General features: G+C 67.9%; 52 protein-coding genes (1 of these 52 cut by a window edge). 13 read left to right on the top strand and 39 right to left on the bottom strand.

Annotated features, from left to right (window positions below; genetic code table 11):
* Nucleotides 1–386, bottom strand: the 5' portion of a protein-coding gene (locus tag EV652_RS42990; protein ID WP_132216983.1) for a beta-galactosidase trimerization domain-containing protein. 376 nt of this gene lie to the left of the window's left edge; 386 of the gene's 762 nt are visible here — the first part of the coding sequence; it begins with the start codon at nt 384–386; its stop codon lies beyond the left edge, outside the window.
* Between the two features lie 236 nt (nt 387–622).
* Between EV652_RS42990 and coaA the strand changes: the two genes are divergently transcribed.
* Complete coding sequence (gene coaA, locus EV652_RS42985) at nt 623–1,576, top strand: type I pantothenate kinase (protein WP_132216981.1); 954 nt, start codon at nt 623–625, stop codon at nt 1,574–1,576.
* Here the strand turns inward: coaA and EV652_RS42980 are convergent.
* The 6 genes from EV652_RS42980 to EV652_RS42955 form a co-directional block, all read right to left on the bottom strand.
* A complete protein-coding gene (locus EV652_RS42980) occupies nt 1,552–2,730 on the bottom strand; it encodes an MFS transporter (protein ID WP_132216979.1) in 1,179 nt (392 codons plus the stop codon). The two genes, coaA and EV652_RS42980, sit on opposite strands and share 25 nt — an antisense overlap.
* 92 nt (nt 2,731–2,822) lie before the next feature.
* The gene (locus tag EV652_RS42975) at nt 2,823–4,088 is read right to left on the bottom strand and encodes an aminotransferase-like domain-containing protein (RefSeq protein ID WP_132216977.1); all 1,266 of its coding nucleotides are present in this window, start codon (nt 4,086–4,088) and stop codon (nt 2,823–2,825) included.
* Nucleotides 4,076–5,146, bottom strand: a complete 1,071-nt coding sequence (locus EV652_RS42970; protein ID WP_132216975.1) for an alpha-hydroxy acid oxidase — start codon at nt 5,144–5,146, stop codon at nt 4,076–4,078. Before EV652_RS42970 ends, EV652_RS42975 begins: the two co-directional genes overlap by 13 nt.
* A gap of 20 nt (nt 5,147–5,166) precedes the next feature.
* Entirely contained in the window at nt 5,167–6,093 is a 927-nt protein-coding gene (gene lipP1, locus EV652_RS42965) for a LipP1 family hormone-sensitive lipase (protein ID WP_132216973.1), read from the bottom strand.
* A gap of 4 nt (nt 6,094–6,097) precedes the next feature.
* Nucleotides 6,098–7,315, bottom strand: coding sequence for a cytochrome P450 (locus EV652_RS42960; RefSeq protein ID WP_132216971.1), 1,218 nt, complete (start codon nt 7,313–7,315; stop codon nt 6,098–6,100).
* A 5-nt stretch (nt 7,316–7,320) separates the two neighbouring features.
* A complete protein-coding gene (locus EV652_RS42955; RefSeq protein ID WP_132216969.1) occupies nt 7,321–8,607 on the bottom strand; it encodes an SGNH/GDSL hydrolase family protein in 1,287 nt (428 codons plus the stop codon).
* A 295-nt stretch (nt 8,608–8,902) separates the two neighbouring features.
* Here EV652_RS42955 and EV652_RS42950 point away from each other — a divergent pair, with 295 nt between their 5' ends.
* Genes EV652_RS42950 through EV652_RS42940 form a run of 3 tightly spaced genes read left to right on the top strand, consistent with a single transcriptional unit; the run spans nt 8,903 to nt 12,359 of the window.
* Entirely contained in the window at nt 8,903–10,444 is a 1,542-nt protein-coding gene (locus EV652_RS42950) for an AMP-binding protein (protein WP_132216967.1), read from the top strand.
* On the top strand, nt 10,441–11,658 hold the full coding sequence (locus EV652_RS42945; protein ID WP_132216965.1) for an MFS transporter: 1,218 nt from the start codon (nt 10,441–10,443) through the stop codon (nt 11,656–11,658). The genes EV652_RS42950 and EV652_RS42945 overlap by 4 nt, the downstream gene beginning before the upstream one ends.
* Nucleotides 11,659–11,699: 41 nt before the next feature.
* Nucleotides 11,700–12,359: an SGNH/GDSL hydrolase family protein gene (locus EV652_RS42940; RefSeq protein WP_132216963.1), complete on the top strand. Its 660-nt coding sequence runs from the start codon at nt 11,700–11,702 to the stop codon at nt 12,357–12,359.
* 3 nt (nt 12,360–12,362) lie between these two features.
* On the opposite strand, the gene EV652_RS42935 is transcribed toward EV652_RS42940, so the two are convergent.
* From EV652_RS42935 to EV652_RS42920, 4 genes are all read right to left on the bottom strand, one after another.
* Nucleotides 12,363–13,589 carry an MFS transporter gene (locus tag EV652_RS42935; protein WP_132216961.1) on the bottom strand — a complete coding sequence of 409 codons (1,227 nt, stop codon included), beginning with the start codon at nt 13,587–13,589 and terminating at the stop codon, nt 12,363–12,365.
* Nucleotides 13,590–13,727: 138 nt separating this feature from the next.
* A complete protein-coding gene (locus EV652_RS42930) occupies nt 13,728–14,444 on the bottom strand; it encodes a DUF4386 domain-containing protein (protein WP_132216959.1) in 717 nt (238 codons plus the stop codon).
* Nucleotides 14,441–14,737, bottom strand: coding sequence for a DUF8691 family protein (locus tag EV652_RS42925; RefSeq protein ID WP_132216957.1), 297 nt, complete (start codon nt 14,735–14,737; stop codon nt 14,441–14,443). Before EV652_RS42925 ends, EV652_RS42930 begins: the two co-directional genes overlap by 4 nt.
* Before the next feature lie 151 nt (nt 14,738–14,888).
* A complete protein-coding gene (locus EV652_RS42920) occupies nt 14,889–17,660 on the bottom strand; it encodes a winged helix-turn-helix domain-containing protein (protein WP_132216955.1) in 2,772 nt (923 codons plus the stop codon).
* Between the two features lie 144 nt (nt 17,661–17,804).
* On the opposite strand from EV652_RS42920, the gene EV652_RS42915 reads away from it, so the two are divergent.
* Together EV652_RS42915 and EV652_RS42910 are read left to right on the top strand one after the other, a co-directional pair.
* Nucleotides 17,805–18,428 (top strand): DUF2975 domain-containing protein, encoded by a 624-nt coding sequence (locus EV652_RS42915; protein WP_242002353.1) that lies wholly within the window; start codon nt 17,805–17,807, stop codon nt 18,426–18,428.
* Complete coding sequence (locus EV652_RS42910) at nt 18,429–18,656, top strand: helix-turn-helix domain-containing protein (protein WP_132216951.1); 228 nt, start codon at nt 18,429–18,431, stop codon at nt 18,654–18,656. It abuts the gene before it with no gap.
* Nucleotides 18,657–18,672: 16 nt separating this feature from the next.
* Here EV652_RS42910 and EV652_RS42905 read toward each other — a convergent pair whose 3' ends face one another.
* The 12 genes from EV652_RS42905 to EV652_RS42850 are packed head-to-tail and all read right to left on the bottom strand — an operon-like array spanning nt 18,673 to nt 29,625.
* Nucleotides 18,673–20,001 (bottom strand): glutathionylspermidine synthase family protein, encoded by a 1,329-nt coding sequence (locus tag EV652_RS42905; protein ID WP_132216949.1) that lies wholly within the window; start codon nt 19,999–20,001, stop codon nt 18,673–18,675.
* Nucleotides 19,998–20,969 carry an alpha-ketoacid dehydrogenase subunit beta gene (locus tag EV652_RS42900; protein ID WP_132216947.1) on the bottom strand — a complete coding sequence of 324 codons (972 nt, stop codon included), beginning with the start codon at nt 20,967–20,969 and terminating at the stop codon, nt 19,998–20,000. The genes EV652_RS42905 and EV652_RS42900 overlap by 4 nt, the downstream gene beginning before the upstream one ends.
* Nucleotides 20,966–21,916 (bottom strand): thiamine pyrophosphate-dependent dehydrogenase E1 component subunit alpha, encoded by a 951-nt coding sequence (locus EV652_RS42895; RefSeq protein WP_132216945.1) that lies wholly within the window; start codon nt 21,914–21,916, stop codon nt 20,966–20,968. The genes EV652_RS42900 and EV652_RS42895 overlap by 4 nt, the downstream gene beginning before the upstream one ends.
* Nucleotides 21,917–21,919: 3 nt before the next feature.
* Nucleotides 21,920–22,705: a DUF3050 domain-containing protein gene (locus tag EV652_RS42890; protein WP_132216943.1), complete on the bottom strand. Its 786-nt coding sequence runs from the start codon at nt 22,703–22,705 to the stop codon at nt 21,920–21,922.
* 13 nt (nt 22,706–22,718) lie between these two features.
* Nucleotides 22,719–23,627: a phytanoyl-CoA dioxygenase family protein gene (locus tag EV652_RS42885; RefSeq protein WP_132216941.1), complete on the bottom strand. Its 909-nt coding sequence runs from the start codon at nt 23,625–23,627 to the stop codon at nt 22,719–22,721.
* Nucleotides 23,624–24,694 carry a 4-hydroxyphenylpyruvate dioxygenase gene (gene hppD / locus EV652_RS42880; protein WP_132216939.1) on the bottom strand — a complete coding sequence of 357 codons (1,071 nt, stop codon included), beginning with the start codon at nt 24,692–24,694 and terminating at the stop codon, nt 23,624–23,626. The genes EV652_RS42885 and hppD overlap by 4 nt, the downstream gene beginning before the upstream one ends.
* A complete protein-coding gene (locus tag EV652_RS42875; RefSeq protein ID WP_132216937.1) occupies nt 24,694–25,962 on the bottom strand; it encodes a beta-ketoacyl-[acyl-carrier-protein] synthase family protein in 1,269 nt (422 codons plus the stop codon). The genes hppD and EV652_RS42875 overlap by 1 nt, the downstream gene beginning before the upstream one ends.
* Nucleotides 25,959–27,551, bottom strand: a complete 1,593-nt coding sequence (locus EV652_RS42870; protein WP_132216935.1) for a class I adenylate-forming enzyme family protein — start codon at nt 27,549–27,551, stop codon at nt 25,959–25,961. Before EV652_RS42870 ends, EV652_RS42875 begins: the two co-directional genes overlap by 4 nt.
* Nucleotides 27,548–28,030, bottom strand: a complete 483-nt coding sequence (locus EV652_RS42865) for a hypothetical protein (protein ID WP_132216933.1) — start codon at nt 28,028–28,030, stop codon at nt 27,548–27,550. Before EV652_RS42865 ends, EV652_RS42870 begins: the two co-directional genes overlap by 4 nt.
* Nucleotides 28,027–29,148, bottom strand: a complete 1,122-nt coding sequence (locus tag EV652_RS42860; RefSeq protein ID WP_132216931.1) for a beta-ketoacyl synthase N-terminal-like domain-containing protein — start codon at nt 29,146–29,148, stop codon at nt 28,027–28,029. The genes EV652_RS42865 and EV652_RS42860 overlap by 4 nt, the downstream gene beginning before the upstream one ends.
* A complete protein-coding gene (locus EV652_RS42855; RefSeq protein WP_132216929.1) occupies nt 29,141–29,371 on the bottom strand; it encodes an acyl carrier protein in 231 nt (76 codons plus the stop codon). The genes EV652_RS42860 and EV652_RS42855 overlap by 8 nt, the downstream gene beginning before the upstream one ends.
* A complete protein-coding gene (locus EV652_RS42850; RefSeq protein WP_132147744.1) occupies nt 29,371–29,625 on the bottom strand; it encodes an acyl carrier protein in 255 nt (84 codons plus the stop codon). The genes EV652_RS42855 and EV652_RS42850 overlap by 1 nt, the downstream gene beginning before the upstream one ends.
* 17 nt (nt 29,626–29,642) lie before the next feature.
* Between EV652_RS42850 and EV652_RS42845 the strand changes: the two genes are divergently transcribed.
* Entirely contained in the window at nt 29,643–30,296 is a 654-nt protein-coding gene (locus EV652_RS42845) for a 4'-phosphopantetheinyl transferase family protein (RefSeq protein ID WP_199238720.1), read from the top strand.
* On the opposite strand, the gene EV652_RS42840 is transcribed toward EV652_RS42845, so the two are convergent.
* Nucleotides 30,227–31,621 carry a class I adenylate-forming enzyme family protein gene (locus EV652_RS42840; protein ID WP_242002352.1) on the bottom strand — a complete coding sequence of 465 codons (1,395 nt, stop codon included), beginning with the start codon at nt 31,619–31,621 and terminating at the stop codon, nt 30,227–30,229. The two genes, EV652_RS42845 and EV652_RS42840, sit on opposite strands and share 70 nt — an antisense overlap.
* Nucleotides 31,622–32,139: 518 nt before the next feature.
* Between EV652_RS42840 and EV652_RS42835 the strand changes: the two genes are divergently transcribed.
* On the top strand, nt 32,140–32,772 hold the full coding sequence (locus tag EV652_RS42835; protein WP_132216923.1) for a hypothetical protein: 633 nt from the start codon (nt 32,140–32,142) through the stop codon (nt 32,770–32,772).
* Complete coding sequence (locus tag EV652_RS42830; protein ID WP_132216921.1) at nt 32,769–33,929, top strand: PrsW family intramembrane metalloprotease; 1,161 nt, start codon at nt 32,769–32,771, stop codon at nt 33,927–33,929. Before EV652_RS42835 ends, EV652_RS42830 begins: the two co-directional genes overlap by 4 nt.
* 43 nt (nt 33,930–33,972) lie before the next feature.
* On the opposite strand, the gene murQ is transcribed toward EV652_RS42830, so the two are convergent.
* From murQ to EV652_RS42775, 11 genes are all read right to left on the bottom strand, one after another.
* A complete protein-coding gene (gene murQ / locus EV652_RS42825) occupies nt 33,973–34,884 on the bottom strand; it encodes an N-acetylmuramic acid 6-phosphate etherase (protein ID WP_132216919.1) in 912 nt (303 codons plus the stop codon).
* 103 nt (nt 34,885–34,987) lie between these two features.
* The gene (locus EV652_RS42820; protein WP_132216917.1) at nt 34,988–35,875 is read right to left on the bottom strand and encodes a MurR/RpiR family transcriptional regulator; all 888 of its coding nucleotides are present in this window, start codon (nt 35,873–35,875) and stop codon (nt 34,988–34,990) included.
* Nucleotides 35,876–35,910: 35 nt separating this feature from the next.
* Nucleotides 35,911–37,635: a serine hydrolase domain-containing protein gene (locus EV652_RS42815; protein WP_242002346.1), complete on the bottom strand. Its 1,725-nt coding sequence runs from the start codon at nt 37,633–37,635 to the stop codon at nt 35,911–35,913.
* A complete protein-coding gene (locus EV652_RS42810) occupies nt 37,632–38,915 on the bottom strand; it encodes an exo-beta-N-acetylmuramidase NamZ family protein (protein ID WP_132216915.1) in 1,284 nt (427 codons plus the stop codon). Before EV652_RS42810 ends, EV652_RS42815 begins: the two co-directional genes overlap by 4 nt.
* A 23-nt stretch (nt 38,916–38,938) precedes the next feature.
* Nucleotides 38,939–41,500 (bottom strand): glycoside hydrolase family 3 N-terminal domain-containing protein, encoded by a 2,562-nt coding sequence (locus EV652_RS42805; RefSeq protein WP_242002351.1) that lies wholly within the window; start codon nt 41,498–41,500, stop codon nt 38,939–38,941.
* A 2-nt stretch (nt 41,501–41,502) separates the two neighbouring features.
* Nucleotides 41,503–43,158 carry a glycoside hydrolase family 3 protein gene (locus tag EV652_RS42800; RefSeq protein WP_242002345.1) on the bottom strand — a complete coding sequence of 552 codons (1,656 nt, stop codon included), beginning with the start codon at nt 43,156–43,158 and terminating at the stop codon, nt 41,503–41,505.
* Nucleotides 43,159–43,497: 339 nt separating this feature from the next.
* Nucleotides 43,498–44,589 carry a Gfo/Idh/MocA family protein gene (locus tag EV652_RS42795; RefSeq protein ID WP_132216911.1) on the bottom strand — a complete coding sequence of 364 codons (1,092 nt, stop codon included), beginning with the start codon at nt 44,587–44,589 and terminating at the stop codon, nt 43,498–43,500.
* Entirely contained in the window at nt 44,582–45,358 is a 777-nt protein-coding gene (locus EV652_RS42790; protein WP_132216909.1) for a ThuA domain-containing protein, read from the bottom strand. Before EV652_RS42790 ends, EV652_RS42795 begins: the two co-directional genes overlap by 8 nt.
* Before the next feature lie 19 nt (nt 45,359–45,377).
* On the bottom strand, nt 45,378–46,193 hold the full coding sequence (locus EV652_RS42785) for a carbohydrate ABC transporter permease (protein WP_132216907.1): 816 nt from the start codon (nt 46,191–46,193) through the stop codon (nt 45,378–45,380).
* Nucleotides 46,194–46,328: 135 nt separating this feature from the next.
* Nucleotides 46,329–47,288 (bottom strand): carbohydrate ABC transporter permease, encoded by a 960-nt coding sequence (locus tag EV652_RS42780; RefSeq protein ID WP_132216905.1) that lies wholly within the window; start codon nt 47,286–47,288, stop codon nt 46,329–46,331.
* A gap of 5 nt (nt 47,289–47,293) precedes the next feature.
* A complete protein-coding gene (locus tag EV652_RS42775; RefSeq protein WP_199238719.1) occupies nt 47,294–48,526 on the bottom strand; it encodes a sugar ABC transporter substrate-binding protein in 1,233 nt (410 codons plus the stop codon).
* Nucleotides 48,527–48,712: 186 nt separating this feature from the next.
* Here EV652_RS42775 and EV652_RS42770 point away from each other — a divergent pair, with 186 nt between their 5' ends.
* The gene (locus tag EV652_RS42770) at nt 48,713–49,723 is read left to right on the top strand and encodes a LacI family DNA-binding transcriptional regulator (RefSeq protein WP_132216903.1); all 1,011 of its coding nucleotides are present in this window, start codon (nt 48,713–48,715) and stop codon (nt 49,721–49,723) included.
* Here the strand turns inward: EV652_RS42770 and ilvY are convergent.
* The gene (ilvY, locus tag EV652_RS42765; protein ID WP_132216901.1) at nt 49,690–50,544 is read right to left on the bottom strand and encodes an HTH-type transcriptional activator IlvY; all 855 of its coding nucleotides are present in this window, start codon (nt 50,542–50,544) and stop codon (nt 49,690–49,692) included. The two genes, EV652_RS42770 and ilvY, sit on opposite strands and share 34 nt — an antisense overlap.
* 75 nt (nt 50,545–50,619) lie before the next feature.
* On the opposite strand from ilvY, the gene EV652_RS42760 reads away from it, so the two are divergent.
* Nucleotides 50,620–52,083: a ketol-acid reductoisomerase gene (locus EV652_RS42760; RefSeq protein WP_132216899.1), complete on the top strand. Its 1,464-nt coding sequence runs from the start codon at nt 50,620–50,622 to the stop codon at nt 52,081–52,083.
* 72 nt (nt 52,084–52,155) lie between these two features.
* Nucleotides 52,156–53,163: an acyltransferase domain-containing protein gene (locus EV652_RS42755; protein ID WP_132216897.1), complete on the top strand. Its 1,008-nt coding sequence runs from the start codon at nt 52,156–52,158 to the stop codon at nt 53,161–53,163.
* 63 nt (nt 53,164–53,226) lie between these two features.
* Here EV652_RS42755 and glmM read toward each other — a convergent pair whose 3' ends face one another.
* The 3 genes from glmM to rplM are packed head-to-tail and all read right to left on the bottom strand — an operon-like array spanning nt 53,227 to nt 55,581.
* Entirely contained in the window at nt 53,227–54,573 is a 1,347-nt protein-coding gene (gene glmM, locus EV652_RS42750; protein ID WP_132216895.1) for a phosphoglucosamine mutase, read from the bottom strand.
* Between the two features lie 7 nt (nt 54,574–54,580).
* Complete coding sequence (gene rpsI, locus EV652_RS42745) at nt 54,581–55,102, bottom strand: 30S ribosomal protein S9 (RefSeq protein WP_132216893.1); 522 nt, start codon at nt 55,100–55,102, stop codon at nt 54,581–54,583.
* A 35-nt stretch (nt 55,103–55,137) separates the two neighbouring features.
* Complete coding sequence (gene rplM, locus EV652_RS42740; protein ID WP_131286311.1) at nt 55,138–55,581, bottom strand: 50S ribosomal protein L13; 444 nt, start codon at nt 55,579–55,581, stop codon at nt 55,138–55,140.
* Between the two features lie 276 nt (nt 55,582–55,857).
* On the opposite strand from rplM, the gene EV652_RS42735 reads away from it, so the two are divergent.
* Nucleotides 55,858–57,144: a citrate synthase gene (locus EV652_RS42735; RefSeq protein WP_242002344.1), complete on the top strand. Its 1,287-nt coding sequence runs from the start codon at nt 55,858–55,860 to the stop codon at nt 57,142–57,144.
* Nucleotides 57,145–57,265: the final 121 nt, after the last annotated feature.

The raw sequence follows: 57,265 nt of genomic DNA, 5'->3' as shown, positions 1-57,265 counted from the left end.
CCCTCGGGAATGATCAGGTCGAAGACGAGCGATCCCTCGGCCGTCACGCCGTTCAGCTGCACCGGGTTCACCAATGACGGCTCCTGCGCATCGGTCTCGTCCACCCGTACTCCGAGGACCCGGGCCAGCGGCCCCGGAACGTCCGTCAGGAAGGCGTTGTCATCCACATCCACCCGTCCGGACAGGACGCCGGTCACGAGCGTTCCGCCCTGCAGAACGAACGATTCCAGCCGCTCCCCCAGCCCGTCCGGGACCATGTGCAGCAACGGCGCCAGCACCACGTCGTACGACGAAAGGTCGGCATCCACCGGTACGACGTCGACGTCCACATCCAGCCGTTGGACGGCGGCGTACCAAGCGATCGCCGTACGCACAGGTCCAGACACTGCGGTGGTGGCGCACCTCTACGCGACGTTTGTGCACGCTGCTACCTCCCCAGCTGGCCTCGAAAGTTTCGTGAACATCTTCGACACTTAAAGGTGGGACACACCGTACGCACGGCCCCACAGACCGTCAATAGGTCAAGCAAGCGGTTTCCACGGCGCCCCATCCAGGTAGTTGAGACGTAAGCCACGCCCGCCCGGGGTGGGTCGGCGTGGGCTCGCGTGGGAAGAATGGGCTCATGCTGCAGCCGACACGGGAGGTGACTCCCTACACCGAGCTGGACCGGGCCGCCTGGGCGCAACTCGCCGAGACGACCGTGTCCCCGCTGACCGCCGAGGAGATCGAACGGCTGCGCGGTCTCGGCGACGAGATCGACATGGACGAGGTGCGCGAGGTCTACCTGCCGCTGTCGAGGATCCTGTCGCTGTACGTCCGGCACGCCCGGGCCCTGCACGCCGACACCGAGAGTTTCCTCGGCAAGCCGGCCGCGACCCGGACGCCGTTCGTGATCGGCATCGGCGGGTCCGTTGCCGTCGGCAAGTCCACCACCGCCCGGTTGCTGCGCGAACTGCTGGCCCGCTGGCCCGAGCACCCGCGGGTCGCGCTCGTCACCACCGACGGGTTCCTCTGGCCGAACGCCGAGCTGGAACGCCGGGACCTGATGATGCGCAAGGGTTTCCCGGAGTCGTACGACCGCAAGGCGCTGCTGCGCTTCGTGGTCGAGGTGAAGTCCGGCATGGACACGGTCGAGGCGCCGGTCTACTCACACTTGCATTACGACCGGATGCCCGGTGTCCGGACCACCGTCGAGCAGCCGGACATCCTGCTGCTCGAGGGCCTGAACGTGCTCCAGCCCGCACCCCGGCACGCGGACGGCAAGAGCGGCCTGGCGGTCAGCGACTTCTTCGACTTCTCCGTGTACGTCGACGCCGGCGCCGACGACATCCGGTCCTGGTACGTGCACCGCTTCCTCAAGCTGTGGGAGACCGCGTTCCGCAACCCGGAGTCGTACTTCGTCCGGTACGGCGAACTGAGCCGGGACGAGGCGGTCAAGAAGGCGGAGTCGCTCTGGGACGGCATCAACGGCCCGAACCTGCGGGAGAACATCCTCCCCACCCGCTCCCGGGCCACCCTCGTGCTTCGCAAAGGTGCCGACCACACCGTCCGCTACGTCCGGTTGCGCAAGCTCTGAACCGCCGGGACGATTGCTGCGGCGACGACCACTGCGGTCAGACCGAAGGCAAGTGAGTAGCCGGTGCCGGCGACGACAAAACCGAAGACGATGGCGCCGACGCCCCAGCCACCGTCGTACGCCAGGTTCCACAGGGCGCTGACCTGGCCGTAGCGGGACTTCGGGACGCGGTTGTACATCAGCGACAGCGTGAGGTTCTGCGCGGCGCCGAAGCCGATACCGAACAGCGTCGAGCCGACCACGATGGCGACGGCGCTGCCGACCAGGATCAGTGCCCCGGCACCGAGTGCGGCCAGGATCAACGCCGCCGGCAGCAGCTTCGCCGGGCCGACGCGGTCGCCGAAGCGGCCGGCCAGCCAGCGAGCGCCGGGGGCCGTGATCGCTTGCATCAACAGGGCTGCGGCGACCAGCGACTGCTTGTCCTCGGCAACGGCCAGGGGCAGGAAGGTGATGCTGATACCGGCGGCCACAGTGACGGCCGCGAAGACGAAGGTCGGCATCAGCAGGCCGCTCCCCCGCAGACCGCCGAGCACCTTGACGTGCTGCTCTTCGACGCTGGGCTGCCTGGGCATTCCGCCGAGGGCGATGAGACCCACCAGTGAAGCCACGGCCGCGAAGACGAACAGAGCGTCGAACCCGATCACGGAGGTCAGGTAGACACCGAGCGGCAGGCTGATCGCGGCCGGCAGACCGACGACCACCCCGTAGATCCCGAACGCCTCACCGCGCCGGCGCGCCGGAGTCACCTCGGCGATCAGCGCAACCGCGCCGACGACCAGGATCGCCAGGCCGGCACCACGGACGATGCAGACGGCGAGCACCAGCGGAAGCGACGCGGTGACCAGCAGGACCAGGGACGGCGCACCCAGCAGGATCAGCCCGAGGCCGAGGACGACCTGGTATCCCCAGCGGGCGATCATCCTGGGCACGAGCAGCTCGACACCCACCGCGGACAGCATCATCGCGCCGGTGGACAGCCCGGCGCCGATGCCGCCGGAGCCGCTGGCGGCCAGGTACAGCGGGACCACCGAGGTGAGCAGGTACATGCTGAGCGCGGAGCCGAAGACCGTGAACAGCAGGCGGCCGAACTGGCCGGTCAGCAGGCGGGGAGCCGTGGGTGCGGTCAGGGTGGGAACTTCGCAGGCGGTGGTCATATCTCGAAGGTAGGAGCAGACCGGTCTGCCCTACAGATCCAGTTTCGCCCCGGCCCAGAGGACCAGTTACGGGGGTCAGTTACGGGGACCAGTTACGGGAGTTGGTCGGCGATCAGGGCGGCCAGGCGGTTGAGGGCGGCGTCGATCTGGGCCGTGGTGACCGAACTGCAGGACAGGCGGAGGGCGTGGATCGGCGGACAGGCCTCGTAGAAGTGGCTCATCGGGGTCCAGAGCACGCCGTACTCGTGGGCGGACTTCTCCAGCAGGACGTCGTCGACCGGGAACGGCACGGTGACGACCACGAAGAACCCGCCCGACGGGACCGTCCAGCTGATCTCACCGCCTGGGAAACGAGCGGCCAAGCCGTCGGTGATCGCCTTCAGGTTGGCGGCGTAGAGGTCGCGCTCGCGGCGGTTGGCCGCGACCAGGCTGAAGTCGTTCGCGAGCAACTTGCCGCCGATCACCGCCTGGGCGACCGGCGAGGTGTTCACGGTGACCATGCTCTTGATCTTCGACAGTTCGTCGGCGAGGAGTCCGATACTTCCGTCCGGAGCCTCGACAGTCTGGTCGGCGACGACGTACCCGACCCGCGCTCCGGGCAGCCCGGTCTTGGCGAACGAGCCGAGGTAGACGACCCGCCGATCGGTGTCGAGGGCCTTGAGGGTCGGCACGCGATCGACACCCTCGGCCGGGAACAGGCCGTACGGGTTGTCCTCGAGCAGCAGCAGATCCTGCTCGGCCGCGACCTCCAGCAGCCGTCGCCTGGACTCCAGATCCAGGCTGAGCCCGGACGGATTGGCGAAGTCCGGCATCACGTAGCAAGCCCGCGGCCGTAGCCCGTCGGCCCGGGCCGCCTTCACTACCGCGGCCAGATCGTCGTCCTCGGCAACCGGTATGACGGGCAAGTCGAGCAGCCGGGCAGCACCAGTGATTCCTACGTACGTCGGGGAGATCGCGAGCAGCACGTCGTACGGATCGGAACGGAGCGCGCGCAGGGTCAGGAGCATCGCTTCCTGGCAGCCGACGGTGACGACGATCGCCTCGGGATCGACGTGGATGTCCTCGTCGACGGCGAGGTTGCGTGCGACCAGGTCGTGCACGATGCCCTTGGTCCGGCCGTACTGAAAGATGGTCCGTCGTACCGCCGCTTCGTCGTACCCCCGTGCACGCAGGTGATCGGCGAACAGGTCCAGGTAGGTGTGCAGGTCCTCGAGGTCGAAGAACTCCTCGGTCGGGCGGCCGGCGGCGAGCGAGATCGCGTCCGGGTAGTGGTGTGAGACCTCGTTGAGGAAGTTCATCGAGTTCAGCGCCCGGTTCGTCAGCGAACCGTGCAACTCGGTCAGTTTCAGCTCAGCCATCGCACTCTCCCCGTCGTCAGCCCGGCCACCGCGGCCAGGTCGGCACAGCCGGACAGCAGCATCGCGTCCCGCACCTCTCGCCGGAGCAATCCGAGTGCTTCGTCCACAGCTTCCACAGCCAACGCCCACAGCAACGGCCGCCCCACCAGTACGGCGGACGCCCCCAACGCAAGGGCCTTCACGACATCGGTGCCGCTGCGGACGCCACTGTCCAGCAGTACGGCGCAATCGTTGCCGACCGCATCGACAACCGGGCCGAGGGCATCGATCGACGCGATCGCACCGTCCAACTGGCGGCCACCGTGGTTCGACACCACGACGGCCTCTGCTCCCGCATCCACCGCGCGGCGGGCGTCGCGCGGGTCGAGAATCCCCTTCACCACCAGGGGAAGTTCAGTCGAGGCTCGGAGCCTCTCCAGGTCGTGCCAGGAGACGGCGGGCTCGAAGGCGGACGCCGTGTGAGCGGCGACCGCGGAGACGCCCGGGATGGCGGCGTGGGCCGCTGTCGTTATGTCGACAAGATTCGCGGCGACCACATCAGCCGGAAGGGCGAAGGCGTTCCGCACGTCGCGCAGCCGCCGGCCCATCACGGGGACGTCGACGGTCACCATCAGTGCGGTGCATCCGGCCTCGGCGGCGCGGTCGACCAGCGAAGTCAGGAGGGCTCGATCTCGCAGCCAGTACAGCTGGAACCAGGAGGGTGCCAACGCCGCGATCTTCTCCAGTGGATAACTGCTCAGAGTGCTGATGACAAAAGGGACTCCGGCGGCGGCTGCGGCGTGGGCCAGGAGTAGCTCACCCTCTGGGTGCAGCAGGCGTTGATACGCCATCGGCGCGACCGCGACCGGCATGGCGAACTCGGTGCCGAGGATCGAACAGGTGGTGTCCGGTTCGTCGACGCCGGCCAGCACGCGAGGTGTCAGGGTGACCGAGTCGAGGGCGGCGCGGTTGAGCCGCAGGGTCGTCTCCGTGCCGCTGCCACCGGCAACGAAATCCCCGACCGGGGTGGGTAGAACGGCCGCGGCCTGGGACTCGTAGTCGGCGAGAGCCTCAGCCATCGGCCTCGCCGCGCAACACCTCAGTCATCACCGAAGATCCCGCTCAGCCAGGTGGACGCCTCGGCCATCGCCTTCTTGCCGCCGTCGAGGATGCCCGACATCGCGAAGAAGCCGTGCACCATCCCGTCGTACCGGCTGAGGGTGGTCGGTACGTCGGCGGCGTGCAACTTCTCCGCGTAGTACTCACCCTCGTCGCGCAGCGGGTCGTACTCCGCAGTGATCACCAGCACGGGCGGGAGATTCGCGTGCGACTCGGCGAGGAGCGGGGAGGCGAGCGGGTTCAGGCCGTCGGCGGAGTCGGTCAGGTAGTGGTCCCAGTACCAGCCGACCGAGGTCTTGTTGAAGAGGTACGGGTCGTCACCGGCCCGCATCGAGATGGTGTCCGAGCCGTAGAGCGTGTTCGGGTACACCAGCAGTTGGCCGACCAACTCCGGACCGTTGTCCCGGGCAAGCAAAGTGGTCGCGGCCGCCAGGTTGCCGCCGGCACTGTCGCCGCCGACGGCCAGCCGGGTCGGGTCCACCTCCAGCTCCTCGGCATGCGCCGCGATCCAATGGGTGGCGTTGTGGCAGTCGTGCACCGCGGCCGGGAACGGGTGTTCCGGCGCGAGCCGGTAGCCGACCGTGATCACCTGACAGGGAACGGCATTGGCCAGTGTGCGGCTGATGCCGTCCGCGGTCTCGATGCTCCCCAGTGTCCAGCCGCCGCCGAAGAAGTAGATCAGCGTCGGCAGCGGGCCGTCCTGGTCCGGCCGGTAGACGCGCAAGGGCACACCGTCGTCGGTCGCGATGTCCTCGACGTGGTGAACCGCTTCGACCTCACCGCCCGCTGCCTGGATGGACTCGAGGTCGGCGGCACGGGCCTCGGCCAGCGTTTGGGTGTAGAGCTGCGGAACCTGGTTGGCCTCGCGTTCGGCACGCATGGCCTCGACCTGCGGGTCCAGCGGCATCGGATCACCCCAATCGGATCGGCATGGACTGGTGCCCACGCAGCAGCAAGCTACGACTCCGCACCGGCTCGCTCTCGAGTCGCAGTCCGGGGAACCGGCGGAACAGCTGCCCGAACGCGGCCCGCCCTTCCATCCGGGCCAGCGCAGCCCCGACACAGTAGAACGGTCCGGCGCCGAAGGACAGGTGCTGAAGGTCGTCACGGCCCGGATCGAAAGTGTCGGCGTCGGGATGTCGGGCCGGATCCCGGTTCGCCGCGCCGGGCAGGATCAGCACCAGACTGCCCTCGGCGATCGGTACGCCGGCCAGCTCGAGATCGATCGACGCCTTCCGGCTGATCAGCTGCACCGAGCTCTGGTGCCGCAGGATCTCCTCGACATAGTCCGCCGCCAGCCCCGGATCGTCGCGCACCGCGTCGACGAGTGGTGGCTCGGCGAGCAGCAACTCGAGTCCGTTGGTGAGCAGGTTCATCGTGGTCACGAAGCTCGCGTTGACCAGCACCAGCAGGTTGTCGATCAACTCCTGCTCGTCGATCCCCGACGTCCCCGAATCAAGCGCATGTACAAGAGATCCGACCAGGTCGTCGCGCGGCCGGAGCCGGCGGTCGCCGATCATCCGTGCGTAGTAGGCGTTGAGCTCGTCGGCGGCCTGGTTCGCGGCCGCCAGCTTCTCCGGCGCCTTGCCACCCAGGTCGAGGTACTCGTCGATCCGCTGGGTCCGGTCGCGGAACCAGCCGAGGTCGGAGCGCGGGATCCCGAGGAATGTCCCGATCACCGTGATCGGGAGCCGATAGGCGAAGTCGACGAAGTCCACCACTAGCCGATCGGCGCCCGCCTTCCCGAGGTCGTCGAGCAGCTCGGTGACCAAGCCGTCGACGACGGATTCGAAGCCGGCCAGCCGGCGCGGTGTCAGCACCGCCTGGAAGACCTTGCGCATCCGCAGATGGTCCGGCTCGTTGCGGAACATCATCGACCCGCCGAGCCGGCGCAGGACCGAGTCCTGCGGGTCCGGGTCCGCGGTCAGCAACCGGTGGAACCTGGTGTCCTTGAGTGCTTCCTGGGCAGCGTCGTACCCGTTCACCACCACGGCGTACGGCGAGCTTCCGGGCTCGAGGCGGCAGACCGGGCCGATCCGATGCAGCTCGGCGAAGAGCGGCATCGGATCGCGTCGACCTTGCTCGGAACCGAGGGCGGCGAGAACTTCGTTCGCGGTCCGGGCAGGCATGACGATCAGCGCACCAGATCGAGCGGCACCGACGCCGCCATCGCCTGGTAGCCCGCGTCGTTCGGGTGGATGTGGTCACCCGAGTCGTAGGCCGGGTTCAGCTTGCTCGGCGCGGCCGGGTCACGCAGCACCTTGTCGAAGTCCAGCACGCCGCCGAACTCCTTGCTCGATCGCAGGTAGCTGTTCACCGCCTGCCGGGTGGCCTCCTTCGCCGGGGTCCAGCTGTCCGTGCCGCCGATGCCCTCGAACGGCGTGATCGTGGTGACCAGGCTGCGCAGTCCGCGTTCCTTGACCTGCGCGTTCACCTGGCGCAGCGCGCCGATGATCTCGGCCGCGGAGTCGTCGGACATCCAGATGTCGTTGACTCCCAGTTCGGTGATGACGGTGCGTACGCCGGTCTGCGCGAACACGTCCTCGTTCAGCCGGGCCAGCGAGTTCACACCGACCTCGTTGAAACCGGGGAAGGCACCGTTGTCGGACGGCTCGCTGCCCTCGTGGTTGAGCCGGCTGCCGGCCAGGCCCGCGTTCAGCACACTCGGCACCTTGTCCCGCTTGTCGGCCGACGCGATCAGACGCTCGGCGAGCTGGTCGGGCCAGCGGTTGTTGGCGTTGAACGTGCTCGCGGTGCCGTCGGTGATCGAGTCGCCGAGAACGACGATCGATCCGTCGGCCTTGTCGGTCTCCACGTCGACGCCGGACAGGAAGAACCAGCAGCAGCGCCGGGTCAGTGTGTACGCCGCGCCACCGGGCTGGGTGACCAGGTTCGACGGGCCGACGAAGTTGTCCTGGATCGACGAGCCGTGGAACGTCGTCGGGCCGGTGTTCTCCGGGAAGTACAGGCTGACGACGAGGTCGTCGAGGTTGCCGAGCCGCAGGTTGACCGGGTCGCTGAGCAGTTCGCTGCCCTTGACCATCGACGCGGTCCCGGCACCGTTGAACGTCAACGTCCGCAGGGTTGTGGGGTCGATGTCCGACAGCTCCGGGGTCGCCTTGTTGGACTTGGCAACGGTCGCGGCGCCGACGGTGACGGTCTTCTCGCCGTAGATGTTCGACAGCCGGATCCGGATCCGGTCGCCACCGACGGTCGGCCGCACCACGAGCCGGACACTCTGGTCGGTCAGCCCGAGGTTGGTCGATCCGGATGCGTTGCCGTGGGTGACCGCGGTCGCCCAGGTGCCCACCCACTCGGAGTCGCGGTGACCTGAGCTGTAGCCCGCACCGGCCAGGCTGGAGCCGGCCAGGGTGAGCGCCGCGGTCACCGCGACCGCGCGCCAACTGCTGGAAATATGCATGGACGGACCTCCTGGCGGAATCGGATGGCGGACGGAACGTAATACGCAGCGAGTAATCCGGTCAATGAAACGGAAATGCATTTCTGGAAATGCTTTCGCAGCGGTTAGCCAAGCGGTTGTCCGGCCGGATCGCAGGGGTATTCCTTCACCCGCGAGGTCGAGTGACCGACCGACTCCGCAGAGCGACGGTCACGCCTGTCCAGCAGGGATTCCGGACTCTTTCCAGCCGCCCGTGCATCCAGTAGAGTCGCGCCGACGGCTGGGGGTGGCCGGAGTCGAGGGAGCCATTACCGAAATGCCGCCTGAATTCGTCCTGCCCGAGCACGGCAGCAATTATGCGCTGCGGGCGCTAACTCTGTTCCAGCGCTTTGCCGAGCGTCCCGCGCTGGTCCGCGGTGACCGGCGGGCGACGTACGGCGAACTGATCGGCGACGTGCTGCGGATCGCGGCCGCGGCCAGGGACGCCGGGATCCGGCCGGGCAGCAAGGTGCTGGTGATGGCGGCGAACTGCTTCGACGCGCCGGCACTCCAGCTCGCCCTGCATCTGCACGGTTGCCGGGTGCTGTGGTGCGCACCGATCACGTCCCGCCGGGAGATCGACCGGTTCGCCGTACTGGCTGATGCGGACGCCCTCGTGTACGACGGCCACCTGGGTCGCGAGCTGGCCGAGTCGCTCGCGCCGATGCCGGCATTCGAGCTGACTGATATCACCCAACGCTCGGCGTCCTCGCCGTACGAGATCGATCCGGCGGTGCCGGCGCCGGACTCGGTGTTGCAGACGAGCGGGACGACCGGTGATCCGAAGCTCGTGCACCACACGCAGAGCTTCTACGAGCAGATCCTCGATCTCGCCGAGGCCTTCGTCGCCAACGGATTCCCGCTGTTGCGGCACTACTCAGGTTCGCCGTTGTGGCTGGCGAGCGGCCAGATCACCAGCTTCTTCAACCTGTTCGCCGGTGGGGTGCTGTTCCTGACCGACACCTGGTCACCGGACGAGTTCTACCGGATCGTCTCGACGGAGAGGATCACGTCGACCTATGTCACGCCGCCGATGCTCTACGAACTGCTCGACCATCCCGGTGGGGAGGACATCGACTGCAGCAGCCTGTTCATGCTCAACGTCGGTGCCGGGCCGGCCACGCCGGCGCGACTGCGTCAGGGCATCGCGCGGTTCGGTCCGGTGCTGCGGATCGTCTACGGACTGAGCGAGGCCGTCGTCGTCACCGCGTTGCCAGGGCTGACCGAAGATCCCTTGCACCCCGAGCGGTTGGCTTCAGCCGGTACGCCGTACGGCGATGTGCGCATCGAGATCCGGGATGACGACCGGAAGGTGCTGCCGCCGGGACAGACCGGGGAGGTGTGGGTGCAGAGCAAGCTCACGTTCGCGGGGTATCTCGGGAAGCCGGAGCTGACCGCGGAGACGTTGGTCGACGGGTGGTTGCGGACCCGCGATCTCGGCTACGTCGACGAGGACGGGTTCCTGTTCCTGGTCGATCGCGTGCACGACATGATCATCACCACCCGCCGCAACTGGGCGATCTTCTGCCGCCCGATCGAAGACGTGCTGGCTACCCATCCCGCCGTCCGCACCACCGCCGTGATCGGCGTACCGGATCCCGTGGTCGGCGAAGCAGTACACGCCTTCGTCGTCACCCGCACACCTGTTCGTGTTGCTGACCTCCAGCAGTTGGTCACTGACACCTTGAACGAGATGTGGAGTCCTACCTCCATCGACTTCGTGGATGAGTTGCCGCTGACCCGCATCGCCAAGGTGGACAAGGTTGCGCTGCGCAAGCTTTATGCGGAGCTCCATGGAGATCTGGTGGGTGGCTCATGACACCACGCCGCGGGTTGGTGGTGCTGTTCACCGCCGACGTCCTGTCCGCGGTGGGCAGCCGGATTTCGATGGTGGCGATTCCGTGGCTGGTGCTGGTGACCACCGGCAGTCCGGCCCGGATGGGGCTGGTCGCGGCGGCCGAGATGGTGCCGTACATCGTGGCCAGCATCATGGGCGGTCCGGTCATCGATCGGCTCGGTGCGCGGCTGTCCTCGATCATCGCGAACCTGGCGAGTGCGGTCGCGGTCGCTGCGATCGCCGCGACCACCGAGCTCGGGTTCGCGGCACTGTTGTTGCTGGTGGCTGTGGCGGGTGCGTTGCGCGGCGTCGCGGATCGGTCCAAGGAGTTGCTGCTGCGGCCGATGGCGGAGGCAGCCGAGGTCGCACTCATCCGGGTGACCTCGCTGCATGAGGCGTTCGCTCGGGGAGCGACTCTGCTGGCCGCGCCGCTGGCCGGGTTGCTCATCTACTGGACTGACGCGGCCTCGGTGTTGTGGATCGACGTGGGGACCTTCGTGGTGTGCGGCCTGCTGGTCGCCGCGTTCGTGTACCCGCCGGACACCACGGTGGAAGCGCGGCGGGACAAGTACTTCCGGTCCCTCGCGGTCGGATTCTCCTTCGTACGACGCGACGCCCTGCTCGCCACGATGCTGATCACCACGTTCACCATCAACATCTTCGCCAGTGCGAGTACGGCGGTGTTCATCCCGCTCTGGGTCGCGGAGGTACTCGGCTCACCGGCGGGCCTCGGTCTGACCCTCGGCGCGTTCTCGGCCGGCGCATTGCTCGGCAGTATCGGGTTCGCCGTACTCGCCACCAAGGTGCCGCGCTACCTGACCTTTGCCGTCGGCGCCTTCATCGGCGGCAGTCCACGCCTGCTCGTTCTCGGGCTCAGCGACGACCTGGTCCTGGTGATGGCGGTGACGTTCCTGTCCGGGATCGGGATTGCTGCCATCAACCCGGTCTTCGGCGCGGTGCTCTACGAACACGTCCCGAAGGATCTGCAGGCCCGGGTGATCGGCCTCGTCGCGGCGACCTCGTTCGCCGGACTCCCCCTCGGCGCCTTACTGGCCGGCGAACTGGTGACCGCCTTCGGCCTGATCCCGGCACTCATCGGGTCCGGCATCGCCTGCCTGATCGTCAGCGTCTACCCACTGCTCCACCGAGGCCCCGGCAAAGTCCTCGACGCCCCAGCCCCCGCCGAGGCAGTATGAACGAGTCAACCGCCCCCACTGCCTCACCCCGCGGAGGCGACATGAACGAAGCGACCGACCCGTACTGCCTTGCTCCCGGTGAGAGCGAGGAACTGCTCGGCGGCCATCCCTGGCGGCGCTTCGTCGTCCTCGGTGACAGCGTCGTCCAGGGTCTGTGTGAACCGGTCGACGGCTACAGCGACCTGCAGTGGGCCGACCGGATCGCGGCCGAGCTCCGGGCGGTCCGACCCGAGCTCGCCTACCGCAACCTCGGCATCAGCGGCCTGCGCAGCCGCGAGATCCTCGCCACCCAACTCGACCCGGCGCTGGCCTTCGGCCCCGATCTCGCCCTGGTCGTCGGCGGCGGCAACGACGCCTTCCCGGCCACCTACGACCCCGACCGGGTCGATCGCGCCCTGACCCTGATGATCACCGCGTTGCAGGACGCCGGCGCCGAGGTGATGACGCTGGGTATGTTCGACATCTCCTACAGCCCGGCTGTCGCCGACTGGCTCCGACCAGGCCTCAGGCAACGCATGCGAACCCTCTCGACCCGGACCGCCGCCCTCGCCGACAAGCTCGGCACCATCCACATCAACCTGACCGACCACCCACTGTCCACCGACCCCGGCATCTACAGCTCCGACGGCCGCCACGGCAACGCTCGCAGTGACGCGGTCGCCGCGGCCGAGACAGTGCGAGCGCTCGGACAGCGGATCTGAGGGTCATCGGACGCGCTTCACCGGCAGGATGGCGACGGCTCCGACGATGGCACTGAGCCCTGCGACGGTGTAGAGCACGGCGTAACTGCCGCTGCCGATCGCCAGGATGGCCGGCGCGATCGCGGGCGCGACGAAGAACGGGAGCGCGCTGGCGATGTTGAACACGCCGAGATCCTTCGCCGCACTGGCTCGGTCCGGCAGTACGTCGGCCACGAGCGCGAGGTCGACCGCGATGTACAGGCCGAAACCGAGTCCGCTGATGGCCATGCCGACGAGAAAGCCGTTGAAGTCGTCGGCGAGGGCGATCACGAACAGCGCCACGCCGTACACGATCGACGCGGTGACGACGAGGATCTTCCGTCGTCCCGTCCGGTCGGAGATCCGGCCACCGATCAGGGACGCGGCGACGAGGACGACGGACTGGACGAGGGTGCCGAGGAAGACCTGATGCGGTACGTCGTCCTCGCTGCTGCCGAGCTGGTCGAGCAGGTAGTAGGCCTGGTAGGTGGTGAGGAGGGCGTAGGCCAGCAGAAGCATGAATCGGCTGGCGAAAGCCCAGGCGAAGTCCGGGCTCTTGCGGGGGTTGACGTAGAACGTGCTAGGCAGTTCCCGCAATGACCAGGCCGGCTTGTCCGCCGGGTCGAGCCGGCGATCCTTCAGCGTGCTCACGAACAGCAGGACGAAGAACCCGCCGATCGCGCACGGAACCAGGAACATGGCGAGTCGGTTGCCGGTGAACAGTTGGACCAGGAAGGTGGCGCTCACCGACGCGATGGGCAGACCGATGCCCAGCACACCAGCAACCGAACCGCGCTGAACGACAGGGACCTGGTCCGGCAACACCGCCACCTGAGCCGCGAGCAGAGCGTTGAGGGAAAGCTGGGCGAAACACCATCCGACCAGGACCACGAGGACGTTGGGTGCCAGCGCGACGATGAGGATGCCCAAAGTCCCACCGCCCAGGCCGGCAACCATCCAGGGCCGCCGCATACCCAATCGTGACGACGTACGGTCGCTCAACTTGCCGAAGAACGGGTTTCCGACCATCGCCACGATGGAGCCGACGCCGGCGACGAGCGCCAGGCTGTTCGGTGCTTGCTCGATGCCCACGAGCGAGTTGACCTTCAAGGCCAGAGAGACCAGCAGTGGGGCGAGAAACACCAGCGAGATGCCCATGGTGGCCAACGCGTAGAGCGAGATGAAGCCCCAGCCAACCCGGTTCTGTGGCATCTGGCTCTCCTCACGGCGGTCAAGATGACTGGCGGGAGGTGCTTCGCGCGTTCCTCACGATAGCCGTCTGGCCTGTCGGCGCGGCCCACCGCCAACTGGCTGTGGGCCGCGCCGTTCGATGGTCCTGGCGACGTATGGTCAGTCGACCTTGACGATGCCGGCGGTGACCGGCGAGGGCTTGAACCCCTTGACGAGCATCCAGGTGCCGACCGACACCTCCCAGAAGGCGACGGGGACCGTCGCGAGCATCGTGATGCCGGAGTCCTGCTCGTTGTGGCCGAACAGGGTCGCGATGTTGGCGGCGAAGAGCAGCGGGGCCCCGATGAGACCGACGGTGGGAATGATCCGCGGAACCAGACGCGACTGGTACATCAGCGTGCCGAGCAGGACGGCGTTGATGCTTGCCATGAAGCCCGGACCGAAGAGGAACGTCCACTCGCGGACGGCCACGAGGGCCTGGCTGCTCTCGACCGAGCCGGCGCCGTGCTGGTTGAGGGTGACGACGGCGAGAAGGCTGGCCACGCCGGTCATGATGATCGCCGCCTCGAGCAGCCGGGAGGTGACGATGCCGAGTGCGAGGGCCTGGTTCTGGCGCTTGAGGATCGGGAACAGGGCCACGGCGCTGCCGATACCGGCGAGGGCGTTGACGAAGTCCAGGAGGCCGGCCCCCAGGAGTTCGGTGTTGTGCCCGGCAGCGACGGTGAGGTCTGGGTTCACCGCCGATCCGATGAAGAAGAAGGCGGGCAGGGACGCTGCGAAGGTGAGCAGGTAGAAGAAGCCTGCGACGCGGGCGTGATTGCGGGTGGGGTCGCCGGAGGTGCGGCTGGCTGTCGTCGGTCGAGCTGTGGTGGTCATGGCTTGTCTCCAGTGGTCGAGTTGCGCGGATCTTCGGTGTTGGGCTGCGACGCCGGGTCGGGCTCCACCTGGGCGACCGAGATGAGAGGGAGACCGAGGTCGCGGAGTCGTTGCAGCAGCCCGTGCAGGGCGGCCTGGTCCACGACGGGGCCTTTGAGGGTGGTGGTGCCGTCGGCTCCGGCGGTGAGGGTGAGCCCGTCGAACCAGGCCGACCACCGCGAGTCGAGGCGCCCTTTGAGGCGGATCTCGTACCAGCTGCGATCGTGCGGCCGGCCGGTGGCTGTGCTGCTCACGGGGTGCTCCTCTTGTCGATCCCGACTGCCTGCCCTGCGTGGCGGGCTGTGCGGTTATCTGCAAGCTAGGAGCCGATGTGATGAGTCGGCCTCACATCATGTGATGAACTCGATGATGATCTTCCGGCCTGGCCGCTGTGGGTTGCGCTGGTCAGCGGGCGCTGCGGTGCGACAGCAGGTTGAGCTGATGCGCCCGGCGCACCGCGGCGCGGCGGTTGTTGACGCCGAACTTGGCGTAGATGTTCCTGGTGTGAGTTCGAATGGTGTTGAGCGACACGACGAGCTCCCGGGCGATGGAGGGGCCGTCGAGGTCGCTGGCGAGCAGCCGCATGACGTCCAGTTCGCGTTCGGTCAGTGGCTCGATGAGGTCGTCCCGGGCGGCCCGGTTGTGCTCGGGCCTGCCCGCCTCGTACGCCTCACTCAGTTGACCCTGTGACTCGGAGGCTGCGTCCAGGAGTTGGCGTACGTATGCCCGGCCGGGGCGGTGTCGGTCCAGGGTGGTGAGCAGCGTGGTCATCGGCTGCCCTTCGCTGGAGAAGACCCGGATGTAGCCCTCGGGCTCAGCCAGCGCCAGCGCGCGCTCCAGCATCGCCTGTGCCTCGTCGTCGTCACCGTCTGCGTGCTGCGCGAGCGCCAGGAGCACCAGGAGCTCGATGACGGTGCCGTTCCGGTCGCCGTCCTCGGCCGCAGCGAGAAGCCGCTCGAGCAGCCCGATGGCATCGCGCAGCACCTGCTGCGAGCCCTCGGCGTCGTGCTTGGCGAACAGGACCCGGGCCAGAGTCACGTGTTCGTACTCGCGCAGGTACGACACCTCGTCGTGCACGGTCACGCCGTACCGATGCGCCCACTCCAGCGCCGCGGCCACGTCCCCGTGCGCCGCGAGCATTCGCGCGCGCAGTGCCGGGATCGGTCGCACGTTCGGCGCGAAGTCGCCCACGTACACGCGTTCCGCCTCCGCGAGCAGCCCGAGCGCCGCGCCGCGATCGCCCTCGGCCTCCCGGAGCAGCGCCATCGCCACGCGCCACCGGTACGGGTTCTGCGGCAGGCCGGCCTGCTCGCCGAGCTCGTCGCTGCGCCGCAGGTACTCCGTGGCAGCGGCAAGGTCGTTGCGCTCCAACGCGACCTGGCTCAGACCGACGTACATATCCCGGGTGCCCCGTAGGGCTGGTTCGTGGCCGGCGGCGAGCTCGAGGGCGTGCTCGTAGGTGCGTTGTGCCTGCCGCAGCCTGCCCTGCGTGGACTCGAGGTCGGCGAGCGTGATGCAGCAGCCCAGTACGTCGGAGACGTAGCCGACCTGATGCAACCCGTCCGCGGCGTCGGCGTAGCTGCGATGTGCGGCCTCGAGGTCGCCGGTCGTCCAGGAGGCGATCCCGGCCAGCGCATCAGCCGAGGCCCGGGTCAGATGGTCGTGCTCGGGAGCACGGTCGACCGCAAGGCGGGCATGCTCCAAAGTGCCGGCCGGGTCGCCCCCGATGAGCGCCAGCGCGGCCCGGTACTGCTCGATGCAGCCCGGCAGACGGGCGAACTCATGCTCATCGACGACCACGATCTCCGGCAACCTGGCCCCGGGTTGGGTGTCGGAACCCAGGCCGGTCAGCAGTCGCTCGATATCGCGCAACCGGTGCTCGATGCCGCCGAACTCGTTGCTAGCCATGAGGGCGCCGACGAACCCCATGGCGAGCACCGGCCGGCGCTCGACCACGTCGTCGGGAAGATCGTCGATCCACCTGCGCAGGGTTGCTTCCTGCCGGTTCCGGCGCAGCTCCGGAACGGCCAGCTCGACGAGATCGGCCGCGCGGTCGATGTCGCCGGCGGCCAGTGCGTGCCGGACTGCGGGCACCGGTTCGCCGGCTTCGCCGTACCAGTTGCCGGCTCGTCGGTGCAGTTCCGCCACATCACCGCGCTCGTCGAGCAGATGGGAGCGGAGGACGTCCCCGAAGAGGTGGTGATAGCGGTACCAACGCCGCTGGTCGTCGAGCGGGACGAGGAAGAGGTTTGCCCGGTCGAGCCTCTCCAGCATCGCCTTGCCGTCGTGCTCGCCGGTCACGGCGTCGCAGAGAGGGCCGGTGAGACGGTCCAGGACGGAGGTCTCCAGCAGGAACCGTCGCACCGCGTCGGGCTGCCGATCCAGAACCTCTTCCACCAGGTAGTCGACAACGAACCGGTCGTCACCGGCGAAGCCCGCGATGAAGCCGGCGGCATCGCCACGGCCCTGGAGCGACAGCGCGGCGAGCTGCAGGGCCGCGACCCATCCTTCAGTGCGCTCCTCGAGCGATGCGACGTCCTCGGCGGTGAGACGGAGCCCGGTCACGTCGTTGAGGTAGGCGGCCGCCTCAGCGCGGGTGAAGCGAAGATCGGCGGCGCGGACCTCGATCAGCTCACCGCGGGCGCGCAGGCGGGCCAGCGGCAGGCCGGGGTCCGCTCGGGTGCTGATGACCAGCCGCACCTGCGGAGGCAGCCGGTCGACGAAGAAGCTCATCCCGGACCGGATGCCGGGGCCGTCGGCGAGGTGGTAGTCGTCCAGGACCAGGGTGACCTCACCCGGGAGCACGCTCAGCTCGTTGAGGACCACGACCAGCACCGCCTCGGTCGAGCTTTGCCCTGCGGACAGCAACGGAAGCGCGCCGGCACCGACGCCGGGAACGGCACGATCCAGCGCGGTGATCACATAGGTCCAGAACGACGAGGCCTCCTGGTCTCCCTCGTCGAGGGAGACCCACGCGACCGCGGTGTCGGCGGCGGCCCGGCTATTGGTGCTCGTCAGCCAGCCGCCCAGGAGCGTGGTCTTGCCGAACCCGGCCGGTGCCGAAACCAGCACCAGGCGGCCGCCGCGGGAGAGGCGGTCGTCCAGCCGCGGCCGCGCCACCAGGCCGGCCCGTGGTGCAGGGGAGAACAGCTTGGTCTCGACGAGAGTTCCCGTCATCGCACCCCCCTGGCGGTCTTGACGCTCTGCGCACGAGCGTAGGCCACCCGCCGGGGTGAGGCCGTTGTTCCTTGACAGGTGCATATCGATTGTCGTTATTATCGACTAACGATGTTATCGAGGAACGATAAGGGGCGCGTGACCATGCGAGTGCCGCAGTCGATCGTCAACCTTGGCCGGTGGAGTCGCACCGATGCCCTGGTGCTGCAGGGCCTCCTCGGGATTGTGTTCGTCGTACAGGCCATCCTTGGCATGGTGATCCCGTTGCTCGGTGTGGTCGGTGTGCTCGACCTGGCAAGCAGTCGGGAGGTTCCGGTGACCGGCGTGGCAGCGCCTGAGTTCCCTGACGCGGACGGAGTACAACTGTCCGCGTCCGGATCGGCGGCGCTGACCGTCGACGACCCGAGTTTCAGCCAGCGGGTGCTGCTCGAACTGCCGACCATTGTCGGTGCCGTGCTGATTCTGCTGGGGATCTACTTGCTGTTCCGGATTGCCCGCACGCTGTGCCTGGGTGACCCGTTCCAGCCGCGCAACCCGCTCCGCCTCTTCGGGATCGCCATCCTGATCGCCGTTGGCAGCGTCGCCGCCAGCCTGCTGCAGGCAGTGACCACCGACCAACTCGTTGCCGGTACGCCGTTGGCGGACCACGTGCCGTTCTCGGTCGAGTTCTCTTTGCTCCCGCTGCTGGTCGCCCTTCTCGTCGCCGCGCTGGCCGAGGCGTTCCGGATCGGCGTTCGGCTCCGCGAGGACACCGAGGGGCTGGTCTAGTTGCCGCCTGGCGATCCCCACCGCATCCAGGTCAATCTCAGTCGACTGCTCGCCGAGCGCAACATGACGCTGACCGAACTGGCCGACCGCGTCGGCATCACCATCGTGAACCTGTCGATCCTCAAGAACGGCCGGGCCAAGTCCATCCGCTTCTCCACCCTGACCGCCCTCTGCGAAGCCCTCGACTGCGCCCCCGGCGATCTCCTGGACCTCACCGACAACGTCTGACGACGCTGGCACCGGCTCAGGGAGCCAGCAGCAGACCGCTCGTCAGTGCGCCCTGACCGACGTTGACGACCGGTCCGGCACCGGGCACCGCGAATCGCAGATAGGCCCCTGCAGGCGTGCCGCCGAAGAGGTACGGCGCTATGCAGAAGGGGACGGCGGCTTCGTGGACCTCGCCCGTTGTCACCTCGACGAACTGCATGGTCAGGCGGTCGACGGCGACGTGGGCCTGCAGGATGTAGCCGCCTTCGGTGATCGCGGCGTCCAAGGCTGCTTGCCACGCGTGCGCCGAAACCTCAGGTCCGACGACGACGCCGACGCCGCCGTACGAGCCGGAGGGCTTGAGGACGAAGTCGTTCTGCTTGGCGACGGCATGGGGGCGTAGGTCCGCGGACAGCACAGACGTTCGAGGGACGTGGTGCCGGACCACCGCGGCGTCCTCGGGGGACAACGTGGGCAGGTCTTCCCAGAGCCAGGCGAGGATTGACTTGCTGGCCAGGAGCCAACTGGCGGTGGGGGTGAACATGCGAACCGAGCCGGTGCGAACGGCGGTTGCCAACGCGTCGAGGCCGGGGCTTGGCTTGGTGCCTTGCGGGACGAACATCCGGAGTACTGCGTCGATCGGCCCGTCGTCGACGCACAGCCGGCCGGCGTCGTCGAGGGTCAGCCACTCGACCGGGAACACCCGCATGTCCAGGCCGAGTTGACGACCGCGTTCGCTGAACGGCTCGAGCAGCTTGATCATCGCCTGCCCGTCCTGCGAACCCGGGTACGTGCCACCGGTGGTGAAGATCATCGCGAGGCGGTCCTGTCCGCTCAGCTCCAGAGCCGTCCGCACCGCCTCGTAGCGAGCGTCGACGGCCGACGGCGGCGCGGTCAGCCCGATCGCATCCAGCACCGGATCACCGTCGTACGCCGAGAGGAACCGCCGCACGATCCCGTCGGAGTCGTGCGCGCCACCGAGTGCGCTGTCGATGTTGGCCTCGACCACGTACGGCGTACCGCCCGCCAGCAGGATGTCCGCCCGCACACCCCCGATCAGCTCCTCGCTCAGCGGAAAGTCCTCGGAGAGCAGGTCGATCGCGCCGTCGGGCATCCCGAGTGCCCGCCGCAACTCCCCCGCGGTCGTTGCCCGTCGCAAACATGCGTCCAGGATCAGTCGGGCGACCGTCGCCGAGATGTCGGTGAGCTGACAGTAGGAGGCCCTGGACATGATCGGCGGCCGCAGCGGTCGCCAGTCCTTGTTGTGCGTCGCGACTCCGTCGTACACCTGCTGCCACGACTCGACTCCCCGCGCCACGAGCGCCGTACGAACATCCTCGGTCAAGCGAGGCCACAGGTCAGTCATGCTTCCTCCAGTACGGCGTGGATCGCGGCGACGAGGTGGTCGCGGCCGGGTTGGACCGCTCGGTCCAAGGCCAGGGCGAACGGTAGGACTGCGCCGTCTGGTCTGGTGACGCGGCGTGGTGGGCGATCCAGGTCGCATCGTTCGGCCGCGACCGCGAGGACTTCGGCGGCGAAACCGCTGGTCCGGTTGGAGTCGTCGATCACCACCAGCCGTCGAGTCTTGGCCAGAGACGCGGTCAGGCCGTCCACGTCGAGCGGGTACACGGTCCGCGGATCGAAGACCTCGACCGAGATCCCGAGCCCGGACAGCTCATCGGCAACGGCCAGTGCGTCGTGGACAAGATGGCCGAGGGCAACGACGGTGATGTCGGTCCCGGGTCGGGCGATCCGGCCGACGCCGAGCGGGACCGGTGCCAACGTGCTGAAGTCGAGGTCGTCCCGGACACCGAGCGCAGCCGATGGCGCGAACACCACGACCGGATCGTCGTCCCGGATCGCCGAGACCAGCAGACCGTACGCATCCGAAGGCGTCGCCGGGACCACGGTCTTGACTCCGACGTGCGCGAACAGACTGTACGGATGGTCGGAGTGCTGCCCGGCCCACCCGGTCCGCGAGCCGGAGCCTGGTACGACGTACGTCACCGGGACCTTGCACTGGCCGCCGGTCATCAACGAGAACTTGTGCGCCTGGTTGGCGATCTGTTCGAAGACGAGGAACAGCAACGACGGGATCTGGAACTCGATCACCGGCCGCATCCCGGCCAGCGCCGCGCCGGTGGCGAAGTTGGTGAACGCCTGCTCCGACAACGGCGTGTCCAGGACCCGATCCGGACCGAAGCGGTTCAACAACCCGGCCGTCAGGTTGGAGGCCGCGACCCGGATGTCCTCACCGAGCAGGAACACCGACGGGTCGGCATCCATCGCGTCGCCGAGGGCCCGGTTGAGGGCCTTCAGGTAGGAGAGCTTCATCGCATCGCCTCCGGTGAGGCGTAGAGGTACTCGAGTGCGGCGGCCGGGTCGGGATGGGCGCTGCCCAGCGCGATCCCGGCCGCCGCGTCGAGCAGGGCCTCGACCTCGGCATCGACCTGGTCCCGCTCGGAAGCGGTCAGTCGTGCGCCCTGGATCTCCACTGGATCCCGCGACCACCCAGCGGAGACTTCCTCGGTCGAGCGATAGGTGAGCCGCGTCCGGTGCTCGAAGGTGTGATGAGCGTCGAAACGGTACGTCGTACATTCCAGGAACGTCGGCCCCTGACCGGCCCGGGCCCGGTCAACCGCCGAGGACGTTGCCGCCAGCACCTTTTCCGGATCCTGCCCGTCGACGGTGAAGGCCGGGATGCCGAAGGCGCGGGCGCGACCGGTGATGCTGCCGGCGACCGCCGACGCGACCGGCATCGTCGTGGCATAGCCGTTGTTCTCGCAGACGAAGATCACCGGCACCTGCCAGAGCGCTGCCAGGTTGAAGGCCTCGAGCAACATGCCCTCGTTCATCGCACCGTCGCCGAAGAAGGTGGCCGCGACGGTGTCCCGGCCCTGCCGGCGATGGGCCCAGGCGGCACCGGTCGCGATCGATCCGGCCGCGCCGACGATCGCGTTGGCGCCGAGGATGCCGAGGCTGAAGTCGGCCGCGTGCATCGAGCCGCCGCGGCCCTTGTTCAGCCCGGACTCCCGGCCCATCAGTTCGGCGAGCAGCCGGGCCGGGTTCACGCCCCGGGCGAGGACGTGTCCGTGACCGCGATGCGTGCTGGTGATCACGTCTGACGCCTTGAGTGCGGCACAGACGCCGGTCGCGATCGCCTCCTGACCGACGTACGGATGAATGCCGCCGACGATCTCACCGGTCCGGACGAACTCGATCGCACGCTCCTCGAAGCGGCGGATCAGCCGCACGGTCCGGTAGAGATCGACACTGGTCATGGTTCAGTCCTTCACCGCGGTCAGAATGGCGTCCCAGAGCCTGGCGCGGGCGGCGAGGGCGGTGTTGATGGTGTCCGCGCAGGCCCCCCACTTGGCGGGGTCGTCACCGCAGAGGTCGGTGACCATCTGCATCGCCATCGGGGTGTGCTGTTCGCCGTCGACCTCGATGTGGCGTTCGAGGTAGTCGACGAAAGTGTTGAGCTTGTTGGACCGCTCGTTCACCGCGACCACCTGGGTGAACATGTCCGGGATCAGGTCCTCCCGGCCGAACGCGAACGCGGCTGCCTGGCAGTGGATCGGCGCGTTCTCGATGATGTCCCAGGTGGTGCCGGCGAAGTCGATCGACGGCTGCGGTACGCCGGCCGCCCGCAACGACTCGGCGACCGAGCCACCGTTGCGCAGCAGCTCGATCAGCTGCGAGATCGCGGTGGTGTCGGCGCCGGCTTCGGCCATCCCGTTGACGTAGAGCTCGAAGTGACTGATGAAGCCCTCGCCGAGCTCGTCACTCTCTTCCACCATCACGATGTCGTTGATCAGCCGCCGGCTGCCGGTGTGCGCGGTCGGGATCCACGGCACCGTGACACAGGTGAGTTCACGCTGCAGCGACTTGAGCAGGGACATGAAGTCCCAGACCGCGAACACGTGGTGCTCCATGAAGGTGACCAGTGCCTCGTGCGTGTCCAGGTTGGCGTACAGCGGGTGCTGGACGACCTTGTCGCGGGCCTCCGTGACCGCCTTCTCCAACTGCTCGATACCGGGATGGGTCTGACCCCAGTCGTAACGGGACATGTGCTGGTCTCCTCTAGCGGTCGGCCCAGAGTGTTGGGCAGTAGTCGGGGTCGGCGTAGTCGGGGTGGTCGACGGCAGTACGCCGTACCAGGACGTCGTGGTTGTAGGCGGCAAGGGCTCCGTCGGACAGCGGGAACTCGCGGTAGTGGTTGTCCCCGTCCTGCAGATGCAGCGAGATGGCCCGGCGGGGGCGGTCGCTGACGTTCGCGCCGCTGCCGTGGTATGTCCGGCAGTGGTGGAAGTTCATGTGGCCCCGCGGGATGGTGATCGGGACCTTGACCACCTCGGCGTTGTTGTACGTCGCGTTCTCGGTCAGCATCTGGTCGAGCTGCGACCGGTCCCGTTCGGCGAAGTGGCGTACGACGGTGTCGTCGGAACCGATCTCCTGCCACCGATGGCTGCCGTCGACCATGGTGATCGTGCCCATCTCCGGCGGGCAGTCGTGGAACGGGATGAACGCGGTCAGCATCCGGTCCGACGACGAGGACGACCAGTAGTGCTTGTCGAAGTGCCAGGGCACGATGTTCGACGGCTCGCCCTCGATCGGCGGCTTGTAGATCAGGGTGGACTGGAAGATCCGGATCTCGTCGGTCTGCGCCAGCCGGGCCGCGACCGCGCCGATCAGCGGTTTGCGCAGGATCTTGGCCAGGCCGTCGTGCTCGTAGTGCACGTAGTCGTTGTGCCGCTGGACATCACCCTTCGACGGGTCCCAGTAGGCCAGCTTCGGCGGCGCCGACGGCAGGGTCCGGTCGCGTTCGCCGGCGTAGTAGCGCTCGCTGGCGTTGACCAGTTCGTCGGTCTCGTCGTCGGCGAGCAGCTTCTTGGACAGGTACCAGCCGTGCTCGTTGTAGAAGGCAACGTCTTCGTCGGTCGGCAGCAGCTCGATCTCTTCCTCCGACAACGTGAATTCCAACGTCGTCATGCGTCAACCCCCGCCAGCTCGCGTTCCTTCGCCTCGTAGAGGGCCTTGATGTTGCCGCTGCCGAACGTCATCGCGCCGCGCCGCTCGATGATCTCGAGGAACAACGTGCGCCGGACGTGCATCGACTCGGTGAAGATCTGCAGCAGCTGACCCCAGTGGTCACGGTCGACCAGGATGCCGAGCTCCTGCAGGTCCTCGATCGGTGTCTCCACCTCGCCGACCCGGTCGGGCAGGGCGTCGTAGTACGTCGACGGCGTACCGAGGAAGTTGACTCCGCGACCGGCCAAGGTGCTGACCGCTTCGACGATGTCGCTGGTCCGCAACGCGATGTGCTGCACACCGGCGCCCGCGTGCCAGCTGAGGAAGTCGTTGATCTGGCCGGGACGACGGCTCGGGTCCGGCTCGATCAGGGTGAAGGTGACGTGTTTCGACGGGCTCTGGACGACCTTCGAGTCCATCCCCTGGCCGGCCACCTCGATGTACTCCTCGAAGATCCGCGGGAAGCCGAACACGTCCTCGTAGAACTTCGCGGTCGGCTCGAGGTCGCCCGACGGTACGCAGATCGCCAGATGGTCGATCTCGCTGAACAGCTTCTCGTCCGGTCCACCGCTGGGCTCGGTGATGTGGATCCGGCCGGGCAGGAACTCGTGCCGCGGCCCGTGCCGCTCGACCAGCCGGTGGATCACGTCGCCGAAGCCGGCCACCTCCGCGATCACCACGGTCGTCTCGCCATCGTCGTACCGGACCGGCTCCTGGAGCCCTTGGGCGCCTCGGGCAACCAGTTCGCCGTACGCCGCTGTCGCGTCGTCGACCTCCAGTCCGACGATCGCGACCCCGTCGCCGTGGCGTTGCACGTACGCCGCGGCCGGATGGTCCGCCGCCAGGCCGGACGTCAGCACGATCTGGACGGCGTCCTCCCGCAACAGCAGCGATCGCTGATCCGGCAGCCCTGACTCCGGTCCGCCCTGACCATGGATCTGCAGGCCGAACGCGTGTCCCAGATAGAACGCGGCCTGCCGAGCGTCGCCCACGTACATCTCCACGTGGTCGATCCCGAAGATCTCCATCACACCCTCACCTCACTGTTGATCTGTCGCTTCTCCGGCGTACTGGCGGCGCCGAGGAGCAGGCTCACGTTCTGACCGCCGAACCCGAACGAGTTCGACAGCGCGTACTCCGGGCGGATGTCGCGTGGTTCCTTACGGACGTGGTCCACCGGGCACGCGGGGTCCGGATCGTCCAAGTGGTACGTCGGCGGCACCAGGCCGGTGTTGACGGCCAGCGCGGTCGCGGCAGCCTCCACCACACCCGAGGTCCCGAGCATGTGACCGGTCAGTGCCTTCGTCGAACTCACGGCCGGCGTGTGATCGCCGAACGCGAGTCCGATGGCGATCGACTCGGCGACGTCGCCCAGCTTGGTACTGGTGCCGTGCGCATTCACGTAGCCGAGGCGGCTCGGATCTATTGTTTTGAACGCCTTTCGCATGCAGTCCGCAGCTCCGACCCCGTCCGGACGTGGCGCCGTCGGGTGGTGCGCATCGGAGTTGACGCCGTAGCCGACGACATCCGCGTACCCGGGCGCGTTGCGTGCGGCGGCATGCTCGGCGCCCTCCAGCACCAGCAATGCAGCACCCTCGCTCAACACGAATCCGTTGCGACGGAGGTCGAACGGACGGCTGGCCTCGGCCGGGTCGTCCCAACCACGCGCCAGCGCCCGCGCATTGGCGAACGTCTCCGCGAAGGTCGGGAACAGCGGTGCCTCGCTGGCTCCGCAGAGTACGACGTCCGCCTCGCCGGACCGGATCAGGCGGACCGCGTCAGCGATCGCCTGTGCTCCGGACGCGCACGCCGTACCGACTGACGAGGTGTAGCCGCGCAGGCCGAAGCGGATCGCGACTCGGGCGGCCGGCATGTTCGGGAGGATGCCGGTCAGCAGGTACGGGCTGACCGCAGCGCGACCGCGTTCGGCTCGGGCGAGGACTTGTCGCTCGAGGGTCGCCATCCCGCCGACGCCACCGATGATCACGCCGATGCGGTCGGGGTCCACGTTGTCGCCGACGGTCAGGCCCGCGTCCGCGAGCGCGTCCTCGGCGGCGAGTTGGGCCAGGATGACGGTACGGTCCATCACCTTGCCGTCCGGGCCGCTGGCGATCTTGCCCGGGTCGATCGGCGGCAGGATGCCGGCGAGTTCGATGGAGTTGGCGACCGGGTGGTCGGCCGGAGGTTTCACGATCCCGGATCGGCCCTGCAGCAGGGCGTCGTACACGTTCTCGACACCGCGTCCGACCGGCGTCAGCAGGCCCATGCCGGTGATCGTCACGCCAGGCGCGCTCATGCGTCCGCCCCCGTCAGGCGTTCCTCGCGCAACGCGACCTTGCGCACCTTCCCGGTCACTGTCACCGGGACCTCTTCCGCACCGACCGCGCCGACCTTGCGGATGATCGCCGCCACGTCCTCACCGACGGCCGCCTTCACCGCGGCCGTGCGGTCGACGTTCTCCGCGTCCGGCGTGAGTTCGAGAAGGACGTCGGCGACGTACCGACCGTCCTGGTTGAGGATGACGACGGTGCAGTCCACGACCTCGGGGATCGCGGCCAGGATGCGTTCCTCGGACATCGAGGTGAACAGCTGCGGCCCTTCGAAGCCGGCGACCGCGTCCGGGATCCGGTCGAGGTGGAAGTAGTGGCCGGAGTCGTCGCGGTAGGCCAGGTCGCCGGTGAGGAACCAGCCGTTCAGCCGGAAGCGGTACGTGTTGACCGAGTCGTTCCAGTAGCCGGGTGAGACCGACGGCGAGCGGAAGCCGAGCAGGCCGACCTTGCCCGCCGGCAGTTCGTCGCCGGTCGAGCTCAGGACCGCGGCCGTCGCGAACTGGTACGGCTTGCCGATGCAGCGGCCGTAGTGGTCGCTGTCGATCGTGTGCGTGATGTGGAAGCCGTTGTGGCCCATCTCGCTGGAGCCGAGACCGTCCACGAAGTGTGAGCCCTTGACCGTCGTACGCCCTGCCCTGGTGACGGTCTCACGGGTGCCGACGGCAACGAGTTTGCGGATGTGCGGCTCGTGCGCGCAGTCGCCGGTGTTGAACCACATCCGCACCGAGTCCAGGTCGTGCTTGCTCAGATCCTCACGAGCCAGGCCGGCCCACGTGACCGCGAATCCATAGACGGCACGCGGCTTCCAGCGTTCGATCTGCCGCAGCACGTCGGGAGCGTCCTGACTGGACAGCAGGAGCATCTGGGCCCGGTTGCCGAGGACCTGGTTGACCATCAGGACCGTCGCGGTGTGCGGGATCGGCAGGGCGTTGAGAATCCTGTCGGTGCCCTGCGCCTGCGGCATCGTGAGGAGGTGCTTCAGAGCGGCGTACAAGGTGGTGTGGCTGTGCAGAACAGCCTTGGGTACGCCGGTCGTGCCGCTGGTGTGCGTGATGACGACGGGATCGTCCGCGTGGTGGCGGTAGTGCTCGGGCGCCTTGGCCGGATCACCGGTGCCGAGCTCATGTGGTTCGGCGAGGACTTCTGTTTGCAGGAGCGGCCGATGGGCGGCGTCAGCAAGTACGGCGGTGACGCGCAGGCGGCGGATGTACTCGTCGGCGATGGGCGGAGCCATCTTGCCGTTCATCAGCGCAGGGATCGCGCCTCTGCGGGTCAGCGCAAGGAAGCTGAGCACAATGTCGGCAGCGTCCGTGGCCCAGATCGCGACCACGTCCCGGCGGCCGATGCCGTGCTCGTGCAGCCAGGCTGTCCGGGCTTGAACTCGTTCGTCGAGTTCACCCAGGGTCAGCGGGTGCTCGGCCGGGTAGTGGTCGACGGGTGTGTCGAAGGTCAGCCCCGGTCCGTCGAGGTCGGCGCCGTGGGCAATCACCCGGTGGAGGACGTTGCCGGTGCCGATCTCCGGGTCGGCGGCCAGTCGGGCTCTCAGACTCTTCATGTTCGCACTCCCCAACTCACGATCCGGGCGGTCGCCTGCTCGGCCTCGATGTCCACGATCAGCACTTGGTCGGCGTCCCCGTCACCGATCAGCAGGGCGGCCTCGTCGAGTCCGCCGTCCGTCACACACACCACCGGTCCGCGCAGATCCCACTTCGCGGCGATCAGCCCCGCGACGCTGTTCGGCACCGACTGGAAGAAGAACAGCGGGCCGATTCGCTTGCCGTCAGCAACGGCCCGGCGAACCTGCTCGGCGCTGACCCGGTCGCCGTCACTCACCAGCACGATCCCGATGTTCTTGGACCGTGGTTCGGGTAGCGCTTTCAAACAACGGTCGGCAACTGTTGCCGCCAACGGGTTGAACGTCGACAACACGAACCCGGGAAGGCTTGGCGGCCCTGCCTCGATGTCGTCACCCGGCTCCGGCCAGTAACCCTCCGCGAGCACGACAAGGTCATGAACTTCAAGCGCCGGCCTCATCCCGCACGCACCACCAACGCGGTATTGGCGCCCCCGAACGCCGAGTTGAGCGTCATCCCGTACGGCGACAGAGCCGGCCGCGGCGCATCCAGAATCAGATCAAGATCACAGTCGGGATCGGGGTCCAAGAACCCCGCATTCACAGGCAACTTGCCTTCCCGCAGAGACTGAATCGTCACCACCAGCTCAACCAGCCCCGAAGCCTCCAACGCATGCCCATGCACCCCCTTCGTCGAGCTGACCGGCGGCCCGCCACGGATCGCGCCCATTTGGCTGGCTGGCGTCCGAGCTTGTGGGTTTGCCACCCGTATTCCGGGTGGATAACCCGCCATATTGGTGGTCAACCACTCAGATTGGGCCGGGTCGGCTTGGGCGAAGACCTGGCTGATCGCGGCTGCCTCGGCGGCGTCGCTGACGGTTGTGCCGGTTGCGTTCGCGTTGATGTAGCCGACCTCGTCGGGCGACAGGTTGGCCTTCTGGAGCGCCGCTCGGATGGCTGCGGCCAGGCCTCGACCGTCCGGGGACGGCTGGCAGGGATGGTAAGCGTCTCCGGCTCGGCCCCAACCAGCGATCTGCGCTAAACCTTCGCCTGCTTCCAGGACCACAGCGGCAACCCCATCGCCTAGCAACAGTCCTCGGCGGTTGAGGCTGAAGGGCCGGACTGTGTGGTCGTCGGAGAGGGCTCGGCCGGCGTCGAAGAGGGCGTATTGGTCCGGCTCGACCAGATAGCCGGCTGCTACGACGATGCGGTCGGCCCGGCCGGTGAGGATCAACGTTGCGCCGTCGGCGACCGCCGTACTGGCTGAGACGCAGGCGCTGGTGTAGATGCGTTGCTGGCCGAAGTCGCAGGACGGGGCGGTGTGCAGTGCGAGCAGGAGAGGTGTCGTACTGCGGTCGACGCCTGCCTGACTGCATGCGGTGGCTATCGCCAGGTCCAGCTCTTCTTCCAGGGTTCCGACGTCGGCAGCTGTGGCGGCGTGGTTCACGCGGCGGTTGCTGGTGTCGAAGCGCTGGACCTCGGTGAAGGCCGCCGTACCGACCAACTGGGCCTCTGGACCGCGACCGAGTGCGGTCAGGATCGAGAGGCCGGTGACGGAGACCGGTCTGGGTTCAGACATGGCTGGTCAGCACCTCTGCCAGTACGGCGACCGCGTCGTCGACCGTGGTCATGCGCTCGAGCTGGTCGTCAGACAGCTCCACGCCGTACCGCTGCTCGACCTGATGGACCAGCCAGGCCAGCTCCATCGAGTCGATCCGTTCGGCGCCGGGTGGTCGCTCGCCGAGGCCTGTCAGCCAGGTGATGATTTCGTCCCGCCCGGGCGGTGGTGGGGTCGAGTTCATCAGACTTGCTGGGCTACCCGGCCGGCCACCTCGGTGGTGAACTCGCCGACCGTCATCAACGCCAACTGCTCGGACTCGTCGTCGGAGAACCGTACGCCGAACCGGTCCTCGACCCGCACCGACAGGTCCGCCAGCGCGAGCGACTCCAGGTCCACTCCCGCCGGGCCGAGGGTGGTGTCGTCGTCGACGCCCTCGGTGTCGTAGTTCATGTCCTGCAGTTGCGCGATGACGAATGCGCGAACCTCGTCCTTCATCGGGATACCTTCTTTCGGTGGGAGACGGTCGGGTGCATGTGTGGACGGCGCCGGCCGGTGACGACCAGCGCTCGGCTGCCAAGGAGCTGCTGCTGGAACTCGCCGGCTCGCTCCTCGAGCGCACCGCCGTACTGCGGCACGAGCCGAGCGGACGTCCGTACGTCGACGGCCTCGCAGTGAGCCTCAGCCACAGCCGCAGCCTCGTGGCGGTCGCCGCCTCTGCGACCGGCCCGGTCGGCGTGGACGTCGAAGACGTGTACCCGCGCGATGTCAGTGGGCTGGCTCGTCGCTGGTTCGATCCGTCCGAGCTGGAGTGGATGGCGGGAGAAGCCGATGAGTTGACCGCGTTCCTGCAGCTGTGGACGGCGAAAGAAGCTGTTGGCAAGGCGCTCGGATTGGGTCTCCGCAACACCGGCCTCCGCCGCCGCATGCCACTGCCCGCCCCCGTCCAGCCGGAACACGCACGGCGGGGCCTGGCGCTCCCCGCCGGTTTGGTTTCGTCGGAGCCGAGCCTCACAGTCCTGCACCTGCCTGTTGATCAGCAGGCGGTGTTGGCTGTGGCTTTGCCGGCGGCAGCTACCGAGGTCCTTCTGACCGAGCATCACGGGGCTGCCTTGCGGAGGACGGTGAGGTCCCGGACGAGCTTTCCGGTAGTGGTTCGGGGCATCTGATCGAGGATGCGGAGCGTTCGGGGGCGTTTGTAGGGCGCCAGGCGTCGCGCGAGTTCGGACTCCAGATCCGTGACGTCGCGGCGCTCCTTCAGCTGCAGATAGGCGGTGATGGAGCCGTCGAAGACGACGACCGCTGCCTCGACGCCGCGGAGCGTGCCCAAGGTGTACTCGACCTCGGTCAGGTCGACCTTCATCCCGCCGACGGAGACCTGCGAGTCGAGCCGGCCCTTGATGCTGACCAGCCCGGTCTCATCGTCGACAACCCCGGCGTCGCGTGTCCGCAGCCAGCCGTCCGCCCATCGCGCCGGGTCGGAGAGGCCGAGGTACGGCGATTCCGGCCGGCGGATGTGGATCTCGCCGTCGACGGCGCGCACCTCGATCCCCGGCGCCGGGCGGATCGCCGGCCGATGTTCGCCGTACAGATCGGTGCCGATCACACCGACCTCGGTCATCCCGTACATGTTGCCGAGCGGTACGCCGTACTTGGACTCGAACGACTGTGACACCGCGGCCGGCACCAACTCGCCGCCGGTCGTCATCCGCTTGAACTGCGGAAGCTTCGGCGGTTCCTGCACCGAAGCGAGCAGACCGATGTGGAACGGCACACCGAGTACGGTCGCCGGCGTTGTGCCCGACGCGATTGCCTGGACGATCGCGTCCCCCGTGAGCCGCGCCGGCGGGACCAACTCGATTCCGGCATGCAGTCCGTACAGCAGACCGCCGACCAGCCCGAGTACGTGCACCATCGAGGGCAGCAGGATCACCCGCTCACCCCGCAACGGAACCCCGTCGATCTCGGTGTACCGCAGTACCTCTTCGACCAGGTCCTCCGCAGTCCGTCCGATCACCTTCGACGGCCCGGTCGAACCCGAACTGAGTTGTACGACGACATGCGCCGTACCCGCCGGATGACCGGAGTAGCTGGCCACGTCGGTGTCGACCTCGACGAACGTGCGCAGGCCGGACGGGACCGGCCGACCGGGTGACACGACCACCTGCGGGACCAGCCGCTCGATCGCGCGCCGGACCTCGTAATCGGTCAGCCGGTGGTCGAGCAGGATCGCCTGCCCGCCGCTACGCCAGACCGCCAGTAAATGGGTCACGAAAGCCATTGACGGTGGTAACCGCAATGCCGCCGCACCACCCGGCCGTAAACCGGACTGGGCCAACTCGGATTGCCGATCCCGCACCAACCGGCGTAGCGTCGCACGGTCAATAGGTTCGGGCAAGCGAAAGCAAACATCATCCGCCGGGCCGGCCAGCAACACATCATCGACCCACTGAGCGCCCTGGGTGGTTCCGGGCACCACGACAGCACCGTCCATGGTCATCCGAGCTCCGAAGTTCGTTGCACACAAAGGATTCGAAGACCAGAACCCCCACCAAGGCCTGGCGATGACGCGACGATACGACACGATCACACAAACGCGCTATGCACCAAAAGTGATGGTCCCACTACCGTTCGCAACCCCCCTGACCCGCCATTCCCCACCCCTCAAAACAAACCAGCCTGGCTCCGATCAGCGGTTAGAAATTCACTGTCAGATAAACTCACCGAAGGTAAACCCGCAAATGTGCGTAATTGGAACCCCAGCAGGAAATACAGGTTTCGGGGAGAAAGATCGGTCCGCGAACTCCGAGCGTTCGCCGCCGCTACCTGACCTCAGATCGGCCGTCGGCTCGCGGCCGGAGAACTGCCCCACCGCGTCCACGAAGTGCATGCGGGAGGGGTGACGCCACGCGTACAGTAATGGTGACGCGGCGTTGAATCTGTGGCGCACCGTGACCGTCGGCCGGTTGCCGGGCGATCGCGTCCATCGCGCGGGCTAGTGCGGAGGGGCCGATGTCAGTAGGTACGGAGGAGACACCACGGGACTGGGTGCCGGTCGAGGACCGATGGTTCGGACTCGACCGACGTACCTTCCCGGCAGGGCTGATCAGCCTCGCCATCGCTCTGGTGCTGATCTACGGCTTGCCCGCGCTCAATGCGGCGATTCCATGGCACAACGAGATCAAGGCCGGTCAAGTGCTCGAGCTGGGCAACGGTGCGACCGCCGTACCCCCAGTCGGCTGGCAGTTGGAGAGCGGAACCCTGAGTGGCGCGAACGCGACGAGCCTGCAGGTGAAGCTGGCCAGCGGAGGCGCCACGATCGAGCTGACCGGTACGTCGTACGACGGCACCGCGGCCGCGTTCCTCGATCAGGTGGAGCGGTCGGACGGCGACAGCCCGGGCGTGAGCGGCCGGCGCGGAACTCTGACGACCGGGGCCGGCCTGGTCGGAGTCGTGGAGAGCAGGACCTCTACCGGTGGTGACGGCATCGACGCCGCATTCAAGATGGCCACCGGCACATCGGAGGCGGTTGAGGCCGCGCCCGCACTGCTCGTCCGCGTCCGCACTGCGCCCGGTCAGTTCGAGCAGTCCCAAGACGAGGTGGCAGCCCTGCTGCGCAGCATCACGCCGGGGGCGGACCGATGACCGACATCACTGTGCCCGAAGGCAGGGCGGCACAGCTCAGCGCGATCGAGGAATCGGGCTGGGGGCAACCGTTCCGGTTCCTGCAGCCGCACAACCTCGCGTTCTGGGTCTACCTCCTGGGCGTCGGCGGCGGAGCATTGACGATGCTTCGGTACTTCGGACCGCGGGCCGCGTTCTACACGCCGGCCCTGGCCGGAGGCATCCTGCTGTTCGGGCTGTACCTGGTGCCATGGCTGCTGCTCTTGCGCCATCACAACCGTTTCACCGCTCAACCTGCCGGACTTCTGGCGACCGGATTCGTGTGGGGTGGCGTCGCCGCGACGTTCTGGATCGCTCTGCCGGCCAACAGTGCGTTGCTGGAGATCTGGGCGAAAGTCGGCGGCACCTCCTTCGCCGCGGACTGGGCCGCCGGACTCACCGCACCGATCAACGAAGAGTGGGGCAAGGCACTCGGGCTGGTGCTGCTCATCGGCCTCGCGCCGCGCCTGGTCCGCAGCGCCTACGACGGTTTCATCATCGGCGCCTACATCGGTCTCGGCTTCCAGGTCTTCGAGGACGTGCTCTACGTCTACAACGGCGCGACGCAGCTGTACGGCGTGGACCAGCTCGGCTCGTCACTGCAGGTGTTCCTGACCCGGGGTGCGGCCGGGATCGTGTCACACGCCCTGTTCAGTGCGATCTTCTGCGCCGGCCTGATGTGGGTCCTCGGCCGGACCCCTGGCGAGCGCAATGTGGTCAGAGGCGTACTCACCATGCTGATGGCCATGGTGTTCCACTTCAGCTGGGACGACATGGCTGGTCTCAGCGGCGGTGGGATCGCGGCGGCCTTCCTGCCGTTCGTGATCGCGGCCATCGAACTGACGGCCCTGTTCTACGTCCTGCGGCACGCTGCCCAACAGGAACGCGCCTGGACCCGCTCCCTACTCGCACCCGAACTCGAGACAGGCGCCATCGACCCGGCTCTACTAGATGCGGTCAGCGGCCTCAGGAAAGACCGCAAGGCCTACCGCAAACACCTCCACAGCCGCAGCAAAGCGAGACACCTGCTGGAAGCCGCCACCGACCTCTCCCGAGAACTAGCCCGCGCCCACGGCGCCGAAACCCCCGCCGTAACCCACGCCCGCTCCGAACTCCACCGCCTCCACAACACCACCTGACCCCGCTTCTCAGCCCCTCGCTGTGCTTGCCGGAGCGGTGGGTTTAGGCGGAGGCGGTGTGTTTGGGTGGGGCGCCGAGGGTGGTCAGGGCGTCGGCTACTCGGCCGTGGGCGGCTTCGAGGGCGTCTCTGGCTTCGGGGATCGGGGAGCCGGTGAGGAGGTGGACCAACGCGGGTTTGAGTTCGCCGTCGGCGTCGGCCAACGCGGATTCGCAGGCGTCGGGGTCGGCGCCGGTGGCTTCGCCGAGGATGCGGAGCATGCGGCCGCGGAGCTTCTGGTTGGTGGCGACCAGGTCGACCATCAGGTTCGACCAGGTGCGGCCGAGTTTGATCATCAGCGTGGTCGAGAACGAGTTCAGGATCATCTTCTGGGCGGTGCCGGCCTTCAGCCGGGTGGAGCCGGCGATGACCTCGGGCCCGGTGTCCGCGGCAATCACGATGTCGGCCAGCGGCGCCAGCGGGGCGGACGGGTTGGACGTCACCAGCACGGTGGTCGCCCCGGCCGCGCGGGCGGCCTTCAACGCTCCGGCGACGTACGGCGTACTCCCGGAAGCTGCGAGGCCGATGGCGATGTCCTGGGCGGTCACGGCAGCCGCGTCGGCGGCGCCGCCATCCTCGGAGTCCTCGACGTTCTCGACCGCGCGGAGCAGCGCCTCCATACCGCCGGCGTGGTGGGCGACCACCAGGCCCTCCGGCACATGGAAGGTCGGCAGCAACTCGGCCGCATCCAGTACGGCGAGGCGCCCCGACGTACCGGCGCCGAAGTAGTGGACCCGGCCGCCGCCGCGGACCGCCTCGACGGCGGCATCCACGGCGCGGGCCAGTTCGGGGATGACAACGCCGACAGCACCGGCAACCCGGGCGTCCTCGGCGTTGACCATCCGGAGGATCTCGGTCGTGCCCACGGCATCGATAGCGAGCGTCCTGGGGTTGCGCTGCTCAGTCGGCGTGGTCACAGCACCGATGTTAGTTTCCTACTGAAGGATTTTCAATTCTGTTGATCGTTGACGGAAACACGAGCATCCCTCCCCACGGGAAAGACGAGGGGAGGTAGGTCGGCTACTCGGAGCCCTTGAGGCGGTGGCCGCGGACCGCGGTGGCCGTCTCCTCGAGCGCCTTGCGCGCGTCCGGCAGGACCTGTTGGGCCACCCCGATGAAGAGGCAGTCGATCACGGTCAGCTGGGCGATCCGGCTGGACATGGCGCCGGAGCGGTACGTCGTCTCCCGGGCGGCCGTGGTGAGCACCAGGTCGGCCGTCCGGGCCAGCGGGGAGCGGGGGAAGTTCGTCACCGCGACCGTGGTCGCGCCATGCTTGGCCGCCTCCTCGAGTGCCTCGACGACCTCGACCGTCGTACCGGTGTGCGAGATGCCGATCGCCACGTCGCCGTCGCCGAGCAGCGCCGCACTGGGCAGGGCCACGTGGACGTCGGACCAGGCGAACGAGACCCGGCGGATCCGGTGCAGCTTCTGCTGCAGGTCGAGCGCCACGAACGCACTCGCACCGAAGCCGTAGAGATCCACCCGCGGCGCGTTGACGACCGCGGTGACCACCTTGGCCAGGGCGTCGACGTCGAGCTGCTGAGCGGTCTCGCGGACCGCCCGCTCGTCGGCGAACGAGACCTTGCCGACCACGTCCGCCAGCGAGTCACCGGGCTCGATGTCGCCGCCGACCTCGGGCCGGATGCTCTCCTGCGCCGACTGGGCCGCCAGCTGCAGGCGGAGCTGTGGATAGCCGGGGACGCCGATCTGCTTGCAGAACCGGATGACCGTGGTCTCCGAGGTGGATGCCACCTCGGCCAGTTCGGAGATCGTCATCGCCGCCACTCCGCCCGGGTCCGCGAGGACCGCGTTCGCCACCCGCTGCTCGGCCGGCGCCAGCGCGGGCATCACCGCGCGGACCCGGACCAGCAGCGGCCCCGTGGGTTCTGGAGAGGAAACTGAGTTCATGACAGCACGGTACGGCGACTATGCACCAAGTGGGGTCACCGACGCGAAAGTCTCCAACCTGTGGCGACAAATGATTCAGGCGTTCGTTCTCCGTCGAGAAGAACACCACTCTTGCTCGTGATCTTCACACCGTCGACATACACACCGCGGCCCTGGTACAGCGCGTCGGAGGTGTAGCGCCACCTGATCGTCTGATCGCCGGCCGCGAGATCGGCGAAGACCTGATGCCAGTGCCGGTCGCCGGAGCCGCTGATCGTCCCGTCGGTGTCGATCACGGATCCCCGGTCCAGCACGGAGAACGGCACCTTCGTCCAGGTCGTCCCGTCGGCCGAGGTCTCCAGGGTCAGCAGGTCGGTCTCCTCGGTGTCCACGAACATGTCGAACGTCAGCTTCGCGCCCTCGGCCGGTACGGCGACCTGCGTGGCCAGGGTCGTTGTCGCGGCGTCCGTCGTACCGGAGAACCAGGCGTCCTTGCCGTGTCGCGGCCCGACGCCGAGCGCGAGCGCCAGCCCTTGGGCCACCGCACGCCGCGCCGGGTTGTTGCTGCCCCAGTTGCGGCTCGGGTGGACCCGGTTGGTCAGCAGGATCGCGAACGAACGGGAGTCGAAGTCGATCACGACCGACGTACCGGTGTAGCCGGTGTGGCCGGCCGTGCGCGGTCCGGACAGGCCGCTCATGTACCAGCGCTGGTTCAGTTCGAAGCCGAGCCCGTGGTCGTTGCCCGGGAAGGCCCCGTTGAAGTTGGTGATCATCGCGGTGACCGAGGATTCCTTGAGGATCCGGGCCCCGCGGTAGCTACCACCGTTCAAGAAGGTCTGGGCCAGAATCGCCATGTCGTCCGCGGTGCTGAACACACCCGCATGCCCGGCGACACCGTCGAGCGACCAGGCGTTCTCGTCGTGCACCGAACCCCAGACCATCCCGCGCGGCGGTGCGGACTGGAACTCGGTGGCCGCGATCCGGGGCTTCTTGCGGGGATCCGGGTTGTAGCCGGTGTCCCGCATCTGCAGCGGTTTGGTGATGCCGTCGGCAACCAGCTTGTCGAGCGTCTTGCCGGTCACCCGGTGGGCCAGCTCGCCCAGGGCGATCAGGTTCAGGTCGCTGTAGAGGTACTTCGTCCCGGCCGGGCTGGTCGGGGTCGCGGTCAGCGCCATGTGCATCCGCGAGGCCGGGTCCGGCTGCGCACTCCACAACGGCAACCAGGACGGCAGCCCGGTCGTGTGCGTGAGCGCCTGCCGGACCGTGATCGCCTGCTTCCCGTTCTCGGCGAACTCCGGCACGTAGGTCGCGATCGGGGTGTCCAGCCCGACCTTGCCCTTCTCCACCAGCTGCAGCACCACGATCGACGTGAACAGCTTGGACACCGACGCCATGTCGAAGATCGTGTCGGTGCGCATCGGGATCTGCTGGTCCGCCGGCAGCTCGGTGCCATTGCCGTCGGCGTACTTCAGCGCCATCCCGGTGGCCGTCTTGGTGACCACCTTCCCGTCGTGACCGAGCAGCGTGACCGCGCCGGCGTACAGGGGTTTCACCGTACCGTTGGGCCTGGTCCAGGCGTCCACCTGGGCCAGCGCCGCGTCGATCGGCGCCGGGTCGAGACCGGCCTTCGCCGGGGTGGAGTCGCGCAAGAGAGTCGTCCTCGGGGCATAGCCGTCGTACGGGTGGTCGAACCGGCCGGATCTGTTGCCATTGGCAACTGCGGGGGTGGTCATCGCGAGCATCAGGGTGGAGACTACCGCGATTCCGACGACTCGTCTCACCGGTGAGCTCCCTTGTACAGCAGGTACTTCGCCCGGCGGGCGGTCCACGCATCGGTCTCGGACTTCCAGGCCGCGACGATCTCCTCGGCAGTCGCACCAGCCTCCAGCATGGTGCGGAACCGGTCGGATCCGGTCAGCAGGTCGATCCACCGGCCGGGCGGGTTCTCGGCCCGCCACGCGAAGCCCGGGTACAGCCGGCGCGCCTCCACGATCATGTGGGTCGCGGCGGTGATCGCCTCCACCTTGTGCGGGTCGGTGATCTGCACCTGGACGCCGCCGCAGAGCACGTTCGCGTTCTTGCTGATGAACGGCGTGAAGTACGCCTCCCGGAAGTCGACACCCGGGATGTTCTTGGCCTGCAGCGCCTCGGCCCACTTGTAGTCGATGTACGGCGCCCCGATCAGCTCGAACGGCCGCGTCGTACCACGCCCCTCGGAGAAGTTGGTCGCCTCGAACAGGCACATGCCCGGGTAGAGCAGGGCCGTGTCCGGGGTCGGCATGTTCGGGCTCGGCATCACCCAGGTCAGGCCGGTGTCGTCGTACAGCTCATCGCGCTTCCAGTTCTTCACCGGGATGACCTGGAGGTCCGTCAGCCGCGCGCCGTTCGCGTCGAGCGGCAGGTACTCCGCGTTGAACAGCCGGGCCAGTTCGCCCACGGTCATGCCGTGCTGCTGGATGATCTCCTCCTTGCCCACACCCGAGGTGTAACCGGGCTTGAGCATCGGGCCGCGCGCATACCCGCCGACCGGGTTCGGGCGATCCAGTACGACGAACCGCGCGCCGGTGCGGACGGCCGCGATCATCGCCTCGTACATCGTCCAGATGTAGGTGTAGAACCGCGCGCCGACGTCCTGGATGTCGAAGACGACGGTCTCCACACCGGACTTGGTGTAGAGGCTGACCAGCTTGTCCGCGTTGGCGCCATAGGCGTCGTACACCATGATCCCGGTGCGCGGGTCGATGTGGTCCTGCTCGGATCCGCCGGCTTGCGCCGTACCGCGGAACCCGTGCTCGGGGCCGAAGACCGCGACGATGTTGACCTTCCCGGACGCGTGCATCGTGTCAACGATGTGGCTGAGGTCGGGCAGGATGCCGGTCGGGTTGCTGATCACGCCGACCTTCTGGCCGGCCAGCGCCTGCCAGTCGTCGGCGGCCAGCACCTCGGCGCCGACCATCGTCCTGCCCTTGCTGGGGGTCTGGCCGGCATGGGCCGCCGGTACGTCGATCAGGGGGGCGGCGGCCAGGGCACCGGCGCCCGCGAGCAAACTGCGGCGCTTCATCAGACTTCTCCTTCGGCAGGGCGTTACGGGCGGAACAACAGGTCGGCCACCACGGGGCGATGGTCACTGGCCACTTGCTCATCGGGAACGGAGGCGCGCCGGACGCGGAACCCCGCGCCGACGGTGACGAAGTCGATCCGCTTGACCGGGCCGACCGCCGGATAGGTGTGCGGGCCGCCGGCCGTGCTGGCAGCCGCCGTCCAGGCGTCGGTGAGGCGGCTCCACAGCCCGGCCAGCTCGGGTGCTTCCGCCTCGGCGTTGAAGTCGCCGGTGAGGATCTGCAGATCCTCCCGGCGGTTCTGCGCCAGGATCTTCATCGTGTCGGCCACCTGGGCCTGCCGGACCGATGGGTCGGCCCGGTAGTCCAGGTGCGTGGAGTACACGTGCACCCGACGGCCGCGGACGTCGATCTCGGCCTCCAGGAAACCGGGCGCCGGAGCCGGCACCGGGTTCGGGTCCTGGGTGGAGAGCCGGGTGATCGGATGGTTCTCCGTCCGGACCAGCGGGAACCGCGAGAGTACGCCGACGCCGTACTGCCGGCGCGGTTGGCCGGCCGCGGGCGGATCGAGGTCGTAGATCGGCGCGAAGCCGGCGTACATCCCCAGCTTGACGGCGAGTTCGGCGAGGGTGTCGCGCCACTCGCTGCGCGCATCCCAGTGGACGTCGACCTCCTGCAGCCCGATCACGTCGGCGTCGAGTGCCTTCAGGGCCTGGGCGGTCCGCTCCAGATCGAACACGTTGTCCGACCCGGCACCGGCGTGAATGTTGTACGAGGCAACGGTCAGCCGGGTGTCGCGCGGGTCGAAGGTGAGCCCGTGGCCGAACGGGTGCAGTGTCCGGGCCGGATCGGGCTGCGCCGGGATCGCGACCGGCAGCTTTCCGGCCGGTGCGAGCTCGCCGTAGAGGACCTTGGCCAGCGCCTCCATCGACACCGCCGCGTAGCCGTAGGTGGCCAGCGTGGTCTGCGCCGAGGGGAAATACGCGACGTCATACGGGTCCCGGACGGCGACCACGACGACCGGCCGGCCGGTGGCGAGCAGGGCGTTGACGAGCTTCTGCTGCTTCGCCAGCTTGTCGGTGACCTTGGTATCCCAGGCCTTCATCGTGAGGACGACGGTGAGGTCGGCGTCGGCGGACGCCGCGACGGCCTCGTCGATCCGGGCGTCGGTCGGTGTCGCGCCGGTGTCCTTGACGATCGCGGTCGCACCCCGGCCCTGCAGGGCGGTCCCGAGGGCGGCCGGGCTGTACCCGGCGATCAGGATCTTCCGCGGCGCCGGGGACAGCGGCAGCAGGCCGGCGTCGTTCTTCAGCAGCGTCGTACTGCGGTCGGCGATCCGCTGGGCGGCGGCGTAATTGGCCGGTGTGCCGACCACCGTCGCCACCCGGCTCAGGTCGACGTACGGGTGATCGACGACGCCCGTCCTGACCTTGAGCTTCAGGATTCGTTCGACACTCTGGTCGATGCGCGCCTCGCTGATCCGCCCGCCGCGGACGGCGCCGAGCACCGAGTTGAACGCCAGCTCCGGATTGACCGGCATCAGCAACTGGTCGACGCCCGCCTCGAGAGCCCGCAGCGGGATCTCCGCGTCGCCGTACTTGTCCCGGACGCCCTGCATCCCGAGGGAGTCGGTGATCACCACCCCGTCGAAGCGCAGCTGCTCGCGCAGGATGCCGGTCAGGATCGGCTTGCTCAACGTGGCCGGGTCGCCGGACGGATCGAGTGACGGCACCACGATGTGTGCGGTCATGATCGAGTCGATCCCCGCCCTGATCGCCGCCCGGAACGGCGGCGCGTCGATCGTGTTCCACTCCTCGACGGTGTGGTTGATCGTGGGCAACGAGGTGTGGCTGTCGTCCCGGGTGTCACCGTGACCGGGGAAGTGCTTCGCGGTCGACACGATCCGGCCGTCCCGCTGGTAGCCCTGGACCTGCGCCGCGGCGAGGTCGGCGACCAGCTCGGGATCGGACGAGAACGAGCGGACACCGATCACCGGGTTCAGCGGGTTCACGTTGACGTCGACGACCGGTGCGAAGTCGGTCGTGACGCCGACCGCCCGCAACTCCCGGCCGCCGATCCCGCCCGCGAGCCGCGCGAACTGCGCGGACCGCGTCGCCCCGAGCGCCATCGCGCCCGGGAACTGGGTCGCCGGGGGCCCGACGCGGAACACGACGCCGTACTCCTGGTCGGTGCTGATCTGCAGCGGGATCCCGGTGCCGCCGATCGACGCGCTCTGCAGTCCGTTGGAGAGCCGGGCGATCTGCTGCGGGTCCTTGGTCGAGTCGGTCCAGGCGAAATAGATCACGCCGCCGAGGTGGTACTTGCGGACCACCTCGGCCGGAGTCGCCACGCCGTACAGGTTGGTGTTGCGCTGGTCGGCCGTGTCCGCCGTCGCCCCGTAGGCGTAGCAGACGAACAGCTGACCGACCTTCTGCTCCAGCGTCATCCGCCGCAGCGTGTCGCGGACCCAGCGGTCGGTGCCCGCCTGTGCGGTCGTGGTGCCGGCGATCGTCGTACCGGCGACCGCTGCTGCGGCGAGACCCAGGGTTTGGCGTCGGGTGAAGGTTGGGCGTCGGGTGGGTTCCATCGTCACCAGGTCAATCCGTGGCCGAAGGGATAGAGGGCGGTGTCCGGCTGCCCGGCGACCGGGATATCGACGGGCAGCTTTCCGGTCGGCTTGGTCTCACCGTAGATGACCTTCGCCAGTGACTCCATCGATACCGCGGCGTAACCGTAGGTAGCCAGGTACGTCGGTGCGGCGTCGAAGTACGCGATGTCGTACGGGTCCCGCACGGCGACCACGATCACGGTCTTCCCGGTCGCGAGCAGGTCCTTCACCAGCTTCTGCTGTTTGGCCAGCTTGTCGGTGACGGTGGTGTCCCAGGCCTTCTGCGTGATTACGACGGTGACGTCGTTCAGCTGTGCTTTCGCCACCGCGTCGGCGATGGCCGCGTCCGAAGGAGCCGCGCCGGTCTGCGCGACCGTGGTGGTGGCACCGCGCTTGGTCAGGCTGGCGGCGAGCGCCTGCGTCGTACTCACGCCCCACCCGGTGACCAGGATCTTCCGCGGGTCGGCGTTCAGCGGCACGACGTTCGCGTTGTTCTTGACCAGCGTGACGCTCTTGTCGACGATCGTCTGCGCGGTCGCCAGGCTGGCGGGCGTACCGACCGTGGTGGCCACCTTCGCCGGGTCGACGAACGGGGTGAACAGGACGCCGTTCTTCAGCTTCATCAGCAGGATGCGCAGCAGGCTCTCGTTGATCCGCTGCTCGCTGATCCGGCCCGAACGGACGGCGTCCAGGACGGCGTTGAACTGCACATCCGGGGCCGGCGGCAGCAGCAACTGGTCCACCCCGGCCTCGATCGCCCGGACCGCCACCTCGGCGTCGCCGTACTGCTGGCGGACCGCGGCCATCTCCAGTCCGTCGGTGATGATGAGGCCCTTGAAGCCGAGCTGCTGACGCAGGACGCCGGTCAGGATCGGCTTGCTCAGCGTCGCCGGGTCGCCGGACGGATCGAGCGACGGGACCACGATGTGCGCGGTCATGATCGAGTCGATGCCGGCCTTGATCGCGGCCTTGAACGGCGGTGCGTCGATCGTGTTCCACTGCTCGAGCGTGTGGTTGATCGTCGGCAGCGCGGTGTGGCTGTCGTCCCGGGTGTCACCGTGGCCCGGGAAGTGCTTGGCGGTCGCCATGATGCCGGCGTCACGCTGGTAGCCCTGCACCTGTGCGACCGTCATGTCCGAGACCAGCTGCGGGTCGCTGGAGAACGAGCGAACGCCGATGACCGGGTTGAGGGCGTTCACGTTCACGTCGGCGACCGGGGCGTAGTCCTGCCGAATGCCCATCGCCTTCAGTTCGCGGCCGGTGATGGCGGCGGCGGTCCGGGCGTCCGCCGTGTTCCGGGTCGCGCCGTGCGCCATGTTGCCGCCGAACTGCGTGGCCGGCGGACCGATCCGGACCACGACGCCCTGCTCCTGGTCGGTCGCGATCATCATGGGGACGTGCAGGCCGGTGTTGATGGCCGCGGTCTGGAGCTGGTTCGAGTACGTCGCCAGCTGGGTCGGGCTCTCCACGTTGCCGCGGCCGTTGAAGTAGATCCAGCCGCCCGGCTTGTACTTCGCCACCACCTCGGCCGGCGTGGGGACGCCGTACAGGGTGGTGTTGCGGGTGTCGGGCTTGTGCGCGTCCGGCCCGTAGGCGAACAGCACGAACAACTGCCCGACCTTCTCCTCCAGGGTCATCCCCTGAATGGCGCGGGCGGCCTGCTGTACATCGCTGATCCTCGCCGGCTCCGGCGGTGGCGCGCTTTCCGCTGTGGACACTCCCACCCCCGCGATGGCTGTTGCGGTGGCGAGTCCGGAGAGACTCAATCGACGTAAGGCGGACATGACAGACCCCCTATGAAGTAATTGAATTACAGGCGCACCCCCGCACGCGAAAGTTACCCACACGACCAGAGCCGGTCAAGGGCAAACTACGAACTGACGTTGTGTAGTCAGGGACAGCTACGCGCGGAGAAGCCGCAACCCATGGGGCTTCTCCGCGCGTAGCACTTTCCGGGTCCCGGATGACCCGGAGCTTCAGGACTCCAGGCCGACGACCTTCAGTACATTCGGCCACGCCTTGAGCGCGGCGTGCAGGGTCGGGTCCTGGACGGTGGCGAGGGCTTCTTCGTAGGCGGCCTCCAGTACGTCGGCCACGCGGACCACCTCACCGGTCGATGCGGACCGTACGGCGGCCTCGACCATGGCGACGCTCACGACGTTGGAGTGCACCTCCGACTGCGGGATCGTGGACTCCCGGACCGCGTCGACGAACTCGACCAGCGAGCCCGCGATCTGCTCCGGATCCTCCAGCAAGGTGGCCGGCAATGCCTCGCCCGAGGCCAGTTCGGCGACCGGCGCGTTATCTCCGTCCCAGGTCGCCGTACCGCCGGATGCACTTGCCCGCCAGCGGCCGTTCCACGACGTCTCCAGGCCGGGTGCACACCAGCTGCCGGTGAAGGAGAAGCGGGTGCCGTCGGCGAACCGGAAGATCGCGGACGCGCCCGCATTGCCGTCGAACCAGCTCCAGTCCGGGTTGTACGACTCGCAGTACACCGAGACCGGTTCGGAGCCGATCAGCTTGCGGGACAGGTCGAACTGATGGATCGCCATGTCGACGAGCAACGGTTCGGCCATCCGCTCGCGGAAGCCGCTGAAGTGCGGAGCCTTGAAGAATTCGCACGACAGCGACCCGATCCTGCCGAGCTCGGCGAGCTGCCGGCCGAAGGCATTCCCGGCCCGGAAGTAGCGCCGGGACTGCGACACCATCAGCAACTTGCCGCTCACCTCCGAGGCGGCAACCATCGCCAGGCACTCGCGAACCGTCGCGGCCAACGGCTTCTCGCAGAGCACCGGAAGCCCACGCAGCAAGGCATCCACGCTCACCGTGGGATGCGCGACCGGCACGGTCACGTCGATGACCGCGTCGGCGTCGACGCCCAACTCCTCGATCGACGCCGCCACCGGGACCTCGCCGTACCCGTGCTCGTCGGCAGCAGCACGAGCCAGGGGTACATCGAGGTCGATCAACCCGACGAGGTCGACATCAGGATTGTCGGCAATCGTCCGCAGCCAGGCGCGGCCCATGCCGCCCGCGCCGACCTGGAGTAGGCGCAAGAGGTCAGGCATCGGCAGGCTCTTCGATCGGACCCGTGTAGCCGTGACCGTTGAAGAAGTCCTCGGTCTCGTACCGCAGCAACGTCGGCACCGCCCGCTCCGGCCGGTCGCTGTTGACCCAGGCGACGCCGTTCGCTATCACCTTGCGGATGTCCTTGTGGTGGTAGACCGGGTAGTCCTGGTCGCCCGGCGAGAAGTAGAAGATCTTGCCGTGGCCGCGGCGGAACGTGCAGCCGGAGCGGAACACCTCGCCGCCGCTGAACGACGAGACGAAGACCAGATCGTCCGGCACCGGGATGTCGAAGAACTCGCCGTACATCTCCTGCTGCTCGATGATGATCGGGTGCGGTACACCCTGGGCGATCGGGTGCGTCGGGTTCACCGTCCAGACCAGCTCGCGGTCCCGCTCACTGCGCCAGCGCAGGGTGCACGACGTACCCATCAGCTTGCCGAAGATCTTCGACCAGTGGCCGGAGTGCAGGACAACCAGTCCCATCCCGGACAGCACGTGCTGGTACACCCGCTCGACCACCGCGTCGTCGACCTCGCCGTGCGCCGCGTGACCCCACCACACCAGGACGTCGGTCCGTGCCAGCACCTCCTCGGTCAGGCCGTGCTCGGGTTCGTCGAGGGTCGTCGTACCGACCGTCGCCTCGGCGCCGAGGTTGTCGCTGATCCCGGCGGCGATGGTCGAGTGCATGCCGTCGGGGTAGATCTCGGCGACATGCGGCTCGACCTGCTCGTGCCGGTTCTCGCCCCAGACGAGTACGCGAATCGTCATAGTTATCCAGTCCTTAGAGTCATTTGACGGCTCCGCCGATGGCGCCGGCGGCGATGTACTTCTGCGCGGCGACCAGCAGCACGATGGCCGGGATCGCCGAGAGGACCGCGGTCGCCATCACCGCGTTCCAGTTCTGCACCTGGGTGCCGAGGTACTGGTAGATCCCGAGCGTCACCGGCCGCACGCCACCCTTGGTGGTCAGCGTGAGCGCGAACAGGAAATCGCTCCAGGAGAAGAGGAAACTGAACAGTCCCGCGGTGATGAGCGAGTTCTTGCTGATCGGCAGCACGATCGAGACGAACGCCCGGAACAGTCCGGCGCCGTCCACCCGCGCAGCCTCCACCAGCGACGGCGGCAGCGAGAGCATGAACGAGCGCAGGATCAGGATCGCGAACGGGATGCCACTGCTGCAGTTGGCCACGATGAGGCCCGGGATCGAGTTCAGCAGCCCGAGCCGTTCGTACGCCGTGTAGAGCGCGTTGGCGATCACGATGCCCGGAATCATCTGCGAGATCAGGATCGCCAGCAGCCCGACCGACACCCAGCGGGACCGGAACTGCGAGAGCGCGTACGCGCACGGGGTGGCGACGGCCAGGCTGAGCACCACGGTGCCGACCGCGATGATCAGGCTGGTGACCAGGTTGCCGCCCTGTTCACTGAGCGCCCGCCGGTAGCCGGCGAACGTCGGGTCGAGGGGCAGGAAGCCGGCCGTCAACGTGTTGCCGGACGGCTGCAGCGACGCGTTCACCATCCAGTAGACGGGGAAGAGCATCATGCACAGGATCAGTACGCCGATCACGGTGTAGACCCCGCGACGCACAGTCGAGTCGGTCATGGGGCCTCCCGGCCTGGACTGAGGAGCGGAGGGAGCGAAGCGACTGGAGTGACGAGGGAAGGCCGGGAGCCAAGGCCCCATGACCCTGCCGGCGCCGAAGGCCCGGCCAAAAGCACAGTCATTGTCGTACGCCTCCTACTCGTCGACGGCACGACGGGTGCCGCGCAGGTAGAGGACCGCGAACAGCAGCGAGATCGCGATCAGGATGTTGCTCAGCGCGGCGCCTTCGCCGAACTTGAAGTCGATGAACGACCGCTCGTACGACTGGGTGGCCAGCGTCTGGGTCGCGTTGGCCGGACCGCCGCCGGTGAGGCCGAGGATGATGTCCAGCACCTTGATCGTGTAGACCACGCCGAGCATCAGCACCACACTCGCCACCGCCCGCAGGTTCGGCCAGGTGATGTACCAGAACGCGCGCCAGCCGGTGGCGCCGTCCAACTGGCCGGCCTCGTACAACTCGTCCGGGATCTCGGACAGCCCCGAGTACAGCAGCGTCACGTTGAACGGGATGCCGATCCAGATGTTCACCCCGATCACCGCGATCAGCGCGACCGACGGCGAGTTCAGCCACGGCACCGGATCGTTGATGAGGCCGAGCCAGGCCAGCGTGCGGTTCAGGATGCCGCTGTCCTGCTCGAGAATCGACCGCCAGGTCGCACTGGACACGATCAGCGGCAGCAGCCACGGAAGCAGGAGCAGCGATCGCAGTACGCCGTTGAGCGGGAAGCGCCGGCGGAAGAACAGCGCCAGCCCGAGACCGATGACGAACTGGAAACTGATCGAGCCGAGGGTGAACAGCGCCGTGTTCACCATCGCCTGCGAGAACAGTTGGTCCGTCACCACCGCCGTGTAGTTCTTCAACCCGACCCAGGGAGCCTCGCCGGTGAAGAACGTCCGCAGGCCGTAGTCCTGCAGGCTCATCATCAGGTTCTTGACCACCGGATACCCGAACAGGGCAACCATCGCCAGCGCGGCCGGCAGCACGAACAGAACCTTGGTCAGATCTTCACCCCGGTGGCGCCGGCCCCGGAACCTGCGAGCAGGTTCCGGGCCGGACGCCGCGGCGTCATCGCGGGTCAACGTCGCATGGGCCATTGCGATCAGCCGCCGGAGGCCTGCTTGAAGGCATCCTGGGCCGAGGCCTTACCGGTCAGCGCGAGAGCGATCGCCTGGTAGATCACCTTGGCGGCCTCCGGCCACTTCTCGCCCAGCTTGCCGGTCCGGGACCGGGCGCTCTTGACCTGCTCGGTGAAGGCCTTCATCGACGGCACGTCCTTGACGTACTGGTCGAGCAGCGCGGTCCTGGTCGGAATGGTGAACCGGGCCTTCGCCCAGGCCAGCTCGTTCTCGTCCGAGTTCAGGCATTTCACGAAGTCGGCGGCCTTCTGCTGCTTGGCCTGGTCCTTGTTCAGCGGGACCGTCCAGGCCTCACCACCGAGCGGTGCGACCGGCGTCTGGTCCGGCTTGTTCAGCGGGAACGTGACCACGTCCCACTTGACGTTCGGGGTCTTCTGCAGCGAAGGGATCTGCCACGGGCCGTTCACCATCATCGCGGCCTTGCCGGCCACGAACTGGTCCTTCGCGTCGCCCTGGGTCCAGTTGATGACGCTCTTCGACGCCGAGCCCGACTGCACCAGATCCACCCACAGCTGCAGCGCTTCCGCGACCTGCGGGCTGTTCAGGTCCGTCTCGTCACCACCGTTGGTCCACATCGGCGGCAGGAACTGCCAGGAACCTTCGTACGTCGCGTTCGCGTTGAAGGCGATGCCGTACCGGCCCGGCTTGGTGAGCGCCTTGGCCGCGGCCTTCAGCTCGTCCCAGGTCTTCGGCGGCTGGATACCTGCTTCCTGCAGCATCTGCGTGTTGTAGAACAGCGCGATCGTGTTCGTCACCGGCGCCAGTCCGTAGAGCTTGCCCTCGTACGACGTCGCGTCGACCATGCCCTGAATGACTCCGTCCGCATTCAGACCGAGGTCGTTCAAGGGCGCCAGCGCACCGGTCGCCGCGATCTGCTGCACGTCCGGGTTGTCCAGCATCAGCACGTCGGGCAGCGTCTTCGACGAAGCCTGCTGCAGCACCTTCTGGATCAAGGTGTCACCAGGCACCGTCTCCCGTTGGATGGTGATGCCCAGCTGGCTCGCGCAGGAGTCGAGTCCCTTCTGGACGAGCGACTTGTCCGGGTCGTTGTTGTAGTAGTCCAGAATCGTGAGGCTCTTGACGGTGTCGCCGGACGAGGACGACGCCGAGTCACCGCCACTGTCTCCACAGGCTGCCAGCACGAGCGACAGGGCCGTCGCACCCGCCAGCACAGCGGTGATCCGCTTGCTGATCATGACTTGCGCTCCTTCGGAGGGGATGGTCGGGGCCGCAGCGGGCGTGCTGATCAAAGCGTTTAACCGCTGGCCGCCGAAGAGTGCCGTTCACTTGTCTGGTGGTCGGTAAACCGCTTAACTGAGGTGTCCAAGGACTATGTTCCTCAGGTCACACTGCTGTCAAGAGGTCAGAGGAGGTTCGCTGCGATGGTGAACATGCGGGACGTCGCCCACCGCGCGGGCGTGTCGATCGCGACCGTCTCCTTCGTGCTGAACGGCACCAAGCCGGTCACCGCGGCGACCCGGGCGAGGGTCGAGCAGTCGATGGCCGACCTCGGATATCGCCGCAACGTGGTGGCCCGCGCGCTGGCCAGCCGGCGTACGCACATCATCGCGATGGCCTATCCGGCGCTGGACCACAAGTTCGGCTTCTCGGCTGCCGAGTTCTTCACCAGCGCCGCGGACGCGGCGCGCAAACAGGACTATCACCTGGTCCTCTGGCCGGTCGGCAACGACGGCAGCGAACTGACCGAACTGGTGGGCCAGGGCCTCGTCGACGGCGTCGTGCTGATGGAGGTCCAACTGGACGACCCGCGCGTCGCGGTCCTGCAGAAGACCGCTACGCCGTTCGCCTTGATCGGGCGAACGAGCGCGCTGGAGGGCCTGTCCCATGTCGACATCGACTTCGACCGAACCGTCGAGGATGCGATCGGCTACCTGCACGGCCTCGGGCACCGGCAGCTGGCGCTGATCTCGGGCAACCTCAACGATCCTCTCTTCAGCACCTACGGCCCCTACGTCCGCTCCGAAGCCGCCTATCGCCGGGTCGCCCCGGAGTACGGCCTCGAAACCGTCGTACTGGAATGCTCCGGCTCGTCCCTGGCCGGCCAGGACGCCATGGCCCGCCTCGTCCGCGATCACCCGGACACGACCGCCGTCCTGATCGTCAACGAGTTCGCCGCTCTCGGCGCCGTGGCCGGCCTGAACCGCCTCGGCCTCCGGGTCCCCGACGACATCTCGGTCCTGCCCCTGCTGATGGCCCCGGAGATGGCAGCCCTCACCAACCCCGCGCTCACCATCATGCGAACCCCAGGCCCCGAGCTCGGCCAGCTGGGCACCGAGGCCCTCATCCGGCAAGTGGAAGGCGCTGACCCCCTCCCGCCCCAACTCGTCCCCGCCAAGCTCTACCCCGGCGCGACCACCGGCCCACCCCGCTGAACGAGTCCCCAGAGGGCGGCGATCAGTGGGCGGCGGAGATCGGCGCGACGGGCGCAGAGGCCGATGGTGAGCGGCTCGAGGTCGGCGGGTAGTTCGGTCAGGCGATTGGCCGATGGCGCGGACTCGAGGACGAGACGCGGCACGATGCCGGTGCCGCAGCCGAGTGCCACCAGGGCGAGAAGTGCTTCGTGGCCGTCGGGCTCGGCCGCGATGACCGGCTTGATGCCTTTCCGACGGAACCATCGGAAGGCCGCTTCACGCACCAGACCACGGGCTGGTACGACGAATGGCCCGTCAACTGTGGATTGGTCAGCCGCAACCAGCACGAGGTCGGTGACGGCCACTGTGCGAGTCACCAGAGTCTGAGGCAGGCGCTTCGGGATGCCTGCGACGGCGGCGTCCACTTCACCCTCGTCGAGCCTGGCCAAAGCCGCCGCCGCATCGCCGGTCCGAACGTCGAGCCGGATCTGCGGATGCGCTGGCCGCAGCGGCGCGAGCAGGTCGGGCAGCAACGCCTGACAGGCCGTCACTGTGGCGAAGATGCGCAGCTCACCGACCAGATCGGCCGCCTCGCCGGCACCCGCGTGGTAGTCCTCCCAGAGCGCCAGGGCCCGTTCGGCGTACGACGTGAAGCGCTGACCGTCCTCGGTGAGGACAACGCCGCGCGGACCGCGATCGAGCAGCCGCGCACCCGCTCGCACTTCCAGCCGCTGGATCGTCCTGGTCAGCGTCGCTGCGCTGACATGACACTCCAGGCTGGTGCGTCCGTAGTTCAGGGTGCGCGCCAGGTGCAGGAACAGCTCCAGCTCTCGATGCTCCATATTCCATTCTCCGCAACGGCCCGGTGCAGATGTTGCGCTTGCTGCAACACTCGCCGTCGACCTTAACTGAAGGGCATGACCACCTTCACCTCGTCGGTCTTCCGTACCGAGACCATGACCGTTCCGGGCGGAACGGAGACCATCCTGCGCGGCGGCCGGGACCTGTTCCCGTTGCTACCCCAGTCGTTGCACGGCGTACGGCGGATCGGCGTCCTCGGCTGGGGTCCGCAGGGACGCGCCCAGGCGCAGAACCTGCGCGACTCGCTAGCCGGCACCGACGTGACCGTGTCCGTCGGGCTGCGTCCGGGCTCAGCCTCGGCGGACGACGCGCGCAAGCTCGGATTCACCGAGGACGACGGCACCCTCGGCGACTGGTTGGCGGTGGCTGCGGCCTCCGACCTGGTGATCCTGCTGATCGCCGACGCCGCGCTCGCAGCCGAGCACGAGCGGATCTTCGCCGTACTCAAGCCCGGCGCCACGATTGGACTCTCGCACGGCTTCCTGCTCGGTCATCTGAAGGCCAGCGGCGGTGACTTCCCCGCCGGCCACCCGGTGATCGCGGTCTGCCCCAAGGGCATGGGCGATTCGGTACGACGCCTCTACGAGCAGGGCGCGACGGTGAACGGGGCCGGGATCAACGCCAGTATCGCCGTACACGCCGATCCGGACGGTCACGCGACGGACCGTGCGCTGGCCTGGTCGGTCGGACTGGGATCGCCGTACACCTTCGCCACCACGTTGGAGAACGAGTACAAGTCCGACATCGTCGGGGAACGCGCGATCCTGCTCGGCGCGGTCCATGGTCTGGTCGAGGCGCTGTACCGCCACTTCCGCCTCGACGGCGCGGATCCGGTCACGGCGTACGAGCGCTCCACCGAATCGATCACCGGACCGATCGCGCGCACCATCTCCGCGGCCGGGCTCCCCGCCGTCCGCGCCGCCCTGACCGACGACGACCGGGACCTGTTCGACCGCGCCTACACCGCCGCCTACGGGCCGGCCCGCGAGATCGTCGCCGAGATCTACGACGAAGTTGCCGACGGCACCGAACTGCGCAGCGTGATCCTGGCCGAGGACCGCCTCGCCTCCCGGCCGATGTCCCGGATCGGCGGCAGCCCGATGTGGTCGTACGGCGCCGAGGTGCACGCCCGCCGCGGTACGACGCCGGCCGCCATCGACCCACTGACCGCGGGGCTTTTCGTGGCCACCATGGTCGCCCAGGTCGACGAGTTCGCCGACCGCGGTCACCCCTGGTCCGAGATCGTCAACGAGTCGATCATCGAGGCGGTCGACTCGCTGCTGCCCTACATGCACGCCCGCGACGTGGCCTACATGGTCGACAACTGCTCCCGGACCGCCCGCCTCGGCACCCGCCGCTGGGGTCCCCGCTTCCAGGCGTCGTACGAGCAGATCGCCCTGCCCAGCCTGGACACCCCCGCTGACCAGACCCTCATCGCCAGCTTCCTCAGCAACCCAACCCACGATGCCCTCACCGAGGCCGCCAAACTCCGCCCGTCGGTCGATATCTCGGTGAGTTAGAAGTCGTGCATTCCGGGTGCGGCCCGTGGTGTCATCGCTCAGTACGCATCGGCCTGCTGGGAGGACGAGAACGTGAGCATCGCGGAGTTGGGGCTTTCGGAGAGGGCGACTGCCTGGTTGGGAGGACTGGAGACCGCGGCTGACGTGAGTCTTCCCGACGATCGCCAGGCGGCGGAGATGCTGGAGTTCTGTGGGGTCTCAGAGCAGGACCGCGATGACATGCTCGCGGCCCGGCCGGATCCGTCCCGGCACGAGGACTGGTGGGCGGTGCTGGGCGCGATGGTGACCGATCTCGACCGTGGAATGGATCAGCCGATCGAGGCGAACGGTTTCACCTCGTGGCCCGTCCTGACGGCATCGCCGATCGGATTGTTCGTGGCGGCCTGGGCGTTGCTGTCCAGGCTGCCGCGGCTGCTCGACGTACATGCTCAGCGCGGTGTGCCCGAGTCGATCACCAAAGCGAGTGTGTCCGCGCTGGGTGGAGTGATGGGGACGCATCGGGATGTGACTGGCCAGGCGGGAGTCGGGCTGTTTCCGCTGTGGGGTCCGCCGTTGCGGTTCCGGAGCGCCGACATTCAGATCGGCCGTCATTCGTTCACTCGCGCCCAGCTCGCGCTCGGCGACGGGCCCGCGGGGTACGGGCTGATGATCCACGTGCCACCGATCGGGCCACTCGACGCCACCGCGTCGGAGGAGTCGATCGCCGCCGCCGAACGGTACTTCGCGCATTGGTATCCCGAGGAGCCGGTGACGGTCTTCTCATGTACGTCGTGGTTGCTCGATCCGCAGCTCGCCGAGTACCTGCATCCCGAGTCGAACATCCTGCAGTTCCAGCGCCGATTCACCGTGCTCCCGCAGCTGCCGCCCGACGACCCGCACGAGGGTGATCGCGAGATGATGCGCCTCGGCCTGCACGTCGCACCCCCGGAGACGTCGCTCGAGGCCGAGGATCTCGCCCGGATACCGCAGCAGACCACGTTGCAACGGGCATTCGTGTCGCACCTGCGCTCCGGCCGGCACTGGGCCACGCGCACCGGAATCAGGCTGCCGGCCGGGAGCCAACTCGTCGGCGCGCTCTGAGGCTGGGACAAGAAACAGGGGCCTCGGACAAGGAATTCCTTGTCCGAGGCCCCTGGAAGGTGTTCAGAGCTTCAGTGAGTTGGCGACCACGTCGGCCAGGGAGTGGGCGATCTCGTCGGCGATGTCCGAGGACTCCGCTTCGACCATGACCCGGACCAGAGGCTCCGTACCCGATGGGCGGAGGAGGACTCGGCCGGTGTCACCCAGGCGGGTGGTGGCTTCGGCAACAGCAGTCTGGACGGCCGGGTCGGTGCCGGCGCGGGACTTGTCCACGTCCTTGACGTTGACCAGCACCTGCGGGAGCCGGGACATCGCGCCGGCCAGGTCGCTCAGCGTCTTGCCGGTCTGGGCGATCCGGGCGAGCAGCATGACCGCGGTCAGCGTGCCGTCGCCGGTGGTGGCGTGGTCGGACAGGATCACGTGCCCGGACTGCTCACCGCCGAGCTTGTGACCGCCGGCCTTCATGGCCTCCAGCACGTACCGGTCGCCGACCTTGGTCTGCTCGACCGCGATCCGCTCCCGGACCATCGCCTGGACGAAGCCGAGGTTGCTCATCACTGTGGCGACCACGGTGTCGTTGGACAACCGGCCGCTGTCACGCATCGCCAGCGCCAGGATGGCGAGAATCTGGTCACCGTCCACGAGTTCGCCGTTGGCGTCGACGGCCAGGCAGCGGTCCGCGTCGCCGTCCAGGGCGATGCCGAGGTCGGCACGGTGGCCGATCACCTCGCGCTGCAGGCCCTCCAGGTGGGTGGAACCGCAGTCAAGGTTGATGTTCAGTCCGTCGGGCGCGGCGGCGTGCGTGATCACCTCGGCACCGAGCCGGCGCAGGGCCTCCGGAGCGGTCTGCGAGGCAGCGCCGTTGGCGCAGTCGATCACGACTTTGACCCCGTCGAACCGGTTCGGCGCGGACCGGACCAGGTGCGAGACATATGTCTCGAAGCCCTGGCCGTCGTCGAAGACGCGACCGACGGCGGCACCGGTCGGACGCTGCCACTCCTCGCCCATCCGGGCCTCGATCGCGTCCTCGATCGCGTCGTCCAGCTTGATCCCGCCACGTGCCAGGAACTTGATGCCGTTGTCCGGCATCGGGTTGTGGCTGGCGGACAACATCACGCCGAGATCGGCGCCGGTCGAACCGGTCAGGTAGGCCACGGCCGGGGTCGGCAGCACACCGAGCCTGACCACATCGACGCCGGCGCTGGCCAGACCGGCCACCACGGCAGCTTCCAGGAACTCACCACTGGCCCGTGGATCCCGCCCCACAACGGCGCGTGGCCGGTGCCCTTCGAAGGCACCGGCCTCGCCGAGTACGTGAGCTGCCGCGACCGAGAGGTCGAGCGCCAGCTCCGCGGTCAGGTCCACGTTCGCCAGGCCACGGACTCCGTCCGTGCCGAACAAACGACCCATCAGGTGATCAGCGCTTGCTGTACTGCGGCGCCTTGCGGGCCTTCTTGAGACCGGCCTTCTTCCGCTCCTTGATCCGCGCGTCGCGGCTGAGCAGACCGGCCTTCTTCAGACCCGGCCGGTTCGCCTCCTCGTCGGCGGCGTTCAGGCAGCGGGCCACACCGAGCTGCAGCGCACCGGCCTGGCCGGTGATGCCACCGCCGTTGATCCGGGCGATCACGTCGTACGAGCCCTCCAGGCCCGCGACGACGAACGGCTCGTTCACGTGCTGCTGGTGGACCTTGTTCGGGAAGTAGACGTCCAGCGGCTTGCCGTTGACGGTCCACTGACCGGTGCCGGGCACCAGGCGGACGCGGGCGACGGCCTCCTTGCGGCGACCGGTGGCGCCGGCCGGGTTGATCACCGCGACCCGACCCGTCTCGGCGCGCTGCTCCGGAGTCGGGTTCGTCTCGGAGGTGTAGGCGACCGGGCCCTCGTTGTCGATGGGGACCTCGGGGTCGATCGTTTCGGTCTCGGTGGTGATGTCGCTCACGCTGGGAATCCTCGTTTACCTGGCTCGTCGATCGCTTACTGGGCGATCTGGGTGATCTCGAACGGCTTCGGCTGCTGGGCGGTGTGCGGGTGCTCCGGACCGGCGTACACCTTCAGCTTGGTGAGCAGCTTCCGGCTCAGGCGGTTCTTCGGCAGCATGCCCCAGACAGCTTTCTCGACGGCCTTGCGAGGGTCCTTGTCGAGGATCTCGCCGATCGGCGTGGCCGTCAGACCACCCGGGTGACCCGAGTGGCGGTAGGCCAGCTTGTCCGTCCGCTTGGTGCCGGACAGCGCGACCTTGGACGCGTTGACGACAACGACGAAGTCACCGCCGTCCACGTGCGGCGCGAACGTCGGCTTGTGCTTGCCACGCAGCAGGGTGGCGATCTGGACGGCGAGCCGACCGAGCGTGACGTCGGTGGCGTCGATCACGTGCCACTCGCGGGTGACGTCAGCAGGCTTCGGGCTGTACGTGCGCACGGTCGTTGACCTTCGTTTCTCAGAGGTTGACAAAACTGGTACGTCGGCGAATGGTCCGCCGACGGGGCTGGGACCTGGAACGCACAACAGCAGCCCAGAATACCGGCGGTGTCCGCCCTGGGTCAAAGCGAGCAGATCCCCACCGGGGACCCCGGCTTGGAAGCAGACCCCGACAGCACTAGTTTAGCGGTGAAGATTGCAGTCCGATCCGCGTCCCGCCGGCTGACGATAACCCTCACTCACCAGGCGATGGCGCCAGCTTCCGAAGAGGGCATTGTGACCGATCAGTCGCTCACCGTCCGGGACAACCGGACCGGCAAGGACTTCGACCTTGCCATCACCGATGGCACGATCCGTGCCGCCGATCTCAAGCAGATCAGCGCATCCGACGGCGACGGTGGCCTGGCCACCTACGACCCCGGGTTCGTGAACACCGCCTCCTGTCGATCGTCCGTCACCTTCATCGACGGCGACAAGGGCATCCTCGAGTACCGCGGGTACCCGATCGAGCAGCTCGCCGAGCAGTCGAACTACCTCGAGGTGGCTTACCTGCTGGTGAACGGCAAGCTGCCGAACAAGGCGGAGTACGAGGCCTGGGCGCACGACGTGACGTATCACACGTTCGTGCACGAGAACCTGAAGACCTTCATGCAGGGCTTCCGGTACGACGCGCATCCGATGGGCATGCTGGCTGCCTCGGTCGGCGCGCTGTCCACTTTCTACCCGGAGTCCCGCAACATCTTCGACGAGGAGTCCCGGGCGCTGCAGATCCGGCGGCTGATCGCGAAGATGCCGACGCTGGGTGCGTTCGCGTTCCGGCACGCCCAGGGCAAGCCGTACGTGTACCCGGACAACGAGCTCAGCTACACGGCGAACTTCCTGTCCATGCTGTTCAAGATGAGCGAGCCCAAGTACGCCGCCGACGACCGGCTGGTGCGGGCGCTGGAGATCCTGTTCATCCTGCACGCCGACCACGAGCAGAACGCCTCCACCAACGCGGTTCGGGCGATCGGCTCCACCCAGGTCGACCCGTACACGGCGGTCGCCGGCGGCATCGGCGCCCTCTACGGCCCGCTGCACGGCGGCGCCAACGAGGCGGTCCTGAAGATGCTCCGCCGGATCGGCTCGGTCGACAACGTGCCGTCGTTCATCGAGGGCGTGAAGAACGGCGACGAGCGGCTGATGGGCTTCGGCCACCGGGTCTACAAGAACTACGACCCGCGGGCCAAGATCATCAAGAAGGCCGCCGACGACGTGTTCGAGGTGACCGGGATCAACCCGCTGCTGAAGATCGCCGTCGAGCTGGAGAAGATCGCGCTGGAGGACGAGTACTTCGTCTCCCGCAAGCTCTACCCGAACGTCGACTTCTACTCCGGCCTGATCTACGAGGCGCTGGAGTTCCCGCCGGAGATGTTCACCGTGCTGTTCGCCATCCCGCGGACGTCGGGCTGGCTGGCGCAGTGGCTGGAGATGCTGGGCGACACCGACCAGAAGATCGCCCGGCCCAAGCAGATCTACACCGGCGAGCGCGGCGTCCAGTACGTCCCGATGGGCGACCGCTGACCCACCACCCAAACGGCCCCTCCCTTGGCGGGTTCACGTGGTCGTCGCAACACCTCGATTTGAGGAGTTGCGACGGCCATGTCGTTTTTGGAGGATTCCGAGCGTCACGGTGATGCGTTGG

The organism is Kribbella steppae (assembly GCF_004342025.1).
Lineage (GTDB): Bacteria > Actinomycetota > Actinomycetes > Propionibacteriales > Kribbellaceae > Kribbella > Kribbella steppae.
The sequence above is the reverse complement of the archived record's forward strand: the minus strand, read 5'-3'. Positions and strand labels throughout refer to the sequence as shown.

Coding starts and splice junctions, on each gene's coding strand:
- EV652_RS42890 (WP_132216943.1), bottom strand. CDS start 22,705: ATGTCCCGTTACGACTGGGGTCAGACCCATCCCGGTATCGAGCAGTTG.
- EV652_RS42970 (WP_132216975.1), bottom strand. CDS start 5,146: ATGGCTGAGGCTCTCGCCGACTACGAGTCCCAGGCCGCGGCCGTTCTA.
- ilvY (WP_132216901.1), bottom strand. CDS start 50,544: ATGGAGCATCGAGAGCTGGAGCTGTTCCTGCACCTGGCGCGCACCCTG.
- EV652_RS42820 (WP_132216917.1), bottom strand. CDS start 35,875: ATGAACTCAGTTTCCTCTCCAGAACCCACGGGGCCGCTGCTGGTCCGG.
- EV652_RS42865 (WP_132216933.1), bottom strand. CDS start 28,030: ATGAGGCCGGCGCTTGAAGTTCATGACCTTGTCGTGCTCGCGGAGGGT.
- EV652_RS42975 (WP_132216977.1), bottom strand. CDS start 4,088: ATGGCTGAGCTGAAACTGACCGAGTTGCACGGTTCGCTGACGAACCGG.
- EV652_RS42940 (WP_132216963.1), top strand. CDS start 11,700: ATGAACGAAGCGACCGACCCGTACTGCCTTGCTCCCGGTGAGAGCGAG.
- EV652_RS42790 (WP_132216909.1), bottom strand. CDS start 45,358: ATGACGATTCGCGTACTCGTCTGGGGCGAGAACCGGCACGAGCAGGTC.
- EV652_RS42920 (WP_132216955.1), bottom strand. CDS start 17,660: ATGACGGGAACTCTCGTCGAGACCAAGCTGTTCTCCCCTGCACCACGG.
- EV652_RS42960 (WP_132216971.1), bottom strand. CDS start 7,315: ATGCCTGCCCGGACCGCGAACGAAGTTCTCGCCGCCCTCGGTTCCGAG.
- EV652_RS42930 (WP_132216959.1), bottom strand. CDS start 14,444: ATGACCACCACAGCTCGACCGACGACAGCCAGCCGCACCTCCGGCGAC.
- EV652_RS42885 (WP_132216941.1), bottom strand. CDS start 23,627: ATGACGACGTTGGAATTCACGTTGTCGGAGGAAGAGATCGAGCTGCTG.
- EV652_RS42840 (WP_242002352.1), bottom strand. CDS start 31,621: ATGGACGGTGCTGTCGTGGTGCCCGGAACCACCCAGGGCGCTCAGTGG.
- EV652_RS42805 (WP_242002351.1), bottom strand. CDS start 41,500: ATGGAACCCACCCGACGCCCAACCTTCACCCGACGCCAAACCCTGGGT.
- EV652_RS42945 (WP_132216965.1), top strand. CDS start 10,441: ATGACACCACGCCGCGGGTTGGTGGTGCTGTTCACCGCCGACGTCCTG.
- EV652_RS42955 (WP_132216969.1), bottom strand. CDS start 8,607: ATGCATATTTCCAGCAGTTGGCGCGCGGTCGCGGTGACCGCGGCGCTC.
- EV652_RS42850 (WP_132147744.1), bottom strand. CDS start 29,625: ATGAAGGACGAGGTTCGCGCATTCGTCATCGCGCAACTGCAGGACATG.
- coaA (WP_132216981.1), top strand. CDS start 623: ATGCTGCAGCCGACACGGGAGGTGACTCCCTACACCGAGCTGGACCGG.
- EV652_RS42870 (WP_132216935.1), bottom strand. CDS start 27,551: ATGAAGAGTCTGAGAGCCCGACTGGCCGCCGACCCGGAGATCGGCACC.
- EV652_RS42905 (WP_132216949.1), bottom strand. CDS start 20,001: ATGACTGACCTGTGGCCTCGCTTGACCGAGGATGTTCGTACGGCGCTC.
- EV652_RS42980 (WP_132216979.1), bottom strand. CDS start 2,730: ATGACCACCGCCTGCGAAGTTCCCACCCTGACCGCACCCACGGCTCCC.
- EV652_RS42895 (WP_132216945.1), bottom strand. CDS start 21,916: ATGACCAGTGTCGATCTCTACCGGACCGTGCGGCTGATCCGCCGCTTC.
- glmM (WP_132216895.1), bottom strand. CDS start 54,573: ATGGGTCGTTTGTTCGGCACGGACGGAGTCCGTGGCCTGGCGAACGTG.
- EV652_RS42835 (WP_132216923.1), top strand. CDS start 32,140: ATGTCAGTAGGTACGGAGGAGACACCACGGGACTGGGTGCCGGTCGAG.
- EV652_RS42770 (WP_132216903.1), top strand. CDS start 48,713: ATGGTGAACATGCGGGACGTCGCCCACCGCGCGGGCGTGTCGATCGCG.
- EV652_RS42935 (WP_132216961.1), bottom strand. CDS start 13,589: ATGCCACAGAACCGGGTTGGCTGGGGCTTCATCTCGCTCTACGCGTTG.
- EV652_RS42795 (WP_132216911.1), bottom strand. CDS start 44,589: ATGCCTGACCTCTTGCGCCTACTCCAGGTCGGCGCGGGCGGCATGGGC.
- EV652_RS42830 (WP_132216921.1), top strand. CDS start 32,769: ATGACCGACATCACTGTGCCCGAAGGCAGGGCGGCACAGCTCAGCGCG.
- EV652_RS42780 (WP_132216905.1), bottom strand. CDS start 47,288: ATGGCCCATGCGACGTTGACCCGCGATGACGCCGCGGCGTCCGGCCCG.
- EV652_RS42855 (WP_132216929.1), bottom strand. CDS start 29,371: ATGAACTCGACCCCACCACCGCCCGGGCGGGACGAAATCATCACCTGG.
- EV652_RS42785 (WP_132216907.1), bottom strand. CDS start 46,193: ATGACCGACTCGACTGTGCGTCGCGGGGTCTACACCGTGATCGGCGTA.
- EV652_RS42760 (WP_132216899.1), top strand. CDS start 50,620: ATGACCACCTTCACCTCGTCGGTCTTCCGTACCGAGACCATGACCGTT.
- EV652_RS42860 (WP_132216931.1), bottom strand. CDS start 29,148: ATGTCTGAACCCAGACCGGTCTCCGTCACCGGCCTCTCGATCCTGACC.
- EV652_RS42950 (WP_132216967.1), top strand. CDS start 8,903: ATGCCGCCTGAATTCGTCCTGCCCGAGCACGGCAGCAATTATGCGCTG.
- EV652_RS42915 (WP_242002353.1), top strand. CDS start 17,805: ATGCGAGTGCCGCAGTCGATCGTCAACCTTGGCCGGTGGAGTCGCACC.
- EV652_RS42900 (WP_132216947.1), bottom strand. CDS start 20,969: ATGAAGCTCTCCTACCTGAAGGCCCTCAACCGGGCCCTCGGCGACGCG.
- EV652_RS42775 (WP_199238719.1), bottom strand. CDS start 48,526: ATGATCAGCAAGCGGATCACCGCTGTGCTGGCGGGTGCGACGGCCCTG.
- lipP1 (WP_132216973.1), bottom strand. CDS start 6,093: ATGCCGCTGGACCCGCAGGTCGAGGCCATGCGTGCCGAACGCGAGGCC.
- EV652_RS42875 (WP_132216937.1), bottom strand. CDS start 25,962: ATGAGCGCGCCTGGCGTGACGATCACCGGCATGGGCCTGCTGACGCCG.
- EV652_RS42800 (WP_242002345.1), bottom strand. CDS start 43,158: ATGACCCTGGAGGAGAAGGTCGGGCAGTTGTTCGTGCTGTTCGCCTAC.
- EV652_RS42810 (WP_132216915.1), bottom strand. CDS start 38,915: ATGAAGCGCCGCAGTTTGCTCGCGGGCGCCGGTGCCCTGGCCGCCGCC.
- hppD (WP_132216939.1), bottom strand. CDS start 24,694: ATGGAGATCTTCGGGATCGACCACGTGGAGATGTACGTGGGCGACGCT.